At 70.2% G+C, this 55,550-nt stretch carries 52 protein-coding genes (1 of these 52 running past the window's edge); 17 read left to right on the top strand and 35 right to left on the bottom strand.

The annotated features are described in order from the left end of the window. Nucleotides 1-268: the 5' portion of a MarR family winged helix-turn-helix transcriptional regulator gene (locus ACK4UM_RS12275; RefSeq protein ID WP_409799233.1), read on the bottom strand. The gene continues 260 nt to the left of window position 1, outside the view; the window shows 268 of its 528 coding nt (coding positions 1-268); it begins with the start codon at nt 266-268; its stop codon lies beyond the left edge, outside the window. A 127-nt stretch (nt 269-395) separates the two neighbouring features. Here ACK4UM_RS12275 and hmgA point away from each other — a divergent pair, with 127 nt between their 5' ends. Then, entirely contained in the window at nt 396-1,766 is a 1,371-nt protein-coding gene (gene hmgA / locus ACK4UM_RS12270; protein ID WP_409799231.1) for a homogentisate 1,2-dioxygenase, read from the top strand. Nucleotides 1,767-2,241: 475 nt separating this feature from the next. On the opposite strand, the gene ACK4UM_RS12265 is transcribed toward hmgA, so the two are convergent. Then, entirely contained in the window at nt 2,242-3,357 is a 1,116-nt protein-coding gene (locus ACK4UM_RS12265) for a TRAP transporter substrate-binding protein (protein ID WP_409799228.1), read from the bottom strand. Nucleotides 3,358-3,425: 68 nt separating this feature from the next. Between ACK4UM_RS12265 and ACK4UM_RS12260 the strand changes: the two genes are divergently transcribed. The 4 genes from ACK4UM_RS12260 (at nt 3,426) to ACK4UM_RS12245 (ending at nt 7,654) form a co-directional block, all read left to right on the top strand. Beyond that, the gene (locus ACK4UM_RS12260; protein WP_409799225.1) at nt 3,426-4,442 is read left to right on the top strand and encodes a fumarylacetoacetate hydrolase family protein; all 1,017 of its coding nucleotides are present in this window, start codon (nt 3,426-3,428) and stop codon (nt 4,440-4,442) included. A 154-nt stretch (nt 4,443-4,596) separates the two neighbouring features. Then, nucleotides 4,597-5,547, top strand: a complete 951-nt coding sequence (locus ACK4UM_RS12255) for an MBL fold metallo-hydrolase (RefSeq protein WP_409799222.1) — start codon at nt 4,597-4,599, stop codon at nt 5,545-5,547. Between the two features lie 272 nt (nt 5,548-5,819). Then, on the top strand, nt 5,820-7,433 hold the full coding sequence (locus tag ACK4UM_RS12250) for an FAD-dependent oxidoreductase (protein ID WP_409799219.1): 1,614 nt from the start codon (nt 5,820-5,822) through the stop codon (nt 7,431-7,433). Next, complete coding sequence (locus ACK4UM_RS12245) at nt 7,430-7,654, top strand: DUF2783 domain-containing protein (RefSeq protein WP_409799216.1); 225 nt, start codon at nt 7,430-7,432, stop codon at nt 7,652-7,654. Before ACK4UM_RS12250 ends, ACK4UM_RS12245 begins: the two co-directional genes overlap by 4 nt. Nucleotides 7,655-7,838: 184 nt before the next feature. On the opposite strand, the gene ACK4UM_RS12240 is transcribed toward ACK4UM_RS12245, so the two are convergent. Next, on the bottom strand, nt 7,839-8,258 hold the full coding sequence (locus ACK4UM_RS12240) for a hypothetical protein (protein ID WP_409799213.1): 420 nt from the start codon (nt 8,256-8,258) through the stop codon (nt 7,839-7,841). A 93-nt stretch (nt 8,259-8,351) separates the two neighbouring features. Here ACK4UM_RS12240 and ACK4UM_RS12235 point away from each other — a divergent pair, with 93 nt between their 5' ends. After that, on the top strand, nt 8,352-8,600 hold the full coding sequence (locus ACK4UM_RS12235; RefSeq protein ID WP_409799210.1) for a helix-turn-helix domain-containing protein: 249 nt from the start codon (nt 8,352-8,354) through the stop codon (nt 8,598-8,600). 108 nt (nt 8,601-8,708) lie between these two features. Here ACK4UM_RS12235 and ACK4UM_RS12230 read toward each other — a convergent pair whose 3' ends face one another. Next, entirely contained in the window at nt 8,709-10,652 is a 1,944-nt protein-coding gene (locus ACK4UM_RS12230; protein ID WP_409799207.1) for an ATP-dependent helicase, read from the bottom strand. Between the two features lie 193 nt (nt 10,653-10,845). Here ACK4UM_RS12230 and ACK4UM_RS12225 point away from each other — a divergent pair, with 193 nt between their 5' ends. Both ACK4UM_RS12225 and ACK4UM_RS12220 read left to right on the top strand, forming a co-directional pair. Beyond that, nucleotides 10,846-13,131, top strand: a complete 2,286-nt coding sequence (locus tag ACK4UM_RS12225; RefSeq protein ID WP_409799204.1) for an NADP-dependent malic enzyme — start codon at nt 10,846-10,848, stop codon at nt 13,129-13,131. Nucleotide 13,132: 1 nt separating this feature from the next. After that, a complete protein-coding gene (locus ACK4UM_RS12220; protein ID WP_409799201.1) occupies nt 13,133-13,735 on the top strand; it encodes an HAD family hydrolase in 603 nt (200 codons plus the stop codon). Here ACK4UM_RS12220 and ACK4UM_RS12215 read toward each other — a convergent pair. After that, the gene (locus tag ACK4UM_RS12215) at nt 13,732-15,006 is read right to left on the bottom strand and encodes an O-antigen ligase family protein (protein ID WP_409799198.1); all 1,275 of its coding nucleotides are present in this window, start codon (nt 15,004-15,006) and stop codon (nt 13,732-13,734) included. The two genes, ACK4UM_RS12220 and ACK4UM_RS12215, sit on opposite strands and share 4 nt — an antisense overlap. 216 nt (nt 15,007-15,222) lie before the next feature. On the opposite strand from ACK4UM_RS12215, the gene rfbF reads away from it, so the two are divergent. From rfbF to ACK4UM_RS12185, 6 genes are read left to right on the top strand one after another with little or no spacing between them, the layout of a single operon-like run. Then, nucleotides 15,223-15,993: a glucose-1-phosphate cytidylyltransferase gene (gene rfbF, locus ACK4UM_RS12210; protein ID WP_409799195.1), complete on the top strand. Its 771-nt coding sequence runs from the start codon at nt 15,223-15,225 to the stop codon at nt 15,991-15,993. Then, the gene (gene rfbG / locus ACK4UM_RS12205; RefSeq protein ID WP_409799192.1) at nt 15,990-17,087 is read left to right on the top strand and encodes a CDP-glucose 4,6-dehydratase; all 1,098 of its coding nucleotides are present in this window, start codon (nt 15,990-15,992) and stop codon (nt 17,085-17,087) included. The genes rfbF and rfbG overlap by 4 nt, the downstream gene beginning before the upstream one ends. Next, on the top strand, nt 17,084-17,644 hold the full coding sequence (locus ACK4UM_RS12200) for a dTDP-4-dehydrorhamnose 3,5-epimerase family protein (RefSeq protein ID WP_409799189.1): 561 nt from the start codon (nt 17,084-17,086) through the stop codon (nt 17,642-17,644). Before rfbG ends, ACK4UM_RS12200 begins: the two co-directional genes overlap by 4 nt. Continuing rightward, a complete protein-coding gene (locus ACK4UM_RS12195; protein ID WP_409799186.1) occupies nt 17,641-18,867 on the top strand; it encodes a methyltransferase domain-containing protein in 1,227 nt (408 codons plus the stop codon). The genes ACK4UM_RS12200 and ACK4UM_RS12195 overlap by 4 nt, the downstream gene beginning before the upstream one ends. Continuing rightward, nucleotides 18,867-19,718 (top strand): NAD-dependent epimerase/dehydratase family protein, encoded by an 852-nt coding sequence (locus ACK4UM_RS12190; RefSeq protein WP_409799183.1) that lies wholly within the window; start codon nt 18,867-18,869, stop codon nt 19,716-19,718. The genes ACK4UM_RS12195 and ACK4UM_RS12190 overlap by 1 nt, the downstream gene beginning before the upstream one ends. Next, complete coding sequence (locus ACK4UM_RS12185) at nt 19,715-20,455, top strand: cephalosporin hydroxylase family protein (RefSeq protein WP_409799181.1); 741 nt, start codon at nt 19,715-19,717, stop codon at nt 20,453-20,455. Before ACK4UM_RS12190 ends, ACK4UM_RS12185 begins: the two co-directional genes overlap by 4 nt. Before the next feature lie 14 nt (nt 20,456-20,469). Here ACK4UM_RS12185 and ACK4UM_RS12180 read toward each other — a convergent pair whose 3' ends face one another. Next, complete coding sequence (locus ACK4UM_RS12180) at nt 20,470-20,874, bottom strand: PIN domain-containing protein (RefSeq protein ID WP_409799179.1); 405 nt, start codon at nt 20,872-20,874, stop codon at nt 20,470-20,472. After that, nucleotides 20,864-21,091 (bottom strand): AbrB/MazE/SpoVT family DNA-binding domain-containing protein, encoded by a 228-nt coding sequence (locus tag ACK4UM_RS12175; RefSeq protein ID WP_409799176.1) that lies wholly within the window; start codon nt 21,089-21,091, stop codon nt 20,864-20,866. Before ACK4UM_RS12175 ends, ACK4UM_RS12180 begins: the two co-directional genes overlap by 11 nt. 148 nt (nt 21,092-21,239) lie before the next feature. Between ACK4UM_RS12175 and ACK4UM_RS12170 the strand changes: the two genes are divergently transcribed. Then, complete coding sequence (locus ACK4UM_RS12170) at nt 21,240-21,503, top strand: type II toxin-antitoxin system VapB family antitoxin (protein ID WP_409799173.1); 264 nt, start codon at nt 21,240-21,242, stop codon at nt 21,501-21,503. Between the two features lie 52 nt (nt 21,504-21,555). Here ACK4UM_RS12170 and ACK4UM_RS12165 read toward each other — a convergent pair whose 3' ends face one another. The 20 genes from ACK4UM_RS12165 to ACK4UM_RS12070 all read right to left on the bottom strand — a co-directional run bounded on the left by ACK4UM_RS12165 (nt 21,556) and on the right by ACK4UM_RS12070 (nt 44,171). Continuing rightward, nucleotides 21,556-23,115, bottom strand: a complete 1,560-nt coding sequence (locus tag ACK4UM_RS12165; RefSeq protein ID WP_409799170.1) for an isochorismatase family protein — start codon at nt 23,113-23,115, stop codon at nt 21,556-21,558. Between the two features lie 10 nt (nt 23,116-23,125). Next, nucleotides 23,126-23,977 (bottom strand): N-acyl homoserine lactonase family protein, encoded by an 852-nt coding sequence (locus ACK4UM_RS12160; RefSeq protein ID WP_409799167.1) that lies wholly within the window; start codon nt 23,975-23,977, stop codon nt 23,126-23,128. An 11-nt stretch (nt 23,978-23,988) separates the two neighbouring features. After that, entirely contained in the window at nt 23,989-24,870 is an 882-nt protein-coding gene (locus ACK4UM_RS12155) for an amidohydrolase family protein (protein WP_409799164.1), read from the bottom strand. Further along, entirely contained in the window at nt 24,867-25,955 is a 1,089-nt protein-coding gene (locus ACK4UM_RS12150) for a vWA domain-containing protein (protein ID WP_409799161.1), read from the bottom strand. The genes ACK4UM_RS12155 and ACK4UM_RS12150 overlap by 4 nt, the downstream gene beginning before the upstream one ends. Then, a complete protein-coding gene (locus ACK4UM_RS12145; protein WP_409799158.1) occupies nt 25,952-26,833 on the bottom strand; it encodes an AAA family ATPase in 882 nt (293 codons plus the stop codon). Before ACK4UM_RS12145 ends, ACK4UM_RS12150 begins: the two co-directional genes overlap by 4 nt. Then, nucleotides 26,833-27,855 carry a xanthine dehydrogenase family protein molybdopterin-binding subunit gene (locus tag ACK4UM_RS12140; protein WP_409799155.1) on the bottom strand — a complete coding sequence of 341 codons (1,023 nt, stop codon included), beginning with the start codon at nt 27,853-27,855 and terminating at the stop codon, nt 26,833-26,835. Before ACK4UM_RS12140 ends, ACK4UM_RS12145 begins: the two co-directional genes overlap by 1 nt. After that, the gene (locus tag ACK4UM_RS12135) at nt 27,855-29,513 is read right to left on the bottom strand and encodes a xanthine dehydrogenase family protein molybdopterin-binding subunit (protein ID WP_409799290.1); all 1,659 of its coding nucleotides are present in this window, start codon (nt 29,511-29,513) and stop codon (nt 27,855-27,857) included. The genes ACK4UM_RS12140 and ACK4UM_RS12135 overlap by 1 nt, the downstream gene beginning before the upstream one ends. Before the next feature lie 26 nt (nt 29,514-29,539). Then, nucleotides 29,540-30,016 (bottom strand): (2Fe-2S)-binding protein, encoded by a 477-nt coding sequence (locus tag ACK4UM_RS12130; protein ID WP_409799152.1) that lies wholly within the window; start codon nt 30,014-30,016, stop codon nt 29,540-29,542. After that, on the bottom strand, nt 30,013-30,819 hold the full coding sequence (locus ACK4UM_RS12125) for an FAD binding domain-containing protein (RefSeq protein ID WP_409799149.1): 807 nt from the start codon (nt 30,817-30,819) through the stop codon (nt 30,013-30,015). Before ACK4UM_RS12125 ends, ACK4UM_RS12130 begins: the two co-directional genes overlap by 4 nt. Before the next feature lies 1 nt (nt 30,820). Continuing rightward, entirely contained in the window at nt 30,821-31,264 is a 444-nt protein-coding gene (locus ACK4UM_RS12120) for an SRPBCC family protein (RefSeq protein ID WP_409799147.1), read from the bottom strand. After that, the gene (locus ACK4UM_RS12115) at nt 31,264-31,701 is read right to left on the bottom strand and encodes an SRPBCC family protein (RefSeq protein ID WP_409799144.1); all 438 of its coding nucleotides are present in this window, start codon (nt 31,699-31,701) and stop codon (nt 31,264-31,266) included. The genes ACK4UM_RS12120 and ACK4UM_RS12115 overlap by 1 nt, the downstream gene beginning before the upstream one ends. Before the next feature lies 1 nt (nt 31,702). Then, entirely contained in the window at nt 31,703-34,456 is a 2,754-nt protein-coding gene (locus tag ACK4UM_RS12110) for a flotillin domain-containing protein (protein WP_409799141.1), read from the bottom strand. Continuing rightward, nucleotides 34,453-35,307, bottom strand: a complete 855-nt coding sequence (locus tag ACK4UM_RS12105; protein WP_409799137.1) for a phosphoenolpyruvate hydrolase family protein — start codon at nt 35,305-35,307, stop codon at nt 34,453-34,455. Before ACK4UM_RS12105 ends, ACK4UM_RS12110 begins: the two co-directional genes overlap by 4 nt. Continuing rightward, nucleotides 35,304-37,505, bottom strand: a complete 2,202-nt coding sequence (locus ACK4UM_RS12100; RefSeq protein WP_409799134.1) for an ABC transporter permease — start codon at nt 37,503-37,505, stop codon at nt 35,304-35,306. The genes ACK4UM_RS12105 and ACK4UM_RS12100 overlap by 4 nt, the downstream gene beginning before the upstream one ends. Then, entirely contained in the window at nt 37,498-38,292 is a 795-nt protein-coding gene (locus ACK4UM_RS12095; protein ID WP_409799131.1) for an ABC transporter ATP-binding protein, read from the bottom strand. Before ACK4UM_RS12095 ends, ACK4UM_RS12100 begins: the two co-directional genes overlap by 8 nt. Then, nucleotides 38,289-39,374, bottom strand: coding sequence for a branched-chain amino acid ABC transporter permease (locus ACK4UM_RS12090; RefSeq protein ID WP_409799128.1), 1,086 nt, complete (start codon nt 39,372-39,374; stop codon nt 38,289-38,291). The genes ACK4UM_RS12095 and ACK4UM_RS12090 overlap by 4 nt, the downstream gene beginning before the upstream one ends. Continuing rightward, complete coding sequence (locus ACK4UM_RS12085; protein WP_409799125.1) at nt 39,374-40,387, bottom strand: branched-chain amino acid ABC transporter permease; 1,014 nt, start codon at nt 40,385-40,387, stop codon at nt 39,374-39,376. The genes ACK4UM_RS12090 and ACK4UM_RS12085 overlap by 1 nt, the downstream gene beginning before the upstream one ends. A gap of 366 nt (nt 40,388-40,753) precedes the next feature. Then, nucleotides 40,754-41,584 (bottom strand): AraC family transcriptional regulator, encoded by an 831-nt coding sequence (locus ACK4UM_RS12080; RefSeq protein WP_409799122.1) that lies wholly within the window; start codon nt 41,582-41,584, stop codon nt 40,754-40,756. Nucleotides 41,585-41,669: 85 nt separating this feature from the next. Further along, the gene (locus tag ACK4UM_RS12075; RefSeq protein ID WP_409799120.1) at nt 41,670-42,800 is read right to left on the bottom strand and encodes an iron-containing alcohol dehydrogenase; all 1,131 of its coding nucleotides are present in this window, start codon (nt 42,798-42,800) and stop codon (nt 41,670-41,672) included. Nucleotides 42,801-42,911: 111 nt separating this feature from the next. Beyond that, nucleotides 42,912-44,171: an ABC transporter substrate-binding protein gene (locus ACK4UM_RS12070; RefSeq protein ID WP_409799117.1), complete on the bottom strand. Its 1,260-nt coding sequence runs from the start codon at nt 44,169-44,171 to the stop codon at nt 42,912-42,914. A 201-nt stretch (nt 44,172-44,372) separates the two neighbouring features. On the opposite strand from ACK4UM_RS12070, the gene ACK4UM_RS12065 reads away from it, so the two are divergent. Continuing rightward, nucleotides 44,373-45,413, top strand: a complete 1,041-nt coding sequence (locus tag ACK4UM_RS12065) for an SDR family NAD(P)-dependent oxidoreductase (RefSeq protein ID WP_409799114.1) — start codon at nt 44,373-44,375, stop codon at nt 45,411-45,413. A 22-nt stretch (nt 45,414-45,435) separates the two neighbouring features. Here ACK4UM_RS12065 and ACK4UM_RS12060 read toward each other — a convergent pair whose 3' ends face one another. Both ACK4UM_RS12060 and ACK4UM_RS12055 read right to left on the bottom strand, forming a co-directional pair. Beyond that, the gene (locus ACK4UM_RS12060) at nt 45,436-46,467 is read right to left on the bottom strand and encodes a glycosyl transferase (protein ID WP_409799111.1); all 1,032 of its coding nucleotides are present in this window, start codon (nt 46,465-46,467) and stop codon (nt 45,436-45,438) included. Nucleotides 46,468-46,563: 96 nt separating this feature from the next. Beyond that, nucleotides 46,564-46,848, bottom strand: a complete 285-nt coding sequence (locus tag ACK4UM_RS12055) for a hypothetical protein (protein ID WP_409799108.1) — start codon at nt 46,846-46,848, stop codon at nt 46,564-46,566. Nucleotides 46,849-47,078: 230 nt separating this feature from the next. On the opposite strand from ACK4UM_RS12055, the gene ACK4UM_RS12050 reads away from it, so the two are divergent. Further along, complete coding sequence (locus ACK4UM_RS12050; RefSeq protein ID WP_409799105.1) at nt 47,079-47,534, top strand: DUF4864 domain-containing protein; 456 nt, start codon at nt 47,079-47,081, stop codon at nt 47,532-47,534. Nucleotides 47,535-47,540: 6 nt separating this feature from the next. Here ACK4UM_RS12050 and ACK4UM_RS12045 read toward each other — a convergent pair whose 3' ends face one another. The 6 genes from ACK4UM_RS12045 to ACK4UM_RS12020 form a co-directional block, all read right to left on the bottom strand. Further along, nucleotides 47,541-48,719, bottom strand: coding sequence for a M24 family metallopeptidase (locus tag ACK4UM_RS12045; RefSeq protein WP_409799102.1), 1,179 nt, complete (start codon nt 48,717-48,719; stop codon nt 47,541-47,543). Nucleotides 48,720-48,815: 96 nt separating this feature from the next. Further along, complete coding sequence (cls, locus tag ACK4UM_RS12040) at nt 48,816-50,138, bottom strand: cardiolipin synthase (protein WP_409799099.1); 1,323 nt, start codon at nt 50,136-50,138, stop codon at nt 48,816-48,818. Nucleotides 50,139-50,620: 482 nt separating this feature from the next. Beyond that, on the bottom strand, nt 50,621-52,321 hold the full coding sequence (locus ACK4UM_RS12035; protein WP_409799096.1) for a methyl-accepting chemotaxis protein: 1,701 nt from the start codon (nt 52,319-52,321) through the stop codon (nt 50,621-50,623). A 144-nt stretch (nt 52,322-52,465) separates the two neighbouring features. Further along, on the bottom strand, nt 52,466-53,371 hold the full coding sequence (locus ACK4UM_RS12030; RefSeq protein ID WP_409799095.1) for a PfkB family carbohydrate kinase: 906 nt from the start codon (nt 53,369-53,371) through the stop codon (nt 52,466-52,468). A 22-nt stretch (nt 53,372-53,393) separates the two neighbouring features. Then, entirely contained in the window at nt 53,394-53,834 is a 441-nt protein-coding gene (locus tag ACK4UM_RS12025) for a VOC family protein (RefSeq protein ID WP_409799093.1), read from the bottom strand. A gap of 67 nt (nt 53,835-53,901) precedes the next feature. Then, nucleotides 53,902-55,230: an MFS transporter gene (locus tag ACK4UM_RS12020; RefSeq protein WP_409799091.1), complete on the bottom strand. Its 1,329-nt coding sequence runs from the start codon at nt 55,228-55,230 to the stop codon at nt 53,902-53,904. Nucleotides 55,231-55,550 lie beyond the last annotated feature (320 nt).

Raw genomic sequence — 55,550 nt, 5'->3', positions numbered from 1 at the left:
CGCGGGACACGGTCGACTTGTGCATCACCGTGTGCGCCGCGATGTCGCGCGCGGTCGAACGCTCGTATTGGCCGAGCGTCGCCAGCACGCGCCATTGCGGGATCGTCAGCCCGAAGCGCTCCGCGTAGACGCGGGCGAGCGCGTTCGACACGGTCGTCGCGAGCACGTTCAGGCGATAGGGCAGGAACCGCTCGAGGGTGAGCGGCTCGGGTGCCTCCGGCGATGCGGCGGCCGCGACGTCCGCGGCCTTGTCGGGGGATCGGGCCATCGTTGACAAGAATTCGTTGCTCGTGCAACCATTATGCCGAGATCGGCCGCCGACGCAAGAGCGGTCCGCTCGTCCGTCCGGGCCGGCGCGCAAGCGCGGTCCGCGCAGCGAGGGACAGGAGACCACGATGACCGTGCACCCCACGACCGGCTTCACGAGCCCGGAGATCCAGGGCCGCGAGAACGCGATCCGCCCCGGCTACATGTCCGGCTTCGGCAATTCGTTCGAGACGGAGGCGCTCGAAGGCGCGCTGCCGGTGGGCATGAACTCGCCGCAGAAGATCAATTACGGGCTGTATGCCGAGCAGCTCTCCGGCTCGCCCTTCACGGCGCCGCAGGCCACGAACCAGCGCTCCTGGCTCTATCGCATCCGCCCCTCCGTGAAGCATTCGCACCGCTACCGGCTCGTCGACAAGGGTTTGATGCGCACCGCGCCCTGCCGCGACGAGGCGGCGCCCTCGCTCGGCCAGCTGCGCTGGAGCCCGGTCGCGATCCCCGACGAGGCGCTGACCTTCGTCACGGGGCTGCGCACGGTGACGACGGCGGGCGATTCCGACACGCAGGTCGGCATGGCCGCCCACCTCCTCTTCGTCACCCGCTCTATGGAGAACGAGTATTTCTTCAATGCCGACGGCGAATATCTGATCGTCGCCCAGGAGGGCGCGCTGCGCTTCCGCACGGAATTCGGCGTGATCGAGTTCGCGCCGGGCGAGATCTGCGTGATCCCGCGCGGCGTGATCTTCAAGGTCGAGCTCGTCGACGGGCCGGCGCGCGCCTATGTCTGCGAGAATTACGGCGGCCAGTTCACGCTGCCCGATCGCGGGCCGATCGGCGCCAATTGCCTCGCCAATCCGCGCGACTTCCTCACCCCCGTCGCCGCCTACGAGGACAAGGAAGAAGAGAGCACGCTCTACGTGAAATGGGGCGGGGATCTCTTCGAGACGCGCATCGGGCAATCGCCGCTCGACGTCGTCGCCTGGCACGGCAATTACGCGCCCTACAAATACGACCTGCGGCGGTTCTCGCCGGTGGGCGCGATCCTGTTCGACCACCCCGACCCCTCGATCTTCACGGTGCTCACCGCGCCGACCGAGACGCCCGGCTCGGCCAATATCGACTTCGTCATCTTCCCCGATCGCTGGATGGTCGCCGAGAACACCTTCCGGCCGCCCTGGTACCACCGCAACCTGATGAGCGAGTTCATGGGCCTCGTCTACGGGGTCTACGACGCCAAGCCCGAGGGCTTCGTGCCCGGCGGCTTCTCGCTCCACAACCAGATGCTGCCCCACGGCCCCGACGAGCAGGCCTTCGAGCATGCCTCCAACGTGCCGCTCGGGCCGACCAAGCTCACCGGCACGATGGCCTTCATGTTCGAGACCCGCTTTCCCCAGCGGGTGACGCGTTGGGCCTCCGAGCTGTCCGAATTGCAGGAGAGCTACATCGATTGCTGGACGGGCCTGCGCAAGCATTTCGACCCGAACCGGCGCGAGCCGAAGTAAGGCGCGCCCTCCCCCGATGCGCGCGTGGGCGGACATGGTCGCCGAGCGGACCTCCCCTTTCCCGGCCGGAAGAGGGACGGAGGTCGACGACGCACGCGCCCTCTCCTTCCCCTCGGGGTCTGGCAATCTCTCTCGGGGCTGTCATCCCGGACGCCGAAGGCGATCCGGGACCCAGACCCACGACGCTTCAGTCGCAGCCTATAGGCTGCGTTTCTCCGACGAGCGCCGCTGCAACGTCGCGCAGCGAGCGCGGCATGCGCGCTCGAACGATCGTCGCGCGTATGGGTCCCGGGTCCGCTTCGCGGCCAGGGACGACAGCGTCGAGGAGAACGACGCTCCTGCACGGTCGCGGAGCGAGCGCGGCATGCGCGCTCGGACCATCGTCGAGCTTATGGGTCCCGGGTCCGCTTCGCGGCCCGGGATGACAGCCTTCGGAGTTTTGACGCGCTCCGTGGAGAAGGAGCCCGCCCTTCCCTCACCCGCGCCCGCGCATGCGGGCCATCAGCGTGTCGAAGGCGAGCTCGTTCACCGGCCACCAGAGCAGCGAATCCGAGCGGAAGGCGCGGTAGCTCTCCCAGGCGCGGCGGAAGTTCTCGTTGCCCGCGGCCGTCTCGTCGTAATAGGCGTGGGCGGCGTCCCAGGCGGCTTCCATGACGTCCTGGGGGAAGTAGCGCAGCTCCGCGCCCGCCGCGACGAGCCGCTTGAGGGCGGCCGGGTTCACCGCGTCGTATTTGGCGAGCATCCAGTTGTTGGCGGCCTCCGCCGCGTGGAAGAGGATCGTCTTGTAGACGTCGGGCAGCTCGTTCCATCGCTCGAGATTGATCAGCATGTGCAGCGCGGCGCCGCCCTCCCAGAAGCCGGGCGCGTAATAATAGCGCGCGACCTGGTGGAAGCCGAGCTTCTCGTCGTCGTAGGGGCCGACGAACTCGACGGCGTCGATCGTGCCGCGCTCGAGGGCGGGGTAGATGTCGCCGGGCGCGATCTGCTGAGGCACGACGCCCAACCGCGCCATCACCTGCCCGCCGATGCCGCCGATGCGGAACTTCAAGCCGTCGAGATCGGCGAGCGAGTTGATCTCGCGCCGGAAGAAGCCGCCCATCTGCGCGCCGGAATTGCCGCAGGCGAGCGAGGTGCAGTTCATGCCGGCGAGGATGTCGTTGATGATCTCCTGCCCGCCGCCGAAATGCCACCAGGAATGCTGCTGGCGCGCGTTCAGGCCGAAGGGCACGCCGGTGCCGAAGCCGAGCGCCGGCTCGCGGCCGAAATAGAAATAGGTCGGCGTGTGGCCGGCATCGATCGTGCCGTTCGACACCGCGTCGAGCACCTGCAGGCCGCCGACGATGTCGCCCGGGCCGAAGGTCTGAATGGTGAAGCGCCCCTCGGTCGCCTCCGACACGTAGCGCACGAAGGTCTCCATCGTGCCGAAGATCGTGTCGAGCGAGCGCGGGAAGCTCGACTGGACGCGCCAGGTGATCTCGGGCATCGATTGCGCGACGGCGGGCGCGGCGATCGTGGTGGCGGCGGTGGCGCCCGCGGCCGCGAGACCCGCACCCTTCAAGAATCCTCGCCTGTTCGGATGGTTCGTGGTCATCTTCTTCCAGTCCCTTCTGACGACGTTTCCGTCCCCCGCACACAAGCACGAAAAGGTGCAGGCACGCCATGAAATTAGCATCGCTGAAGCACGGCCGCGACGGGCGGCTCGTCGTCGTCTCCCGTGATCTCACGCACGCGACCGACGCCTTTCCCGTCGTCTCGACGCTGCAGGGCGCGCTCGACGATTGGGAGCGGCTCGGGCCGCGCCTCGCCGATCTCGCGGAGGGGCTCGAGCACGGCGCGGTGCCCTCCTTCCGCTTCCACGAGCACGATTGCGCCTCGCCGTTGCCGCGCGCCTATCAATGGGCGGACGGCTCGGCCTACGTGAACCATGTCGAGCTCGTGCGGAAGGCGCGCGGCGCCGAGATGCCCGAGAGCTTCTGGACCGACCCCTTGATGTATCAGGGCGGCTCGGACGCCTTCTTGGGCCCGCGCGACGATATCGTCATGGCGGACGAGGCCTTCGGCATCGATTTCGAGGCCGAGATCGCGGTGGTCGTCGGCGACGTGCCGATGGGCGCGAGCGAGGACGAGGCGCGCGCGGCGATCCGGCTCGTGATGCTCGTCAACGACGTGTCGTTGCGAAACCTGATCCCCGGCGAGCTCGCCAAGGGCTTCGGCTTCTTCCAGGCCAAACCCTCCTCCGCCTTCTCGCCGGTGGCCTTGACGCCGGACGAGCTCGGCGACGCCTGGGACGGCGGCAAGCTGCACCTGCCGCTCCTCTCCTATGTCGACGGCAAGCCCTTCGGGAAGCCGGATGCGGGCGTCGACATGACCTTCGACTTCCCCCGGCTGATCGCCCACGCCGCGCGCACGCGGCCTCTGTCCGCCGGCACGATCATCGGCTCGGGCACCGTGTCCAACCGCGATGCCGACGGCGGGCCCGGGCGCCCGATCGCGGAAGGCGGGCTCGGCTATTCCTGCATCGCGGAGTTGCGCATGGTCGAGACGATCCGCGACGGCGAGCCCAAGACCCCCTTCCTCGCCTTCGGCGCCACGGTGCGCATCGAGATGAAGGACAAAGCCGGGCATTCGCTGTTCGGCGCGATCGAGCAGAAAGTGGCGAAAGCTCCCTCCCCGTAGGGGAGGGTGGCCCCTGAGCGAAGCGAAAGGGGTCGGGTGGGGCCCGGGTGGTGGTGATCCTCGGCGCGTCGGGCCCCACCCGGCCTTTCTCGGCTCGCGCCTCGAAAGTCCACCCTCCCCTTCGGGGAGGGATGAAATCACGTAGGAGACGTCCATGTCGAAGAGCTTCGCCTCCACCGGCGACACGGCCGAGAAAGAGGTCACCTTCGCCGAGATCGGCCCCGATCTCTACGCCTATACGGCTCAAGGAGACCCGAATTCGGGGATCATCGTCGGCGACGATTGCTGCATGGTGATCGACGCGCAGGCCACCCCCAAGATGGCCTCGGACGTGATCGCCCGCGTGCGCCTCGTGACCGACAAGCCGATCAAGTACGTCGTCCTCACGCACTACCATGCGGTGCGCGTTCTGGGCGCGTCGGCCTACGCCGCGCAAGGCATCATCGCCTCGGATCTGACGCTCGCGCTCATCGAGGAGCGCGGCCAGCAGGATTGGGAGAGCGAGTACGGGCGCTTCCCCCGCCTCTTCCGCGACGCGGAATCGATCCCCGGCCTCACCTGGCCGAACCTCGTCTTCGAGAACGAGATGAGCGTCTTCCTCGGCAGCCGCGAGGTGAAGCTCTACCATCTCGGCGCGGGCCACACGGCCGGCGACATCGTCGCCTGGGTGCCGGATTCCGAGGTGATGTTCTCGGGCGATCTCGTCGAGTACCACTCGGCCTGCTATTGCGGCGACGCCCATCTGCGCGAGTGGCCGGCGACGCTCGACGCCATCCGCAACGCGAACCCGAAGGCCCTCGTGCCCGGCCGCGGCGACGCGCTCACCGACCGCGCGACCGTGCGCGAGGCGATCGCGATGACGCGCGATTTCGTCGGCACGCTCTACACGCAGGCCGAGCTTTCGGTGGCGCGCGGGCGCTCGCTGAAGGACACCTACGCCGCCGTACGCGAGGTCATGGACCCCAAATTCGGCTCCTTCGCCATCTACGAGCACTGCCAACCCTTCAACGTCGCCCGCGCCTACGACGAGGCGTCCGGGGTGGACCACCCCACCATCTGGACCGCCGAGCGCGACCGCGAGATGTGGGCGGCGTTGCAGGGGTGAAGCGTCTCCTTTCGCTCGGGGGTTGCGCTGTTATCCCGGGCCGCGAAGCGGACCCGGGACCCATACACTCCGAGGATCGTCCGAGCGCGCATGCCGCGCTCGCGTCTCGCGCGTGCAGCGTCGCTCGTCGGCGAAACGCAGCCTATAGGCTGCGACTGATGCGTCGGGCGTATGGGTCCCGGATCGCCTTCGGCGTCCGGGATGACAACCCTGAGAGACGTTTTCGAGATGTCAGGGGAACGAGAAAAACAAACGAACCGAGGTGAGGAGCCATGTCCACGAACGCGCGCAAATCCCTCTACCAATTCGCCTATGCCCGCTCGCCGGACCAGGACGCCCCCTCCCCCGTCCGCCGACCCGTGGTGGTGATCGGCGCCGGGCCGGTCGGGCTCGCGCTCGCGCTCGATCTCGGGCAGCGCGGCGTGCCGGTCGTCGTCCTCGACGATGCCGACCGGATCGGCGAGGGCTCGCGCGGCATCTGCTACGCCAAGCGCACGCTGGAAATCCTCAATCGGCTCGGCATCGGCGCGAAATGCCTCGAGAAGGGCGTCACCTGGAAGGTGGGCCGCGTGTTTCAGGGCGAGGAGGCGCTCTATTCCTTCGACCTCCTGCCCGAGGGCGGCCACGCGATGCCCGCCTTCGTCAACCTGCAGCAATACTACCTCGAGCATTATCTCGTCGAGGCCGCGCTCGCGAACGCGAATGTCGAGATCCGCTGGCGCAACAAGGTGATCGCCATCGCGCCCCGCAACGACGGCGCGCGCCTCACGATCGAGACCCCGGACGGCCCATACGACCTCGACGCGGACTGGGTCTGCGCCTGCGACGGCGCCCGCTCGCCGACGCGCGCCATGCTCGGCCTCGAGTTCATGGGCGAGGTGTTCGAGGAGCGCTTCCTCATCGCCGACGTCAAGATGACCGGCGCCTTCCCCACCGAGCGCTGGTTCTGGTTCGACCCGCCCTTCCATCCCGGCCGCTCGGCGCTCCTCCACAAGCAGCCCGACGACGTCTGGCGCATCGATCTGGGGCTCGGCGCGGAGGCGGACGCCGCCGCCGAGCAGCGGCCCGAGCGGGTGATCCCGCGGATCGAGGCCATGCTCGGCCACTCGGATTTCGCGCTCGAATGGGTGTCTGTCTACACCTTCCAGTGTCGGCGGCTCGAGCGCTTCCTGCACGGGCGGGTGATTTTTGCGGGCGATTCCGCCCATCAGGTCTCGCCCTTCGGGGCGCGCGGGGCGAATTCCGGCATTCAGGACGCCGAAAACCTCGCCTGGAAGCTCGCCCGCGTCGTGCGCGGCGAGGCGCCCCCTGCCCTCCTCGACACCTACGAGCGCGAGCGCGTCGCCGCCGCCGACGAGAATATCGGCCATTCCACCCGCTCGACCGATTTCATCGCGCCGCGCAGCCCCCAGGAGACCCGGCTGCGCGATGCCGCGCTCGCGCTCGCGCGCACGACCGCGTTCGGCAAGCGCCTGGTCAATTCCGGCCGCCTCTCGACGCCGAGCGTCTATGCCGACACCCCGCTCACCACCCCCGATCGCGACGATTGGGGCGGGAGCGCGCGGCTCGGGGGACCATTGCCGGATGCGCCGCTCGTCGATCGCGACGGGCGTGCGATCTGGCTGCTCGAGGCGCTCGGCGGCGCGCCGACCGCGATCCTCGCGCGAGCCGGCGCCGACCTCGTCGAGACCCCGCCGGGCGTGGCGCGGCTCGTGATCGGCGAGGACGTGCGCGACGAAGCGGGCCTCCTCGCGCAGCGCCTCGACCTCACCCCCGGCAGCGCCTGCCTCGTTCGCCCCGACCAGCACCTCGCCGCCCGCTTCCGCCGGCCGAGCGCCGCCGATCTCGCCGCCGCCGCCGCCCGCATGCTCGGAGGAACCCCGTGAGCGCGCTCGACACCACCTCCCGCTTCCCCGACCCGGACCGCGCCTACCGCCTGCTCGTCGAAGCCCATCGCGGCCTCGACGACGCCACCTCCGCCGCCCTCGACACCCGCCTCGTTCTCATCCTCGCCAACCATATCGGCGACGAGCGGGTGCTGGCCGAGGCGATCGCGCTGGCGAAGGAGACGCTCGCGCCGTCGGACGGGGGGACGGGCCAGGGGTGAGGCGCGCTTGCGCTCGCCTGCGCGCCCTGCCTCGACGCCGTCATTCCGGGGCGCGAAGCGAGCCCGGAACCCAGACTCCCGACAATGGTCCGAGCGCGCATGCGCGCTCGCTCCGGCGACCCGATCCGAGCGACGCGCTCTCTTGTCCTTCCCCCTTGTGGGAAAGGACACGGGCGCGCCTTCCTCACCCGCCCCCGGTGATCTCCCCCCGTAACGCCGCGTGCGGGTCGAGCCAGGGGGGGAGCCAGAAGGCGGCGAGGCGGGGTGGGAGGGGGCTCTTGCGCGCGAGGTGGGCGGCGGCGCCGTAGAGGTGGCGGCGCAGGCGGCGGATCGCGTCGGCGCTCGGCTCGCTCGCCCGCGCCAAAGCCTCGACCTCGCCCGCCGCGCAGGCGAGCGCGAAGAGCGCGCCGAGATCGGAGCGCGGCACGTGGTCGGAGGCGCGCATGGCGACGTGGTCGAGGCTCATCGACACCTCGTCGAGCGCGAACGAAGCCCCCTCCCGCCCCGCCAACCCCGCCGCATCCGCCGCGTCCTTGCGCGCGACGAGCAAAGCCGCCTCCGCGCATAGTTTCGCGAGCGGACACGCGAGCGCGTCGTCCGACATGACGGGCCTCCTGGAATCGTCTAGGTTGATCACTGAATACGCGACTTCGCGGCCCGAGTCAACAAATGAATTATCAACTTCGCGCCCCACCCCATGGCTGAACCCCGCATCACCGCCGAACAAGTCCGCGCCGCCCGCGCCCTCCTGCGCTGGGAACAGAAGGATCTGGCCGACAAGTCCGGGGTGTCGCATCCGACCGTGGTGAGGTTGGAGCGCGATCCGGGGCCGTTGAAGGGCTATGCGCGGACGGTGGCGGCAATTCGGGAGGCGTTCGAGCGGGAGGGGGTGGTGTTTTTGATGAAGGGGGATGGTGGGGGGGAAGGGGTGAGGCGGAGGGGGTGATCTCCCCTCTCCCGAACGGGAGAGGGGCCGGGGGTGAGGGCGCACGGGTCGAGACCAAATCACCCACCCCGCCGCAGCCCCGGAGCCCCATCCTCCGCCCGACGCCCCTTAACCGCGTACAGGCCGTGGTGCGGACGGTCCAAGTTCATTGATGAATTGGCTCCCAGACACGGCTGCTTGCCCTCGCCTAAACACAGAGATCGCTATATTACCACTCCGAGCGATGCCAGTCGGCACACTTGCGGGATACGTAATGTATAACTTGCCTGGTTTTCCGTTATTCGGATCAGCCTTCACACGTGTAATTGCGACATAAAACAGCCGGCGCTGCTCTTCAAGCGCCGCAGCAGCCGCATGCGCGGGCATATTCGGGTCACCTAAGTTCGGCATCAATCCCTGAATGCACGAAGTGATAATGGTAACAGGAGAGCTTAAGCCCTTACTTTTGTGAAGGGACATAACACGAACTTCGTCAACCTCTTCAGGAGGCTCAGGCTTAGCTATTGAAAGAACAAGCTCCCTAAGGAATTCAGCTGGATTATTCTCATTCACGGTAGCCAAAACATCGGAGGCCAAGTTCCGAATTTCCTCGTATGCCAGCTCTGCCTCAGGGAACACGTAATCTATCAACTGAGCTAGCTCAGGCAGGCCTTCCATTAGCGCTAGTTCTTCAGTGATCTGATCGAACGCTTGAATCAGGTCACGACAGTTTGGTAAATTCCGCGTTCTGTTGGAGAGACTGACCATGAGATTGTATGGAGTAACATTTTCTGCTTCGCAAATTTCTCTCACGCGAGCATATGCCCCAGAGCGCCACGTTGGGCTTCCATACCCAAGAAGCCAACGCAAAGCTACACGGTCATCACGATCGATATGAAGCTTAAGCAGAGCTAGTTGTCTCTGGACTTCTCGCTCGTCAATTTCGCTTTCAGAAACATAGGATCGAACATTAACGTTCGATTCTCTAAGTCGATTGCAAATCATCATACCGATGGCGCGTCGCGGAGTTAGTATCAATATGTCGCCTTCTGGAACTCCAGATTGAATTTCGTCGATAACGATCTGCGCTATTCCGTTTACTTCATCTTCAAGGCTTTGATATTGCCGAATGCTGACAACGCCATCGCCATTCTGTGCACGTGGTATTAGTTCGCGCACGACTGGTCGATTGTTGTTATTCAATATAAGACTATTTGCCATATGTGTCACGCGAACCGGACAGCGTCGGCATTCGGAAAGCGTGAGATCTGCAACATTTGGTCTCTGCACCACCCAATCACGTATACCATTGGGATGCGCGTGCTTGAAACTGTAAATTGATTGATCGTCATCACCGACAATACATACCTCACCCTGCTCTGAAAGCAAGTCAATAACAGATTGCTCAACCTTATTTAAGTCTTGGTACTCGTCAACCAAAATATACGGAAATTCCCTACGTTCCGCTGCAATCGGGTTGTCTCGCAAATATACGTAAAGGTGAGGTATGACCTCACCGATCAGCATGCTCCTATGGAAACGCATCCAACTCAGTAGATCCCGTTCAAATTCCCGATCGTCCGCATCAGCAACATACCCAGGCTCCTCGACCTGTAGGCGAGCCCAAGCGGCCTCATAAGCCGCCTTCAGTTTTTTCAACTTTTCCTTGCCCCGCCCTCGCTGCCGAAGATCTTCATAAAATGGCTCAAGCTCGAATTCGTTTAACGGTCGAGGCTCTCGGTTCAACTGCTGGAGGACGTGATTTCTAGCCAGGATACGAAATGCAAGGCTATGAAGCGTGTAGGCTACGATGTCTCGACTTCCAGGAACGTCCATTCCACCTAATTCGCGTTGCAAATCGCCCGCCGCTACGCGAGTGAAAGTGACCGGAAGGATCTGCTGAGCCGCAACGCCAGACTCAAGAAGCCTCGCGACCCTGCGCTTCATCGCGAAAGATTTGCCTGTTCCCGGACCCGCAACAACCCGAATGTTGTCGTTTGTTTCCGATGCGATCATGTAAGCAGGACTTTGTGGGTCGAGATTGTCATCCCAGGGCATGATCCACCATTCCATGATTCGTTCTTTATCCAGATATACAATTCGCAATGAGCGTGAACAAGTAGGTAGACGTCCGGACATTGCTCGAAGCCTTCAATAGTCAGGAGGTGTTTCTTCGAGCTCCCACCCCCACCCCCCACCCTTGCCCCCCCACCCCAACCCCCCTAAAGTCCCGCCTCCCATCCACCACCCCGTCGAGCCGACCCCCATGTCCACCAACCCACCGCGTCGCCCGCGTCCCACCTTCACCGACCAGGAGGCGCTGCAGTTTCATGCGCAGGGGCGGCCGGGGAAGTTGGAGGTGGTGCCGACGAAGCCGATGGCGACGCAGCGGGATCTGTCGCTCGCGTATTCGCCCGGCGTCGCGGTGCCGGTGAAGGCGATCGCCGAGGATCCCTCGCGGGCCTTCGATCTGACGGCGCGCGCGAACATGGTCGCGGTGATCTCGAACGGCACGGCGATCCTCGGCCTCGGCAATCTGGGCGCGCTCGCGTCAAAACCCGTGATGGAGGGCAAGGCGGTCCTGTTCAAGCGCTTCGCCGACGTCGATTCGATCGATCTCGAGGTCGACACCGAGGACGCGGACGAGTTCGTCAATTCCGTGCGCTTCCTCGGCCCCTCCTTCGGGGGCATCAATCTCGAGGACATCAAGGCGCCCGAGTGCTTCATCATCGAGGAGCGCCTGCGCGAATTGATGGACATCCCCGTCTTCCACGACGACCAGCACGGCACCGCGATCATCGCGGCCGCGGGGCTGCTGAACGCGCTGCACCTGACCGGGCGCGACATCAAGTCGACGAAGCTCGTCGTCAACGGCGCGGGCGCGGCCGGCATCGCCTGCACCGAGCTCCTCAAGGCGATGGGGTTCTCGCCGCAGAACGTGATTCTGTGCGACACCAAGGGCGTCGTCTACAAGGGCCGCGAGAGCGGCATGAACCAGTGGAAATCCGCGCACGCGGTCGAGACGCCGGCGCGCTCGCTCGCGGACGCGCTCGCGGGCGCGGATGCCGTGTTCGGCCTCTCGGTGAAGGGCGCCTTCACGCCCGACATGATCGCCTCGATGGCGCCCCAGCCGATCATCTTCGCGATGGCGAACCCGGACCCGGAGATCACGCCCGAAGAGGTCGCGGCCGTGCGCGACGACGCGATCGTGGCGACGGGCCGCTCGGATTATCCCAATCAGGTCAACAACGTGCTGGGCTTTCCTTACATCTTCCGCGGCGCGCTCGACGTGCAGGCGACGACGATCAACATGGAGATGAAGATCGCCGCCGCCGAAGCGCTCGCCGCGCTCGCCCGCGAGGACGTGCCCGACGAGGTCGCCGCCGCCTATCAGGGCGCGCGCCCGCGCTTCGGGCGCGAATACATCATCCCCGTGCCCTTCGACCCGCGGCTGATCTCGACCGTGCCGCCGGCGGTGGCGCAGGCGGCGATGGACACGGGCGTCGCGCGCCGGCCGATCGTCGACCGCCGCGCCTATCGCGCCCAGCTCTCGGCGCGGCGCGACCCGGTCGCCGGCACGCTCAACCGCATCTTCGAGCGCGTGCGCCGCTTCCCCAAGCGCGTCGTCTTCGCCGAGGGCGAGGAGGAGCAGGTGATCCGCGCGGCGCTCTCCTTCGCCAACCAGGGATTGGGCGAGGCGATCCTCGTCGGGCGCGAGGACCGCATCCGGGAGACGGCGACGCTCGCCGGCATCGAGCTCGAGGGCCGCGAGGGCATCTCGATCATGAACGCGCGCCTGTCGAAGAAGAACTCCGTCTATGCGCAGTTCCTCTACGACAGGCTGCAGCGCAAGGGCTTCCTCTTCCGCGATTGCCAGCGCCTGATCAACCAGGACCGCAACCATTTCGCCGCCTCGATGGTGGCGATGGGCGACGCCGACGCCATGGTCACCGGCGTGACGCGCAATTACTCGATCGCGATGGAGGACGTGCGCCGCGTCATCGACCCCAAGCCCGGCCACCGGGTGATCGGCGTCTCGCTGTGCCTCAGCCGCGGCCGCGCGGTGCTCGTCGCCGACACGGCGATCCACGAGATGCCGAGCGCGGAGGAGCTCGCCGAGATCGCGGTCGAGGCGGCGGGCGTCGCGCGCCGGTTGGGCTACGAGCCGCGGGTCGCGATGCTCTCCTTCTCCACCTTCGGCCAGCCCAAGGCCGAGCGCGCGGAGAAGGTGCAGGAGGCCGTGCGGCTCCTCGAGAAAAGGCGCGTCGATTTCGAGTTCGACGGCGAGATGGGCGCCGACGTGGCGCTCAACGCGAACCTCCTCGCCGCCTACCCGTTCGCGCGGCTCAAGGGCCCCGCGAACGTGCTCGTGATGCCCGCCTTCCACTCGGCCGCGATCTCCACGAAGATGCTGCAGGAGCTCGGCGGCGGCACGGTGCTGGGACCCTTGATCGTGGGCCTCGACAAGCCCGTGCAGATCGTTCCGCTCGGCTCGACGGATGCCGACATCGTCAACATGGCGGCGCTCGCCGCCTACAATATCGGCGGTTGAGATGAGCATCGCGGTCTTCGACGTCGGCAACGTGCTGATCCGCTGGGATCCGCGCTTCCTCTACCGCGACGTGTTCGCGGGGGACGAGGAGCGGATGGAGTGGTTTCTCGCCAATGTCTGCACGCACGATTGGAACCTCGAGATGGATCGCGGGGTGCCCTATGCGGACCAGGTGACGAGCCTGATCGCGCGCCATCCCGAATGGGCGAGCCAGATCCGCGCCTTCGACGAGCGCTGGCACGAGATGGTGCCCCACGCGATCGAGGAGAACGTCGCGCTGCTCGAGACGCTGCTCGCGCGCGAGCCGGTCTACGCGATCACCAATTTCTCGCGCGAGAAATGGGCGGAGGCGCGCGAGCGCTTCCCCGTGCTGCAGCGCTTCGAGGGGGTGGTCGTCTCGGCCCACGAGCGGCTCGTGAAGCCCGATCCGGCGATCTACGAGGTGCTGCTCGAGCGCTACCGGCTGCCGGCGGGCGAGTGCGTCTTCATCGACGACAGCCCGGCGAACGTGGAGGGCGCGCGCGCCGTCGGCATGCGGGCGATCCACTGCCCGCTCGGCTTCGACCTCGCGCCCGCGCTGCGGGCGGAGGGGTTCGCGGTCTAGGGCTCCCGCGCGGAGAGGTCCCGCGCGGCGGCCGCATAGGCGATCGCGAGAAGGCCCAGGAGCCCCCACCACCAGGCCTGGAACGCGCCGTGGCTGACGCAGGCGATCGCGAAGGCGCTCGCCGCGGTCGCGGTCGCGGCGGGCCGGAGCGGCCGCGGCAGGCGCGCGAGCGCGGCGAAGCCCGCAGCCAGAGCGATCGCCGCGAGCAGCGCGCCGACGAGGCCGAGCTCGAGCCAAATCTGCAAGGGCGCGTTGTGCGGGTGTCCCCAGGAGAGGAGATCGCGCTGCGCGGGCGCGAGCCCCGCCGCCTCGGGCAGGCCGGGCAGCGCATGCGAGGCCTCGATGCCCCAGCCGAGGATCGGCTTCTGCCGGACGAAGGGCGCCGTCTCCGCCCAGATCTCCCCGCGGATCGTCAGGCTTCCGTAGCCCACCGCCTCGTGCACGCGCGCCGGCACGAGATCGTTCGCGATCGGCGCGAGTAACGGCATCGCGAGAAAGACCGCGACCGAGGCGATCGCGACGATGCGGTGCACGACGCGGGGCGCGAGGAGCGCCGGCACGAGCACGAGGATCGCGACGAGAAGGCCGAGCTTCGCCGAATGGCTGATCGAGAGGCCGATCGCGGCGAGCCCGATCGCCCAGAGCGCGCCGAGCAGGAGATGCCGCCGCTCGGCCGCGAGGAGCGCCGTCGCGAGCGGCAGGAAGAGCGCGATCGCCACCGCGACGCGGTTGAGCCGGTAGGCCTCGCCGTCGAACGCGGCCGCCTCCCGCAACGCGCTGCCGCTCGCGAGATCGAGCGCGGCGAGGAGCGCCGCCGCACCCAGCGCGAGCGCGAGCGCGCGGGCCGGGAGCCGCAGCCCGGTCCGCAGCGCCAGCGCCACGGCGAATGCCGCGAGGAGGAGGCCGCCGCCGAAATGGACGACGTGCGCGGCGCCCCGCGCCGGCGTCGGCGACCACAATACGGAGGCGGCGGCGAGCGCGACGAGGCCGAGCGCGGCGGCCCCGCCGATCGTCGCCCCAGCCCGCCGCAGATCCCCGAGCGCCGCCCCCGCGAGCCCGGCGGCGATCGCGCCCGCCACGAGAGCGGCGGTCACGGCGACGAGCATGGTCGCGGGGATCTCCCGCGCGACGATCATGAGGGTCGGCGTCGCGCATAGGAACACGACGGCGACGATCGGAGCGCGCCGTGCGACGCGCTGGGCGACAGGTGTCGGCGCGAACGGGCGCGGCGCGACCGGCTCGGGCGCGCCGCCTTCCAGGCGATCGGTCATGGTTCGTCCCGACGAAGAATGGTGCGGTGCGCACCGGTCGCAGGCTCGATAGCAGTCGGCGCCGCGCGGCTCAACCGCCCGCGGCGGCGCGCACCCCGCGCTGTTGCCGCTCGCTCCGCCAGCCGATACGATACGCACGCAGGCCGGACACCGTCTCGCCCGCACCGATTCGGAGGCTTCGACCGGCCCTCCTCACGCTCGCTGGGCTCGTTCGCCATGAAGGCTGTCATTCTCGCGGGAGGGCTCGGTACGCGGCTTTCCGAGGAAACGCACCTGCGGCCCAAGCCCATGGTCGAGATCGGGGGCAAGCCGATCATCTGGCACATCATGAAGATCTATGCCGCCCACGGCGTGACGGACTTCGTGATCTGCTGCGGCTACAAGGGCTACATGATCAAGGAGTACTTCGCGAACTACTTCTTGCACATGTCCGACGTGACGATCGACCTCGCCGCCAATTCCGTGGAGGTGCATCGGCGCGCCGCCGAGCCGTGGCGCGTCACCCTCGTCGACACCGGCGAGACGACCATGACCGGGGGACGCCTGCGCCGCGTCCGGGATCATCTGCGCGGCGAGGAGGCCTTCTGCTTCACCTATGGCGACGGCGTCGCCGATATCGACGTGTCGGCCGAGATCGCCTTCCATCGCGCGCACGGGCGCAAGGCGACGATCGCGGCGGTGCGCCCGCCCGGTCGCTACGGCGCGCTGCAGCGCGACGGCGAGCGCGTCGTGGGCTTCACCGAGAAGCCGCGGGGCGACGGCGGCTACATCAACGGCGGCTTCTTCGTGCTCTCGCCTTCGGTGATCGACCTCGTCGCGGAGGATGCGACGAGCTTCGAGGCGGAGCCCCTGACGACGCTCGCGCAGACCGGCGATCTGATGGCCTTCGAGCACGACGGCTTCTGGCAGGCGATGGACACGCTGCGCGACAAGACGCAGCTCGAGGAGCTCTGGGCCTCGGGCCGGGCACCCTGGAGGATCTGGTGAGCGCGCAGGATCTGCCGAGCGGGCTCGGGCGCCCGTGGCGCGGCCTCGACGTCCTCGTCACCGGGCATACGGGCTTCAAGGGCGGCTGGCTCTGCCTCGCGCTCGACGCGCTCGGCGCCCGGGTGCACGGCCTCGCGCTCGATCCGCCGACCACCCCCTCGCTCTTCGAGACCGCGGACGTCGCATCGCGGCTCGCGCGCGACACGCGCGGCGACATCCGCGATGCGGCTCTCGTCGCGGACGCGGTGCGCGCGGCGCGCCCGAGCGTCGTCTTCCACCTCGCCGCCCAGCCGCTCGTGCGCGAGAGCTATCGCGATCCGATCGGCACCTTCGCCTCGAACGTGATGGGCACGGCGCACGTGCTCGACGCGGTTCGGCAGGCGGAGAGCGTCGCGGCGGTCGTCGTCGTGACCACCGACAAGGTCTACGAGAACGAGGAATGGCCGCATCCCTATCGCGAGCGCGATCGCCTCGGCGGCCACGATCCCTACAGCGCGAGCAAGGCCGCCTGCGAGATCGCGACGGCGAGCCTGCGAGCCTCGTTCTTCGGCGCGGGCCGGCATCCGGCGCGGATCGCGACGGCGCGCGCCGGCAACGTGATCGGCGGCGGCGATTTCGCTCCCGACCGCCTGGTGCCCGATTGCCTGCGCGCCTTCGCGCGCGGCGAGCCGGTGCGGCTGCGCTACCCCTCCGCCGTGCGGCCCTGGCAGCACGTGCTCGAGCCGATCGCGGGCTATCTCGCGCTCGCCGAGCACCTCCTCGGCGCGGACGGCGAGGCCTTCGCATCGGCCTTCAATTTCGGCCCCGATCCGGCGGGCGACGCCGCGGTCGGACACGTCGCCGAGCGTCTCGCGGCGCTCTGGGGCGAGGGCGCCTCGGTCGCGCGCGATACGGATGGCGGGCACCCGCACGAGGCGGGCACGCTTCGCCTCGACAGCACGCTCGCGCGCCTGCGCCTCGGCTGGCGACCGCGTCTCGATCTCGACGCGGCGCTGGCGCTCACCGTCGACTGGCACCGCGCCCACGCGCGCGGCGAGGACGTCGCGGCCCTCACGCGCACGCAGATCGCGCGCTTCCTGGAGTGCGGCGGGTGAGTGCGCGCTTCGACATCGTGGAGACGCCGATCGCCGGCCTCGTGGCGCTCCGGCGCCGGCCGATCGCCGATGGGCGCGGCTTTCTCGAGCGCCTCTATTGCGCGCAGGACCTCGCGCCCGTTCTCGGCGAGCGGCGGATCGCGCAGATCAACCGCACCCTCACCCGTCGCGCGGGCGTCGTGCGCGGCCTCCACTTCCAGCGCCCGCCTCATGCCGAGACGAAGGTCGTGACCTGCCTGCGCGGCGCCGTTCTCGACGTCGCCGTCGATCTGCGTCGCGGCTCGGCGACCTTCGGCGTCTGGCACGGCCGCGTGCTCGACGAGACCAACGGCGAATCGCTCGTGATCCCGGAAGGGTTCGCGCACGGATTCCAGACGCTCGCGCAGGACACGGAACTCCTCTACTTCCATACGGCCGCCTATGCGCCGCAGGCCGAGGGCGGTCTCGACGCCTGCGATCCCGCGCTCGGGATCGCCTGGCCGCTGCCGGTCGCGGAACGCTCCGAGCGGGACCTGGGGCTTCCGACGATCGCGGGCTTCGAAGGGATCGCGCCATGAAGTGCCGCCATTGCCGCAGCCCGCTGTCGCTCGTCTTCGCCGATCTCGGCTCGGCGCCGCCCTCGAACGCCTATCTGACGCCCGATCGGCTCGCGGGACCCGAGACGTGGCTGCCTTTGAAGGTGTTCGCCTGCGAGCGCTGCCGGCTCGTGCAGACCGCGGATTTCGCCGCGCGCGAGGCTCTGTTCGACGCCGATTACGCCTATTTCAGCAGCGTCTCCAGATCGTGGGTCGCCCATGCCGAGGCTTATGTCGCGGCGATGGTCGACCGCTTCGGGCTCGGGGCGGGGAGCCACGTCGTCGAGATCGCGGCGAACGACGGCTATCTCCTGCAATTCGTCGCGGCGCGCGGCATCCGGTGCCTCGGCGTCGAGCCGACCGCGAGCACCGCGGCGAAGGCGCGCGAGCGCGGGATCACGATCGTCGAGGACTTCTTCGGCCGAGGCCTCGCCGAGCGGATCGTCGCCGAGCACGGGCCGGCGGACCTGACCGCGGCGAACAACGTGCTCGCGCACGTCCCGGACATCGACGATTTCGTCGCCGGCTTCCGCATCCTCCTCGCCGAGGGCGGCGTCGCGACCTTCGAGTTTCCCTCGCTCCTGTCGCTCGTTCGCGAACGGCAATTCGACACGATCTATCACGAGCATTTCTCCTATCTCTCGCTCATGGCCGTCGAGCGGATCTTCGCCGCGAACGGCCTCGCGGCGTTCGACGTCGAGACGCTGCCGACGCACGGGGGCAGCCTGCGCGTCTTCGCCGAGCGCGCCGACGCGCGCCGCCGCGCCGAGGCGGAGGGGCTTCGCGCGCAACGCGCTCACGAGGCGCAGGCGGGTCTCGACGGCCGCGCCTTCTACGAGGGCTTCCAGGCGCAGGCCGAGGCGGTGAAGGACGACGTGCTGCGCTTCCTCCTCGACGCGAAGCGCGACGGGGCGCGGGTCGTCGGCTACGGCGCGGCCGCGAAAGGCAACACGCTCCTCAACTTCGCCGGCGTGCGCCCGGACCTCCTCCCCTTCGTCGTCGACCGCAGCCCCGCCAAGCAGGGCAAGTACCTGCCCGGCAGCCGCATTCCGATCGTGCCCGAGGAGAGGCTCGCCGCCGAGCGCCCGGATTACGTCCTGATCCTGCCCTGGAACCTGCGCGACGAGATCGCCGCCCAGCTCGCCTATGTGCGCGATTGGGGCGGACGCTTCGTGACCGCAGTGCCCGAGCTCGAGGTGTTCTGATGCGGTGCGCGGTCGTCGGCGCGAGCGGTTTCGTCGGGCGGCACGTGCTGGCCGAGCTGCGCCGCGTCGGCGTCGAGGCGCTCGCGGTCTCGCGCTCGGGCGCGTCGGTGGACGGCCATGCCGGCCTCGCGCTCGACGTCGCCGCCCCTCCCTCGGACCCGTTCCAGGCCCTGGGGCGGCCCGATGTCGTCATCCATCTCGCCTGGGGCTGGCTGCAGGACTACCGCAGCCTCGCGCATGTCGAGACCGAGCTTCCGACGCATTACCGCTTCCTCGCCGCCCTCGTCCGCGGCGGGCTCTCGCGGCTCGTCGCGACGGGGACGTGCCTCGAATACGGCATGATGTCGGGCCCGCTCGCCGAGAGCCTCCAGCCCGCGCCGACGACGCCCTACGGCTTCGCCAAGGACGCGCTGCGTCGGCAGCTCGGCTTCCTGCGGCGCGAGACGCCGTTCGAATTCGCCTGGGCGCGGCTCTTCTACCTGTACGGGGAGGGCCAGAGCGCGCGCTCGCTCTACCCGCTCCTGCACGCGGCGGCGGCGCGCGGCGAGCGGACCTTTCCGATGTCGGGCGGCGAGCAATTGCGCGATTACCTGCCCGTGACCGAGGCGGCGCGCCTCCTCGTCGCGCTCGCCCTGCGCGGCGGCGATCCGGGAATCGTCAACGTCTGCTCGGGCGAGCCCGTCTCCGTGCGCCGCCTCGTCGAGGGCTGGATCGCGGAGCGCGGCTTCGAGATCAGCCTCGATCTCGGTCGCTACCCCTATCCCGATTACGAGCCCCTCGCCTTCTGGGGCGACCGGGCCAAGCTCGATCGCACGCTCGCGGGCGGCGCTGAAGAGAGGACGCAGCCATGACTTCCTTCGACGACGAGCGCCGCGAGCGTATCGCCGCCAATGCCCGCAACGCGGCGTTCGTGGACAGCGCGCGCACGTTCATGCGCGAATCGACGAAGCCGAAATATTCCTACAATTTCGATTGGCTCGGCCGGCCGATCATCCAATACCCGCAAGATATCGTGGCGATGCAGGAGCTGATCTTCCGCATCAAGCCCGATCTCATCGTCGAGACCGGGATCGCCCATGGCGGCTCGTTGATCTTCTCGGCATCGATGCTGGAGCTCGTCGCGATCTGCGGCGGCCCGGCCGACGCGCGGGTTCTGGGCATCGACATCGACATCCGCGCGCACAATCGCGTCGCCATCGAGGCGCACCCGATGATGCGCCGGATCACCATGCTCGAGGGCTCGAGCGTCGATCCGGAAATCGTCGCGCAGGTGCGCGGGATCGCGCGCGACGCGAAGCGCGTCCTCGTCTGCCTCGACAGCAACCACACGCACGCCCACGTGCTCGCCGAGCTCGAGGCCTACGCCCCGCTGGTCACACCGGGCAGCTATTGCGTCGTCTTCGACACCGTGATCGAGAACCTGCCCGCCGACATGTTTCCCGATCGCCCCTGGGCGCCCGGCGACAACGCGATGACGGCCGTGGACGCCTATCTCGCCGACCACCCGGAATTCGAGATCGACGCCGACATGGACGCCAAGCTCCTGATCAGCGTGGCGCCGCGCGGCTATCTGCGTCGGGTGGGGTGAGGCGGGGGTCGCGCCTACCCGCGATCGGAGAACGGATCGACGATCCGCAACGCGCCCTCGACGAGCATGCCGTCCTGCATGTCCTCCGAATAGAGCCTCGTGCATCCTGCGAGCAGGGCGGCTGCGACGATCATGGCATCGTAGACGGAAAACCCGTAACGCGCGCCCAGCGCCCGACCGAGATCGTGGACCTCCGCCGTGACGTCGACCACGCGGCACAGGCGCCGGATTCCCCAGAGGAACTCGCTCGCCTCGGCCCAATCCATCGCTCCCTTGCGGATGCAGTTCACCAGCGCCTCGTTCAGAACCTGGACGCTCACGACGCCGCCGTCGGCGAGGAGACGCTCGGCCGCCTCGGCTTTCGGTCCGTCGTCCAGAAGGTACAGAACGACGTTGGTGTCGAAGAAGTCAGCGCTCATGCGCATCGTCGCGGCGGAGCCGATCGCGGGCCGGCAGGCGGCCTCTGAAGCGGCGCAACGCCGCCAGAACCTCCTCCGGGCGCTCCAGACGCCTCACCACGTAGCCGCTCTCGTCGGCATGAAGCGTGATCTCGTCGCCCTCCCGCAAGCCGAGCTTCCGCACGATCTCGGCGGGTAGGCGCACCGCGAGCGAGTTTCCCCATCGGGAGACCAGCATGACGTCTCTCCTTCACGACGCCGCCCTTCGGATACACGGTCGAGAATGTATATCCGCCCGCTCTCGCCCGCAAGGCTCCCCGTCAGGGGGTCGCGAGAATCGATTTCCTCCATGGTGGACGCTAGGGTGGAAATAGAGAGGATCGACGATGCCGCTGAACATCGAGGACGAGGAGGTGACGCGTCAGGCTCGGGAGCTGGCGAGGCTGACCGGTCGCTCGATGACGGAGGTGGTGCGGACCGCCCTCACCGAAAAGCTCGCGGCTATGGGTGCCGGAGATCGACGAGAGGATGGCGAGGAGCGGCTGCGTCGGATGCTCGAGCTGGGCCGGCGGATTCGCGCCGATCTCGGTCCGAAAGCCGGCACGAGCGCACACGACGATCCGTACGATTCCGACGGAATACCATCGTGATCACCGCGGGCTCGGCAGAGGAGACCGAGGCGACATACGGCCCCCTCCCCCGTCACCTCAGCGCATCGATCACCTCCTCGACCCTCGTCACCAGAGCCACGTTCTGCATCGCGTAATCGATGCTCGCGCGGTGCCAATCGGCGTTCATGGTGCTGCAGCCATCCTCGGGGATGATCATCACGTAGCCCTTGTCGGCCCCCGTGCGCGCCGTGTGCTCGATCGACATGTTGGTCCAGGCGCCGGTCTCGATGAGGATGTCGCGCCCCTCCGCCTTGAGGATGCGCTCGAGCGGCGTGCCCTCGAAGGCGGACATGCGCGCCTTGCGCACGACGTGGTCGCCCGGCTTCGCCTCGAGCCCCGGCACGGGCTCCGCGCCCCAGGAGCCCTCGACGAGCGCGTTCGCGTCGACGCAGCCCTCGAAGAGCGGCGCGTTGAGCGTCATGTCGCGGGCATCCGCCCTGCGCACGAACCAGACGTGGATCACCGGGATGCCGCGCGCGCGGCAATGCTCGGCGAGCCGGGCGATGTTGGCGATCGCGTTCTGCTCGCGGCAATGGTTCGGGCTGCCCGAGGCCGCGAAGGCGCCGCCCTCCATCACGACGTCGTTCTGCATGTCCTGGATGATCAGCGCGCAGCGCTCGGGATCGAGCCGCAGCCCGCCTCCCTCCTCCCGCGGCCGCGCATGCGCGCGTCCCCGCGCGCGCATGAAGGGCTCGGGCCGCGGGCCGATCTTCACGGGGATCGCGTAGACGCTCGTCGTGGCGCAGACGTAGAGCGTGCGCCAATCCTCCCCGCCCCAATGGAAATTCGCCGGCAGCTCCGGGATTGCGACCTTGCCGATGTGGCGCCCCTCCGGCGAGTAGACCCACAGGCCTCCCGGCGCGCAGCACCAGACATTGCCCTGCGCGTCGCATTTCATCCCGTCGGGCACGCCGGGGAGGAGGCTGTCGCGCAGGCCGCTGGCGAAGAGGCGTCCGTTCGACAGGCGCCCGTCCCGGCCGATGTCGTAGACGCGGATATTGGCCTGCTCCGTGTCGTTGACGTAGAGACGGCGCTCGTCGGGGCTGAAGCAGAGCCCGTTTGGCTGGGTGAAGGTGAAGCGGTCGACCATCAGCTCCGGCTCGTCGCCGGGGCGGTGGCCGGGCGCCATCCGGTAGACGCCCTGGAAGCCGAGCTCGCGCGGGCGCTCGACGCCGTAATGCGGCATGCGGCCGTACCAGGGATCGGTGAACCAGATCGCGCCGTCGGACGCGACGCAGATGTCGTTGGGAGAGTTCAGCTCGCGCCCCTCGAACCGGCTGCACATCACCTCGCGGGTGCCGTCGGGGCGGAAGCGCGCCACCGAGCTCGTGGAATGCTCGCAGACGAGGAGGTTGAGGTCCCCGTCATAGGTCATGCCGTTGCCCTTGTTGGAGGGCCGCATCACCTCGCGCACGCCCGCCCGATCGAGCTTGCGGCGCACGTCCCCGGGCATGTCCGAGAACAGGAGGTGCTGCTCCACCGGATGCCAGATCGGCCCCTCGGTGAAGACGAAGCCCGAGCCCGCCTGGCGGACGGGGGCGTGCTCGTCGATCAGGTCGCGGAAGGCGGGGTCGAGGGCGGTATGGGCCATGGCCGCGCCCTCACGCCGGGAACCAGTCGCGCCGCGGCACCGATTGCGAGACCGGGCCGGGGACCGCCATGTCGAGCCGCCCCACCACCTGCCCGCCCTCGATCTTCGCGGGCTTGTCGTGGACGGGCAGGAGATAGCGGGCGTCCGAATACATCAGCTTGCGGATCGCCGCCTTCTCCGCGCGCTTCGAGCCGCCGTGATTGCCGGTGACCTGGTATTCCTCCGGCCCGAAGCTGCGCACCGGCTCGACGATCTGGTCGTTGAAATCGTAGATCACGTCCCCGCAGATCGTCGCGATCCCGTCCGCGGTCTCGACGTGGACGTTCATCGAGCCTTCCGTATGGGCGCCCGCGGCCTCCAGCACGATGCCGGGCAAAAGCTCGATCGGGCCGGAGATCTCCAGATCCTCGAGCCTGAGCGCGCCGGGCGTGTGCAGGCGCTCGACGAGATGGATGATGTCGGGCTTCGGATATTGCGGGTGCATCAGGCCCGAGACGGAATATTCCATCTCGCGGCGGTTGATCACGACCGTCGTCGACATGGAGAAATGGTCGTCCTTGCCGGCGTGGTCGATGTGGAGATGGGTGTGCAGCACGTAGCGCACGTCGCCGATGCGAACGCCGTGATTGGCGAGCTGGCGCTCGATCATGTTCTCGTGGAACTGGAGCCCGCGCATGCCGAGCGTCGCCATGATGGCGTTGTCGCGATAGCCGGTGTCGACGACGACGGGGTAGCGCCCGCCGAGGATCAGGAAGCCGTAGACCGGCACGCGGCGGGTGCGGCCGCAATCGCGGCCGAGCACGAGGAACGAACTCTCGAGCTCGATGTCCCCGAAATCCAGGATCTTGATCTCCAAAGCCATCCTCGCCTCCCTCACAGCCGGTAGACCCGGCACGCGGTGTCGTGAAAGATCGCGGCGCGCGCGCTCTCGTCGAGCGCGGCGGTGGCCGCTTCGTGGGCGTCGAGGAGCGGGCCGTAGGCGGTCCAGAGCTTCTCGATCGGGAAGTTCGAGCCCCACAGGCAGCGCTGCGGGCCGAAGGCGGCGATCGTCTCGCCGGCAATGAGCGCGACGAGATCGCGGTCGACGCGGTGGACGAAGGTGCCGAGCCCCGAGAGCTTGGCGCAGACGTTCGGGCGGGCCGCGAGCGCGGCGATCGCCTCCCTCCAGGCAGCGAACGCCGCCGCGCTCGTGTCCTCGAGCATGCCGGCATGCTGGAGGACGAAGGTCGTGTCCGGGCAGGCATCGACGAGCCGGCAGGCGGGCTCGATCTGGCCGGCGAAGATCTGCAGCTCGAAGACGAGGCGATAATCGGCGAGATGCCCGACATTGCGCACGACGTTCGCATCCGCGGCGAGATCGGCGCGCGCGGCGAAGCGATAGACCGGGTTCTCGTGCCAGTGCAGCTGCTGGCGGATGCCGCGCACGCGCGGATGGCGCACGAGGCGATCGAGGGCGGGGCGCACGTCGCGAACCGTCATGTCGGCATAGGCGACGCTCGCCTGCGGCCAGCCGGTCTCGCGCGCCACGTCCTCGATCCACGCGGCTTCCGCATCCGCCTGGTCCGGCGCCCAATTCGCCTGGACGTAGACCGCCGCGACGACCCCCGCCCCCGCGATGTCGGCGCGGTATTCGGAGATCGGGTAGTCGCGGCGCAAGGGCTCGTAGGGGCCGAAGATGCGCGGCACCATCGGGCCCGAGAGCCAGGGCAGGTCCGCCCGCCGCCAGATGTGGAAATGGGAATCGACGATCCTCATCGCGCGGCCCTCCCGAAGCGCAGGATCTCGCGCGCGATCGCATCCGGAGAGGAACCGTCGGCGAGGCGGTCGAGATGGGGCAGGATCGCGCGCATCGCCGCCGTCTGCGGGCGGTAATCGGGGTCGCCGGCGAGCGGCGAGAGCCACAGCACGTGGCGCGCGAGCCCCCGCAGCCGCGCCATCGCCGACACGAGCGCCTCCGGACCGCCGCGCTCGAGCCCGTCCGAGAGCACGATCGCGAGCGCGCCGCGCGCGAAGGCGGCGAAGCGCGGCACCGAAAGGAAGGTCGCGAGCGCCTCGCCGAGCCGGGTGCCGCCGTCCCAATCCGCGACGAGGCCCGACGCGCGCGCGAGCGCCTGGTCCGGGTCGCGGGTGCGCAGCGCCTGGGTGACGCGGGTGAGGCGCGTGCCGAGCGTGAACACCTCCGCGCGCTCCGCCCCGCGCATCAGCGCGTGCGCGAGCCGCAGCGCGCCCTCGGTCGAGCTTTTCATGCTCCCCGAGACGTCGATCAGGAGGAGGACCGGGCGCTGGCGGAGGCGGCGCGCGCGGCTCGGCAGGCGGGTGATCTCGCCGTCGCGCCGCAGCATCTCGCGAAAGGCGCGGGCCGGGTCGGCGCGGTTGCCGCGCGCGCGCCGGAAGCGGCGCGAGCGGCGCCGCGGCAGCACCTTCGGCAGGGCCCGCGCGAAGGCTCCCTCCCCTTCGCCGGCCGCGAGGCGGCGCTGGAACAGCCGCTCGACGGCGGTCGCGGCGCCGCCGGAGGGCTCGTCCTCGTCCGGGTCGGCGACGAGGTCGAGACCGGCGGAATCGAAGGCGGCCGGCATCTCCTCGGGCGCCCCCTCCCCCGGCACCTGGAAGGCGCGGCCGAGGAAGACCGCGTCGAAGACGTCGTCGAAGAGCTCGGCGCGGTCGGGGCCCGGCCCGAACACGGCATGGGCGGCGCGGCGCACGTCGCGGATGGTGCGCGGACCGAGGAGCCCCACGGCCGCGAGGAAGCTCTGCGTCTGTTCCGGCGCCGCGGAGAACCCCGCCGCGCGCAAGGCCGGCGGGAAGGCGAGGAACGGGGCGAGCGCGACGGGGAGGCTCATGCCGCCTGGCCTCCGATCAGGGCCTCGATCCGCGGGCGCACGAAGGCGAGATCGTCCTCGTCCTTGAGGACGACGCCGATCGCGCGGGCGAAGGCCGCCGGCCAGGGCGTGCCTTGCGCATTGAGGAGCGTCGCGGCTTGCGCCCATTCCACCGTTTCGGCGACGCCCGGGGGCTTGGCGAGCGGCTCGGCGCGCAGCCGGCCGACCGCGGCGACGACGCGGCGTGCGGTCTCCTGCGCGACGCTGGAGGCGCGCATCGTGACGATCTGCGCCTCGAGCGCGGGATCGGGCCAGCCGATCCAATGGTAGACGCAGCGCCGCCGCAACGCCTCGTGCAGCTCGCGGGTGCGGTTCGAGGTGAGGACGACGACGGGGGGCTCGGCCGCGCGCACGGTGCCGCGCTCTGGGATCGAGATCGTGAAATCGGAGAGGAATTCGAGCAGGAAGGCCTCGAATTCCGGGTCGGCTCGGTCGATCTCGTCGATGAGCAGCACCCGGTCGCGCGGGGCCTGCAGCGTCAGGAGAAGCGGACGGGCGATCAGGAACTCGTCCGCGTAGAGGTTCACCCAGGTCTCGCCCGCCTGGCGGATGGCGAGCATCTGGCGGGGGAAGTTCCAGTCGTAGACGGCGGCGGCGGCGTCGATGCCCTCGTAGCATTGCAGGCGCACGAGCTCGCGGCCGAGCACGCTCGCGAGCGCCTTCGCCGCCTCGGTCTTGCCGACGCCGGGCGCGCCTTCGAGCAGGAGCGGCTTGCCGAGCGCGAGCGCGAGATAGGCCGCGGTCGCGAGGCCCTCGTCGGCGACGTACTGCGCCTCGCGCAAGGCCCGGCCGAGCGGCTCGGGTCCGTCGATGCCCTGGATCGCGGGGCGCACCGGCATCAGAGCCGCCTCCGCGGCTTGGCTCCGCCCTGCGCGCGCAAGGCCCGCAACACCTTCTCGGGCGTCACCGGCAATTCGTCGATGCGCACGCCGACCGCGTCGTAGACCGCGTTGACGACGGCGGGGAGGACGGGGTTCGCGCACATCTCGCCCGGCCCCTTGCCGCCGTAGGGCCCGTCCTCGGCGGGGCGCTCGAGCACGCTGATGTGGTGGGGCGCGAGATCGCCGGGGCCGGGCATGAGGTAGGTGTTGAAGTCGACCGGCGCGTGCTCGCGTGCGGGATAGAGCGGCTCCGTCGTCTCCCAGGCGGCGTGCGACATGCCCATCCAGGCGCCGCCGCGCAATTGCTGCTCGACGAGGCGGGGGTTGAGCGCGCGGCCGACCTCGTAGGCGGATTGCATGTCGAGAACGGCGACCTCGCCCGTCTCGTCGCAGACCTCCACCTCGACGAGCATCGCGGCGTGCGCGAAGGTCGTCACCGGCGTCATCTCGCCGGTTTCCGGATCGACCTCGGAGAGCGGGATCAGGAAGATGCCGCGCCCGGCGATGGTGCGGCCCTGCCGGAATTGCGCGGCCTGCGCCGCCGCCATCGTGGTGATCGTCCGCGAGGGCGCGCCGCGCACGTGGATGTTGCCGCGCCCGTCGGTGACGAGATCGCCCGCATCCACCTCGAGCTCCTCGGCCGCCGCCTCGAGCATCACCTGACGCGCCTCCTGCGAGGCGCGGATGACGGCGTTCCCCATGCGGTGGGTGCCGCGCGAGGCGAAGCTGCCCATGTCGTGGGGGCCGGTGTCGCTGTCGGCGGTGTCGACGTAGACGTCGTCCACCGGCACGCCGAGCGTCTCCGCCGCGATCTGCCGCACGACCGATTTCATGCCCTGTCCGAGATCGATCGCGGAGAGCGCGACGGTGAACTTCCCGTCCGGGTTCGAATGGACGAGGGCCTGGCTCGGGTCGCCGCCGAGATTCATGCCGATCGGGTAGTTGATCGCCGCAAAACCGCGGCCGCGATGGAGAGCCATCAACGCCTCCGGAAGCCCGAGATGGAGGAGAAGCGCAGGGCGCCGGCGCGGCCGGGAGACGGCGCGGCGGGGGGCGGATCGCGCGGCGGCGGCGGTTCGGGGCGATGCGACGGCGGGCTCGCGGCGGGCGCGGACCGCGCCTGGGGCGCCGGCCCCGTCGGGGTCGCGCGCGCGCCGAACGGATCGCTCGCGGCGGCGCCCTTGCGGGCGTAGTTCGTCGCCTTGTACCCGGAGACGCGGCCGTTCTCGTCGGTCGCGGTGTGGGCCGGCAGCCGTGCGCGGTCGCCGCCGCCGCCCGCGCGCGAGGAGGCCGCCATCAGCTCCGGCGAGAGCTTCACCCCGGCCTTCTGCGCGACGACCTGGCAGCACTCGATCAGCGCGCAATTCTTGGCGAGCCGCCGATGCGCCTTCATGTCCCCGTCGCGATAGGCGTTGAGGATGCGAAGCGCGATCGGGTCGATGCCGACCGTCTCCGCCACCTTGTCCATATGCGCTTCGATCGCGAAATCGACGCCGGTGATGCCGAAGCCGCGCATCGCGGTCGCGGGCGTGCGGTTCGTGTAGACGCAATAGACGTCCGCCGAGACGTTCGGGATCGTATAGGGCCCCGGCAGGTGGCCGACGCCCTTGATGATCGCGTAGGAGGACAGGCGCGTATAGGCGCCGCTGTCGAAATAGCCGGTGAAGCGGCGCGCGACGATGCGCCCGTCGCGCATCACCCCGTCCTCGATGTACCAGCGCTCGGCCCCGCGCGGCGCGCCGACCTGCATCTCCTCCTCGCGGTCCCACATATACTTGACCGGGCGACCGGTGAGCATGGCGCCGAGGATCGCGAGCGGCTCGTGGATCGAATCGACCTTGCCGCCGAACCCGCCGCCGACCGTGCCGCCGATGAAGTGCAGCCGCGAGGAGGGCATCGCGAGCACCTTCGCGGCGGTGCCGAGGGAGAAGAACAGGGCTTGCGTCGAGGTGTAGCAGACGTAGCGGCCGTTCTGCTCGGGGGCCGCGATGGCGCCGCAGGTCTCGATCGGCGCCTGCTCGATCGGCGACATCTGGTAGCGGCCCTTCACGACGTGGTCCGCCCGCGCCAAGGCGGCCTCGACGTCGCCGTAGCGCAGCTTCTGATGGTCGTACTTGCCATGATAGACGAACTTGTTCGTCGGGTAGATGTCGAGCACGGTCGGCGCGCCGGGGCGGATCGCCTCTTCGACGTCGAGGACGTGCGGGAGCACTTCCCAATCGATCCGGATCGCGGCCACCGCGTCGCGCGCCTGCGCCTCCGTCTCCGCGATCACCGCGCAGACCGGCTCGCCGCGATAGCGGGTGCGCTCGGTCGAGAGGACGGGCTCGTCGTCGATGCCGAAATCGAGGAGGCTGAGCAGCGTGTTGAGGTTCACCGGCACGTCGCGCCCGGTGAGGATGCGCACGACGCCCGGCATCCGCTCGGCGGCCGAGGTGTCGATGCGCCGGATGCGCGCGGCGTGGTGGGGCGAGCGGGCGCAGCGCAGATGCAGGAGGCCGTCGAAGAGGTGGTCGTCGTAGAAGGGCGAGCGTCCCGTGACGTGCCCGACGATGTCCTGGCGGCGCGTCGGCTTGCCGATCTCGTTCAACGTATCGTCGCGCTCGTCGGCGAAGAGGTCCTTGCGGAACTCGATCATCCCGCCCTGGACCATCGGCGTCCCGGTCATGCCCGCACCCTCCCTTCGGCGACGTCCAGGATCGCGTCGATGATCGGCTCGTAGCCGGTGCAGCGGCAGACGTTGCCGGAGATCGCCTCGATCACCTCCTCGCGGCTCGGGCGGGGATTGCGGTCGAGGAGCGCGCGCGCCGAGACCAGCATGCCCGGCGTGCAATAGCCGCACTGCGCCGCGAAGCGCTCCATGAAGGCGACCTGCAGCGGATCGAGCTCGGCGCCCTTGGCGAGCCCCGCCGCCGTGCCGACCGCGCGGCCCTGGACCGCGACGGCGAGGACGAGGCAGGCGAGGTGGGGCACGCCGTCGATCGTCACCGTGCAGGCCCCGCAGGTGCCCTGGCCGCAGCCGTATTTCGGCGAGAGGTCGCCGACGCCCCGGCGCAGGAAGTCGAGCAGGTTCTGGCCCGGGCTCGCGAAGGCCGCTCGCGGGCTGCCGTTGAGGGTGAAGGTGACGGGCTCGAGGCTCATGCCATGCTCTCCAGCAGGCGACGCAGATGCACGCCGGCGACCTCGCGCCGGTACCAGGCCGAGGCGAGCGCGTCGCTCGGCGGATCGAGCCCTTCCGCCGCGGCCTGGGCGGCGCGGGCGATGGTGGCGGCGTCGAGCGCCTGTCCCTCGAGCGCCCGCTCGGGGCCGGGCGCGCGCAGAGGCGTCGGGCCCATCGCGCCGAAGGCGACGCGCGCGCCGCGGATGCGCCCGCCCTCGCGCGGCAGATGGGCCGCGATCGAGAGGACCGAGACGCCCTTGGGCTTGACGCGGGCCACCTTCAGCCACCCGAAGGCGCGCGGATCGCGCGGGCGCGCGACCTCGATCGCGGCGACGAGCGGCGGTCGCCCTCCCCCCGTCTGCCGGTCGCGCACGAGATCCTCGACCGCGCGGGTGCCCCCCTGGGCGAGGAGCGCGCGGGCGCCGAGCGCGATCAAAGCCGCGGCGAAGTCGCCATAGGGGTGGGGCGCGAAGAGATTGCCGCCGACGCTCGCCATCGCCCGCACCTGCGGCCCACCGACTGCGCGGGCGACGGGGTGGAGGAAGTCGAGATCGCGGCTCGCGAGGATCTCCGCCATGGTCGCCCCGGCGCCGATCCGCACCCCCTCCCCGCCCGCCTGGATGGCGCGCAGAGCGGGGTCGGTCGCGCGGACGATCGCGCCCTGCAGCGCGCCCGCGTTGACGGCGCGCATCACGAGCGTTCCGCCGCCGAGATAGGTGGCGCCCGATCCGACGGCGCGGGCGGCGTCGGCGAGGCTCGCATGGGTCTCGACGCTCACCGCCATCTCAGGCTCCTCCCGCGAGATGCGCGCGGATCGCGTCGAACCCGCTCTGATAGACGCCTTCGGATACCATCGCGTGCAGCTCCTTCTCGCGTCCCGGCGGGGCGTCGAAGCGGCTCTCCCAGTGCCAGAAGGTGCGATCCCCGTCGGTGACCGGGGCGAGCCGGACATGGGCGACGTAGTTGAGGAGCGGCACCGGGGTATCGAGGAGGCAATAGGAGAACGCCATGTCGGCGTCCGACAGGGTGAGCAGGAGCTCGCGCAGATGCGAGCCGTCGCGCAGATGGAAGCTCCTCACGCAGCCCACCTTGTCGGAGGGCAGGCCGCGCTCGACGACGCTGTCGGCGACGATCGGATGCCAGCGATCGTGGCCGTTGAAGTCGCGCAGGACCTCCCACACGGCCTCGACCGGCGCATCGACCACCGTCGATTTGACGACCTTGACCATCAGCCCGCCACCTGCCGCTTGAGGGCGTTGAAGCCCGCCTGGAAGACGTTGGTGCCGATGCCCGAGACGAGACCCTCCTCGGCCTCGGGGGCGCAGTCGAACTCCGCCGTCCATTCCGCGAAGGTGCGGTCGCCGTCGGTGACGGGGGTCAGCCGCAGGGTCGCGACGTAGCCGGTGAGCGGCATCGGGGATTCGAGGATCGAATAGGTGCAGAAGAAGTCGTAATCGGACAGGCCGAGCAGCTTCTCGCGAATCCTATCCCCGTTCTGGAGATGGAAGTCGCGCACGCAGCCGACGCGGTCGCTCGGCTCGCCGTTCTCGATCCGGCTGTCGCGGATCGCGGGGTGCCAGCGCGGGAGCGCGTTGAAGTCGCGCACCCGCTCCCAGACCTTCGCCACGGGTGCGTCGATGACGGAGGAGACGTAGACGCGCGCCATCTCAAGCCTTCTCCCCGTCGACCTTGTTCGGCGCCTTCGGCTTCGGCGCCTTCGCGGCGCTATCGGCGATGCGCTGCATGTCGGAGGCCTCGCGGATGAGGCCGCCCTGCTTGGCGAGCCCGCCGCCGTCGATGCCGATATCGGCGAGCAGCCGGTCGATCAGCGGCGCCTGCACGCGGTAGCGCAGAGCGGACGAGATGACCTCGTCGGTGGGGCTCGAATCGCGCCCGTTGGCGCCCCCGCCGATGCCGTCGAGCTGCATGATCCGGATGTCCTGGATCTTCTCGAGCGGCTTGACGGACGCCGCGACGATGCCCTCGACATGTTCGAGGAGCTTGCGCCGGAAGAGGGAGTGGCGCGCCTCGTCGGTGAGGATGTTCTCCGCCTCGTTGACGAGCCGCTGCGCCTCCGCCTCGACGATCGCGCGCAGCTTCTGCGCCTCGGCGAGGTGGCGGGCCTCCGCCGCGGCCTTCTCGGCCATGAGCACGTCGACCGACTTGCGCCGCTCGGCCACCTCCTTCTCGCGCACGGTCTTGACCCGCTCCTCGGCCTCGGCGGCGCGGGCGCGGCCGGCCTCGGCCTCGGCGCGCGCGGCCGATTCCTCGAGCGATTTCTGCGCGAGCGCGATCGCCTTCTCCATCATCGCCGTCTCGACCGCACGCTCGCGGTCGACCTCGAGCCGGCGACGGAGGGTCTCGTGGTCGATGCGGATCTCGTCGAGCTGCCGCTCGGAGGCAATGCGGGCGCGCTCGACGTCCTCGCGGCTCTCGATCTCGGCTTCGCGCAGCGCCTGGACGCGGGCGATCTCGAGCTGCTCCAGCGCGCGCCGACGCTCGAGCCGCGCGGCCTCCACCGCCTGCTCGCGGGAGACGTCGGTCGTCTCGACGTCGCGCTGGGCGAGGATGAGCGCCTGCTTGACCGAGGCCTCGGCCGCGGCCGCCTTGGCGCGCTCGGCCGAAAGGGCGACGACGCGCGCCTGCTCGGCGGTCTCGACCGCCTTCTTGCGGGCGATCTCGCTGACCTCGCGGGTGCGCTGGCTCTCGATGCGCTTCTGCTCGAGCTCGAGCGCGGTCGCGATGCGCGCGGCCTCCACCGCCTCCTCCGCCGCGACGCGAGCCTCGTCGATCGTGCGGTTGCGGGCGATCTCGCGGTTGCGGGAATCGCCGTCCGCGTCGATCCGCTCGGCGGCGAGCGCCTTCTCGCGGGCGATGCGCGCGGCCTCGACGGCCTGGCTCGCCGCGATCTCGGCCGCCTCGACGGCCTTCTGGCGCTCGATCTCCAATTCGCGGATGCGCCGGTCCTCGGCGATGCGCCGCTCGTCGATCTCGGCGGCCTGGGCGATGCGGGCGCGCTCGACCGCCTCGCGGGCCGCGATCTCGGCCTCCTCGAGCGCCCGCTGCCGGGCGATCTCCTGCATCCGCACCTTCTCCTCGCCCGCGATGCGGGTCTGGTTGAGGAGGAGCGTCTCGGCCATGCGGCGCTTCTCGGTCTCCTCGTGCGCGGCGATCTCGGCCTGCTGGATCGCGCGCTGGCGCTCGATCTCGGCTGCCTGGGTCTCGCGGTCGCGGGCGATGCGCGCCTCGACGACGGCCCGCTCCTGGCTGATGCGGGCGCGCTCGGTCTCCTCGCGCGCCGCGATCTCGGCGGCTTCGAGCACCTTCTGCTTCTCGATCTCGCGGGCCTGCGTCTCGCGCTCGTTCTCGATGCGCGCCTCGCGGACCGCGCGCTCGGTGAGGATGCGCGCCTTCTCGACCGCCTCGCGCGCGGCGATCTCCTCGGCCTCCACCGCCTTGGTGCGGGCGATCTCGCGCGAGCGGATCTCGCGCTCGGAGGCGATGCGCTCCTCGGCGATGGCGCGGTCGTTGTGGATGCGGCTCTTCTCGATGGCCTCGCGGGCGGTGATCTGCGCGGTCTCCGCCTCGGTCTCGCGCTCGGCCCGCTCGCGGGCGAGCTCGGCGCGCTGGCGGGCGCGGCGGATCTCGATCTCGCGCTCCTGTTCGAGCCGCGCGGATTCGGATTCGCGCTCGATGTCGAGCACCTGCCGCTCGGCCTCGAGATTGCGGGCGCGGATGAGGACGACGGTCTCCTGCTCGATGTCGTTGCGCAATTTGCGCCGCGCCTCGATGTCCTTGATGAGCGCGGTCAGGCCCTCCGCGTCGAAGCGGTTCGAGGGGTTGAAATATTCGAGGCTCGTCTGGTCGATGTCGAGGATCGCGACGGATTCGAGCTCGAGGCCGTTCTTCTCGAGGTCCTCCTGGGCGAGCTCGCGCACCCGCGCCACGTAGGCCGCGCGGTGCTCGTGCATGAAGCCCATGTCCATCTCGGCCGCGATCGCCCGCAGCGCGCTCTCGAACTTGCCGGAGAGGAGCGCGTGGAGCTGCTCGGGCTCCATCGTCCGCCGCCCCAGCGTCGAGGCGGCCATCGCGACCGCGCTGCGCTCGGGCCGCACGCGCACATAGAACTCCGCATCGACGTCGACGCGCATCCGGTCCTTCGTGATCAGCGCGTCGCCCCGCGCGCGGCTCACCCGCAGGGGCAGCACGTTCATGTTGACCGGCGTCGTGTCGTGAACGATCGGCCAGACGAAGGCGCCGCCGTCGATCACCACCTTCTCGCCGAGGAAGCCGGTGCGCACGAAGGCGACCTCCTTCGTCGAGCGGCGGTAGAGCCATTGCATCACCCAGTAGACGATGGCGATGACGACCACCGCCACGATCAGCCAGAGGATCAGCTGTCCGATGAGTTGCCCCGTCATGGCGATCCTTCCCCTCCCGCTCCAGAGCGCCCGGACAGGCGCTTGAAGGCTCTCGTTTGTTCGGTCAGCGCGCGCTCGGCCGGCAGGCGCTCCATCGAGGAGGCGCCGTAGAAGCCGTGGCAGGCGGTGGTGTTCTTCAGGATGAAATCCGCGTCCTCGGGCATGGCGACCGGGCCGCCGTGGACGAGGACGATGACGTCGGAGCGCTCGCGCAGAGCCGCCTGAGCGCAGCGCTCGACGATCGCGGGGCAGTCTTCGAGCGAGAGCGCGGTCTGCGCGCCGATGCTGCCACCCGTCGTCAGCCCGAGATGGACGACGAGGATGTCGGCGCCGGCGCGCGCCATCGCCGCCGCCTGGTCCTCGTCGAAGACGTAAGGGGTGGTCAGCAGGTTCTTGGCGCGGGCCGTCGCGATCATGTCGATCTCGAGCCCGTAGCCCATCCCGGTCTCCTCGAGATTGGCGCGAAAGGTGCCGTCGATGAGGCCGACGGTCGGGAAGTTCTGCACGCCGGCGAAGCCGATGCGCGCCAATTCGTCGAGGAACACGTCCATCATCCGGAACGGGTCCGTCGCGCACACGCCCGCGAGGACGGGGGTGCGGCGCACGACGGGCAGGACCTCGGCCGCCATCTCGACGACGATCGCGTTCGCGTCGCCATAGGGCATCAGCCCGGCGAGGGAGCCGCGCCCGGCCATGCGGTAGCGGCCGGAATTGTAGATGACGATGAGGTCGATCCCCCCCGCCTCCTCGCATTTGGCGGAGAGGCCGGTGCCTGCGCCGCCGCCGACGATCGGCTCGCCGCGGGCGATCATGGCGCGCAGGCGCTCGAGGATGGCGGCGCGGTCTCTCATGCGGGCACCCGCTGTTGCGCGCGCCGGCGAGCCGGACGGTCGCCGTGCAGGTTGCGGAAGGCGGCGACGAGCGCCGCGGCGAAGGCGGGATCGTTGACGTGGTGGGGCACGCGGATCACCTGGCGCGACGCGGTCTGGCGAACGCCCCCCTCGATCGCCTCGAACAGGGCCCGGCGCGCGCGCGGATCGTCGAAGGGCTTCCCCGGCGCGTCGAGCGCCGAGACGCCGCCTTCCGGCAGGAAGAAGCGCACCTGCCCGTCCATCCGGTTGAGGCGCTCGGCGAGCCAGCGGCCCATCTGCGCGCTCTCCGCCGCATCGGTGCGCATCAGCGTCACCTGCGGATTGTGGTCGTAGAGGAGGCGTCCGCGATAGCGCTCGGGCACCGTGTCGCGCGGGCCGAAATTGACCATGTCGAGGGCGCCGACGGAGCCGATATAGGGGATGCGCGTGCGGATCACGGCGCCGAGCCGGTCCTCCGTGCAGGGGAAGACGCCGCCGAAGAGGTGGTCGCACAATTCGGTCGTCGTGACGTCGATCACGCCGCGCGCCTGGCCCCCGTCGATCAGCTTCTCCATCGCCTGGCCGCCGATCCCCGTCATGTGGAAGACGAGGCAGTCCCAATCCTCGCGCAGGAGGGCCTGGACCTGCTGCACGGCGGGCGTCGTCACGCCGAACATCGAGAGCACGACCGCGGGGCGCTCGCCGCGCGCGGGCGCCGCCGCCTTGCGGGCCTGCACCATGCCGACCATCGCCTGCGCGGCATTGCCGAGGACGGCGCGGGTGATGGCGTTGAGCCCCTGCACGTCGGCGACGGAATGCATCATCATGATGTCGGAGGGCCCGACATAGCGGCCGACCTCGCCCGACGCGACGGTCGAGACGATCAGCTTCGGCACGCCGACCGGCAGCGCGCGCATCGCCGGCGCGACGATCGCCGTGCCTCCCGATCCGCCGGCCGAGAGCACGCCGGCGATGCCCTCCTGGCGGGCGATCCAGCGCGCGAAGGCGAGCGTCATCCCCGCGACCGCCTGCCCGCGATCGCCGGTGAACACGCCCGCCGCCCCGCGCGGGTGGAAGGCCGCGACCTGATGGGCGGGCACGTCCGCGCCGGTATGCGTACCGGAGGTCGAGAGGTCGACGAGGCGTACCGCGAGACCCGCCGCGCGCACGAGATCGCGCATGTGGCGCAGTTCCTCGCCCTTCGTGTCGAGCGTGCCGGCGACGAGCACGACCTCCCCGCCCACCGGCGCGAGCGCGCGGATCGGCGTCTCCTGGGTCGGGAGCGTGGCGGCTCCGTCGCTCGTGACGACGCGCGCGAGACGCTCGTGGACGGCATAGGGCACGGGCTGCGACCAGCGCGTCGGCGGCTTCGGGTTCGCCTGCCAGATCCGCCGCAGCGGCGCGGCATCGGTCTTCTCCGGCTCGCGTCCGTCCGCCTCCGCCGAGCCGCTTTCGGTCTCCGGCGTCTCGTCGTGGGCGTGGCGGCCGACCCCGAGAAGGCGCTGCTGCAGCGCCCTGTCGGCGGAGAGCTCGCGGGCGGGGACCGAGCGGACGATGCGCCCGTTGAGCATGATCGCCACCGTCTCGGCGACCGCGCAGGCGACGCCGATATTCTGCTCGATGAGGAGCACGTCGACGTCGCCGCTCTCTCCGAGCCGGATCAGCATGTCCTCGACCTGCGCCACGATCACCGGCGCGAGGCCCTCCGTCGGCTCGTCCATCACGAGGAGCCGCGGGTTCTGGAGGAGCGCGCGGCCGATGGCGAGCATCTGCTGCTCGCCGCCGGAGAGCTGGGCGCCGCCGTTGCCGCGCCGCTCGGCGAGGCGCGGGAAGGTGTCGTAGACGCGCTCGACGCTCCAGGCGCCGCCCTTGCGCGCGACCATGCGCAGGTGCTCGTCGACCGAGAGCGAGCGCCACAGCCGGCGCCCCTGCGGCACGTAGCCGATGCCGAGCCGCGCGATCTCGGAGGGCGTGCGGCCGACGAGGTTCTGCCCGTGCAGCGCGATCGACCCGCCCGCGACCGGCACGAGCCCCATGATCGCCTTGCAGAGCGTCGTCTTGCCCATGCCGTTGCGGCCCACCACCGACAGGACGCCCGAGGAGAGGCGCAGGTCGACGCCCTGCAGCGCGTGGCTCGCGCCGTAGAAGACGCTCAGGCCGCGGATCTCGAGGGCGGGGGCGGAGGCGCGCTCAGCCATGGGCGTGGCTCCCGTCCCCGAGATAGAGCTCCTGGACCTCCGGATCGTCCTCGATCTCGGCCGGCGTGCCCTCCTTGAACACGCGCCCGTTGTGCATCATCGTCACGCTCTCGGACACGCGCAGAGCGACGTCCATGTCGTGCTCGATGATGATGAAGCCGATATGGGCGGGCAGGCCGTTGAGGATCTCGATGAGGTCGCGCCGCTCGGCGGGCGAGAGGCCGGCGGCGGGCTCGTCGAACAGCACGAAGCGGGGGGCGCCGGCGAGCGCGAGGGCGATCTCGAGCTGGCGCTGCTGGCCGTAGCTGAGCTCGGAGACGAGGGTGTCCCGCACGCCCGTGAGGTGCACCGCCTCGATCAGCTCGTCCGCCCGCGCGACGAGCGAATCGCCGCGCCGCGGCCGCAGGAGCGAGAAGCGCCCGCGGCTCACCCCGCGACAGGCGACGTAGACGTTGTCGGCGACGCTCAGGCCGCCGAACAGGAGGCTGATCTGGTAGGTGCGCCGCAGGCCGCGGCGGATGCGCTCGTAGGCGGGGAAGGTGGTGACGTCCTCGCCGAACAGCCGGATCGTGCCCGAGGTCGGCAGGAAATCGCCGGTGATGCAATTGAACAGGGTCGTCTTGCCCGCCCCGTTCGAGCCGAGCACCGCGCGGCGCTCGCCGGGGCGGACGCTGAAGGTGATGTCGGTGATCGCGGCGAGCGCGCCGAAGAGCTTCGTCACCCCGCGCAGTTCGAGCGCGTTGCCGGAGGCGACGGAGGTCGGGACGCGGGCGGCGAGCGCGCTCACGAGCGGCCTCCCTGCCGCAGCGGATCGGCGCGCCGACGCCGGCGCTCCTTCCAGCGGTCCCACAGCCCGAGCACGCCGTCGGGCGAGAAGAACACGATCGCGAGAAAGCCGAGCCCGATCAGGGTCTTGAAGCGCTCGCCCGAGAGGCCGAACCCGGTCAGCACGTCCGGGCTGAAGGTGCGCAGGAGGACGTAGATCAGCGCCCCGATGAAGGGTCCGATCGGCCGGCGCATGCCGCCGACGACCGCGATCACCAGAATGTCGATCACCGCCGGGATGCCGACCGTGCCCGGCGAGATCTGCGCGTTCTGCCACACGAGCAGGATCCCGCCGATCGCCGCGATCACGCTCGCGAAGGTATAGGCGGCGATGCGGATGGCGGTGACGTCGTAGCCGAGCGCCGCCATCCGCCGCGGCCCGTCGCGCGTCGCCTGCAGCGCGAGGCCGAAGGGGCTGCGCGAGACGTACAGGACGGCGCAATAGCAGAGCACCGCGCAGCCGAGGCTCAGATAGTAGAACGCCACCGGCTGGCGCCAGTCGACCCCGAACAGCCGCGGCGGGAGCACGAGGTTGAAGCCGCTGTAGCCGTTGAAGATCTCGTAGTTCTGGCGCGAGAAGTAGAAGAACGCCGCGGCGACCGCGAGCGTGATCATGATCGTGTAGATGCCCTCGGTCCGCACCGCGAGCGCGCCCACGAGGGTGCCGAAGGCAGCGGCGACGATGATGGCGGCGGGGATGTACACCCAGAACGGCAGGCCGAGGCTGATCTGCGCCATCCCCGACGTCCCGAGGATCGCGACCATGTAGCCTGCGATGCCCGCGACCGTCATCTGGATGAGGCTCACCATGCCCCCGTAGCCGGCGAGGAACATGAGGCTGAGCGCGATCATGCCCAGGATGAAGGTCCAGCCGAAGACCTGGAAGAGCCAGAAATTGTTGGCGACGAGCGGCATGATCAGGAGCACGAAGCCCACGATCCAGACCTGGACCGGGATGCGGTCGAGCCGCCATGCGAGCGGCTCCTCGCGCTGGGACTCGCGCGGCGCCTGCGCCTTCGTGTCGATCGCCCCGCCGGCCGCCATCAGCGCGTCCTCCCCATCAGGCCCTGCGGGCGGAAGGCGAGCACGGCGACCATGATCAGGAAGGTGAAGACCACGGAATAGGTCGGCGCGTAGACGAGCCCGAGCTGCTCGGACAGCCCTATCAGCACCGCGCCGATCGCCGCGCCCGGGATCGAGCCCATGCCGCCGACGATGACGACGACGAGGCTCGCCAACAGGAAGCGCGTGTCCTCGCCCGGCGTCAGCGATTGAAAGGTCCCGCCGACGATGCCGCCGATGCCGGCGAGCCCGGCGCCGAAGGCGAAGACCGCGAGGAACACCCATTGAATGCGGATGCCCGAGGCGGCCAGCATCTCGCGATCGTCGACGCCGGCGCGGATCAGCATGCCGAGCCGCGACTTGTTGAGGACGAGCCACATCAGGATGCCCACTACGATCGCCGCGATGAGGATCGCGATGCGCACGCGGGGATAGCGCAGGTAGACGGGATCGCCGTCGCGGTCGACGCCCGCCACGATCGGCACCTCGGCGGGCCCCGCGAGCCAATCGGGCGTCATGATCGTGTAGCTCTGCCCGCCCCAGATCCACAGCATGATGTCCGCGAGCACGACCGAGAGCCCGATCGTGACGAGCGTCTGGCGCAGCTCCTCGCCCTCCATCCGCCGGAAGACCTGGTTCTGGAGGACGATGCCCATCAAGGCGACGATGAGGAACACGGCCGGGAAGGCGAAGAGCCACGAGCCGGTACGCTCCGAGATCTCGAAGCCGAGATAGCCGCCGACGAGATAGAGCGAGCCGTGCGCGAGATTGACGTTGCGCATCAGCCCGAAGATGAGCGTGAAGCCGGAGGCGACGAGGAAATAGAGCGCGCCCAGCGTGATCCCGCTGAAGACGGCGTTGAGGAACACGCGCTTGCGGCCGAAGGAGGCCTCCATCCCGGGAGACCACGGGACGAGGATCAGCCACAACAGCACGGCCAGGACGAGCGCGATGATCGCCGACCAGACCGGATGGCGTCGCACGAATGCCTGCAAGGCGCCACTCCCCTCACGCGCGGCGTCTCTCTCGCGCCGCTCCGGACCTCCAAGCTAGCGGCGCCGCCCCGGCCCCGGCATACCCGAGAGTCTGACGCGTTCGCCGATCGTCGCAAAAGCGGGGGAGACGGGAGGCGGGAGGGCTCCAAGGGTGTCATCCCCGGCTGGAGCCGCGAAGCGGCGTAAGGGAAGGGGACCCAGCGCCAAGACATGTGCGGAGCACACGATCGTGCCGCCGACGAGGCGGCTGGTCGCCGCCGCAAGAGCTTGCTCCGCAAGCGTCTTCCTTTGCTGGGTCCCATTCCCTTCCGGTCGCTCCGCGACCTCCAGCCGGGGATGACACGGGGTGGCGGCTCGAGGCAGCCCTCACCCGACCTGCACGCTGCGCCGATACGCGCTCGGGGCGACGACGCCGTTGGCGATGAAGAAGCGCGAGAAGCTCGCCTGTCCGGAAAAGCCGAGATCGAAGCCGATGTCGGCGACGGGCTGCTGGCCGTCGGAGAGGCGCTCGATGGCGCGCTCCATCAGGAGGGCGTTGAGGTAGAGCTTGGGGGTCACCCCGACCTGCTCGCGGAAGAGCTTGTAGAAGTGCGGCCGCGACAGGCCGACCTCGCGCGCGACCCCGTCGACGTCGAGGCTGTCCCCCGCCCCCTCCTGGAGGAGGCGCAGCGCCTTGCGGATGCGGAAGTCGCGCGTGCCGCGGCAATGCCCGGTGAAGGCGCTGCCGCGCGGCGTCCATTGCCAGGACTGGTCGTAGGCGATCTGCGTGAGGCCCGACAGCCGCTCCTCCATCGCGGGATCGTCGCGGTCGGGGTCGAGCATGGCATGGGCGGTGAGGAAGACGAGCCGGGAGAGCTGGTCCGTCACCTCGATGCCGACGCGGCCGAAATTCAGCGACGCGGTGGCGCTGCGCGCCGTCTCGATGAACCAGGCGGGGCGGATGTAGAGGACGAGCGTCAGGACGGGGACGCCGGGAACGACGGGGCGGTAGATGTGCGTCTGCCAGGGGCTGACCGCGACCGCCTGGCCCGGCGCCACCGGCCAGGTGCGGCCGTCGACCTCGAGCTCGCCCGCGGGCCCCTCGACATGGAAGACGAGGTGGCCCTCGCGGTGCGCATGAGGGACCATCGCGCGGTCCACCCGAAACAGGCAGACCCGCCCGAAATTGCCGTGGCAGATCGCCACCGGGACGCTCATGGCTACCCCCGTCCAACAGGCAGGACGCAAGGGTAGCCGCCTTTATTGCGTACGGTAAAGGCATTTTGTGTGTTTCTTGCGCAGATCATGAGGCTTCCTCGATCATGCGCCGGTAGTCGGCGGCATTCGCGTAGCGGGGATTGTCGCGGTTGGCGGGCGCGCGGGCGGCGGCGGCGGCGATCCGGTCGATGCCGGTCGCGGTCAGGCCTAGATGGGCGAGGCTGCCGGGCAGGCCGAGCCGCGCGCCCAGAGCGGCGAGATGGTCGACGAGCCCGCACGCCTCCCCCCGCCCCTCCCCGCTCACCTGCAACGCCTGCGCGGCGATGGCGAGGCGTTCGGGCACCGCGGGGGCGTTGAAGGCGAGGACGGGGCCGACCAAGGCCGCGTGGAGTTCGCCGTGGCTGTCGGGGCGCACCGCCATCGTCTCCAGCGCGTGGGCGATGGCGTGGATCGCGCCGAGCCCCTTCTGCGCGGCGAGCGCCCCGTTGAGCGCCGCCGCCAGCATCTCTCGGCCGGCATCCGCATCGGCCGGATCGGCGACGAGGCGCTCGAGCCAGAGCGAGGCGCGGCGCAGCCCGTCATAGGCCATTCCGTCGGCCGGCGGGTTCCAGACATTGGCGAGGAACGCCTCGAGGCAATGGACGAGCGCGTCCATGCCGGACGCGGCGAGGCGGGCGGGATCGGCCGGCCGCACCAGGCTCGGATCGCAGAAGACGACGTCGGGCACTCTCAGCGCCGATGCCCCGCCGCGCCGCTCGCGCGCCGGCCAGGGCTGCGGTCCGAGGCCGAGGCAGCCGGGGAGCGTCGGCACCGTGAGGATGGGCATCGGCTCGCGCGCCGAGCGACGCGATCCGCGCGCGGGCGCCCGCTCGTCGCCCGCGAGCTGCTGCGCAAGCGACACCGCCGGCGCGCCGCCGACGCCGATGACCGCGTCGCAGGGCGTCGCTCCGCCGCCCTCCTCCGCGTCGGGCCCCTGCAGCGCGCGCGCGACCGCCTCGCCCATCGCCGCGCAGGTCGGCAGGCCGGCGAGATCGAGAACGCGGGGGCGGCAGGCGACGGGCAGGCAATCGAGCACGCGTGCGAGCGCCGGGCCGGTATCGGCGTCGACGACGACGAGGGGCGCGAGAACGCCGCGCGCCTTCACCTCCTCGGGGAGCGCGTCCTCGAGGACCCGTTCCGCGAAGTGGATGCGGGTGGCGTAGCGGATGAGGGACATGCCGGCCTCCAACATCCGCCGCGCGAGATCGCGGGCGGCATTCCGGCGGGCGGGCGGGGAGCGCGGCGGCGCCACGCTCCCCGTCGTCTCGTATCGGCCGGCGGCGCCGGATCAGCGCCCGGCGAGCGCGTCGCAATCGGGCGTGTCGCGCGAGGGCAGGCCCATGGCGCGGAACTCGTCCGGCGTCATTCCGAGCGTCTGGGTGACGCCGTCGACGCGGGCGCGGAAGACGCTCTGGAGGTTGCCGTCCGGCCCCTCGACGACCTCGGTCACGAAGACGGAGCCCGTCGCCTGGCGGTTCTCGTTGAGCGTGACCTCGCCGAGCGGCGTCTGCAGCGTCATCGTCGAGAGCGCCTCCTTGAAGCGGGCCTGGTCGTTCGAGAGATCGCCCTCGACCATGTCGAGCGCCTCGAGCGCCGCGAGCGTCGCGACGTAATAGCCGACGCCGAACAGCGAGGGCACGGGGAAGCGCTCGCTCTCGGGGAAGGCGGCCTGATAGGCGGCGACGTATTCCTGCCAGGCGGGATCCGGATTGTCGGGGGCGAAGGCGCCCGAGGTCGGCGTGCCGATCAGCGCCTCCTTGGCGCGCCCGCGCGAGGCGAGGACGGTGGCATCCGCCATGATCGTGCCGCCGATCAGGTTCGTGTCGGCGCCGGCCTGGTCGTACTGGTTGAGGAAGTTGATCGCGTCGGTGCCGCCCATGCCGAGATAGATCGCGTCGACGTCGTCGGGGAGCTGGGCGATCACGCCCGCGAAATCGGCGGAGCCGAGGGGCACCCAGAACCGGTCGACGATCTCGCCGCCGGCGCGGCAGAAATCGACCGCGAAGCCGAGGAAGTTCGTGTAGCCGAACGAGTAGTCCGCCGCCACGGCGGCGACGCGCGTCCAGCCCTTCTCCTCGACGACGTAGGTGCCGAGCCCCTGGCCCCATTGCGCGCCGTCGAGGTTGAAGCGGAAGAAGTTCGGCGCCGGGTCGACCCAGGTGGTCTCGAGCGCGCCCGAGATGCCGTTGATGATCGCCATCTGCGGCACGGTCTTGGCGTAGTCGCGGATGGCGATGCCCTCGGAGCCCGACAGGGGACCGATGATGAAGTCCACCCCGTCCTGCTCGACGAGCTTGCGGGCCTGGCGCACGGCCGTGTCCGGCGTGGTGTCGGTGGGCGCGACGATGGTCCTGATCGGACGCCCGCCCGCCGTGCCGCCACGCTGCTGGATCGCGAGCTCGATGTTGCGCACCCCGTCCGCCCCGCCGGCCGCGAAGGCGCCCTCCAGCGCGACGAGGATGCCGATCGTGATCGGCTCCTGGGCGAATGCCTGGCCGGAAACCGTCAGCGTCAGGGCCGATACCGTGGCGATGAGTGCCTTCTTCATGTCCGTCCTCCCTCATTGTCGTGGCGTGGGGCACGGAACCGGCGGTCCCGCAACCGGCAGCCCCGCCACGATAGGGAGGCGCAGGGCGCGAGGGGATCGCCCGCGGTTTCGCACAATAACCGACAGTCTGATTTTCACGCCGCCGCACGGCTCTTGCCGCGCCCCGACGGGTCGGCTAAGCGCGAGGCGACAGGAGTGCTCATGACGACAAGCGACGCCGCCGCCCCCCGCCGGGCTCTCGTCACCGGAACCGCCGGCTTCATCGGCTTCCACGTCGCCCGGCGTCTGCTCGAGGCGGGCTACCTCGTCACGGGCGTCGACGGCATGACGCCCTATTACGACCTCGCCCTGAAGCGGGCGCGCCACGCGCTGCTGCGGCGCTCGAACGCCTTCTCCGGGCACGAGATCATGCTCGAGGACGCGGCCGCGCTCGCCGCCGCCTTCGAGGAGGCGCGGCCGGACGTCGTCGTCCATCTCGCCGCGCAGGCGGGCGTGCGCTACTCGCTCGAGAACCCGCGCGCCTATGTCGACGCCAATCTGGTCGGCACCTTCAACGTCATGGAGGAGGTGCGCCGCCACGCGCCCGCCCACTTCCTGATGGCCTCGACGAGCTCGGTCTACGGCTCGAACGCCAAGATGCCCTTCGTCGAGACCGACGCCGCCGACCACCCGCTGACGCTCTACGCCGCGACCAAGAAGGCCGGCGAGGCGATGACGCATTCCTACAGCCACCTCTGGAAGATCCCGACGACCCTGTTCCGCTTCTTCACGGTCTACGGGCCCTGGGGCCGGCCGGACATGGCGCTCTACAAGTTCGCCTCCGCGATCCTGGAGGGGCGGCCGATCGAGATCTACGGCGAGGGCCGGATGGAGCGCGACTTCACCTATATCGACGACCTCGCCGAGGCGATCGTGCGCCTCGTCGACGTGCCGCCGGTCGAGGGGGCGCCGGTCGGCGCGCGCGACTCGCTCTCCCCCGCCGCGCCCTGGCGCGTCGTCAATATCGGCGCGGGGCGGCCGGTCGGCCTCCTCGCCTTCGTCGAGACGCTCGAGCGCGCGCTGGGGACGCCCGCGCGGAAGATCATGCTGCCGATGCAGAAGGGCGACGTGCCGGCGACCTTCGCCGACGCCGACCTGCTCGAGGCGCTCACGGGGTACCGCCCGGCGACGGGCGTCGAGGAAGGCGTGGCGCGTTTCGTGAGCTGGTACCGCGCCTATCGCGAGGGCCGCGCCGAGGCGTGACGTCGGAGCCCGCCGCGAAGGGTCACGGCGAGGTCGCGGGCACGCGCTTTCGGGCGAAGAAGGCGAGGCAGGCCGCGACGAGCGCGCCCGCGGCGAGGAGCGCGACGAGGTCGGTCGCGAGGCCCGGCCAGGCGATCGTCGCCGCGGCGATCAGCGCGAGCGCGATCCCGAGGCCGAAGACGGTGGTCGAGACCGCGAGCGGAGAATGCCCGTTGTCGGTCGCCCGCTGGTAGAAATGGGTACGGTGGGCTTCCCAGACGCGCTCGCCCCGCGCGAGACGCCGCAGGAGCGTCAGCGTCGCGTCCGCGCAATGATAGAGCGGCAGGACGATCGCGGCCGCGACATGGCCGCCGCTCGCGAGCGCGTAGAGGAGCCAGGCGACGAGGAGCCCGATCGGCAGCGAGCCGACATCGCCGAGGAAGAGCCGGGCGACGGGCTTGTTGAACGGCGCGAAGCCGAGGAGCGCGCCCGCGAGCGCGAAGGCGAGGAGCCCCGGCAGCGGATCGAGGGCGCCCGCGAGCGAAAACAGGCCAAGCGCGAGCACGATCGGCACCATCGCCGCGCAGGTGATCCAATCGAGCCCGTCCATGAAATTGACGAGGTTGACGAACCACAGCCCCGCGAGCGTGCCGAGGACGATCTCGACCCCCGGCGGCACCGGAAGGCCGAACCCGTCGCCGAGAACGCGCGCCTCGCTCGCCGCCGCGGCGACGCTCGCCGCGACCGCGATCGCCTGGGCGGTCAGCCGCGGCACGACCGGGAGGGGGCGGATGTCGTCGACGGCGCCGATGCACGCGAGCGCGATCGTCGCCGCGACGAGGACGAGGAACGGCGCGCCGAGGACGCCATCGGGCGCGACGACCGCCCCGAGCCCCGTGGCTACGAGGAGCGTCGCGAGGACGACCGCGATCCCGCCGCCCTGCGGCGTCGGCTCGCGGTGGCTCGAGCGCGCGTTCGGCCGCGCGAGCGCGTAGCGGCGCATCAGCGGAAACAAGGCGAGGATCGCGCCCGCCGAGATCGCTGCCGCGAGCACGACGGCGAGTACGGCATGCATGTCTCGGCGCGCCCCTGTCGGTGTCGACTATCCCGCGCGTCGCTTACGCGCTCGGACCCGATCCTTCAAGAGCCGTTCGCGCGCGCACGCGCCAGGTCAGGCCGATCGCGCCCAGGCCAAGGCCCGCATGCGCAGGCGCAGCTCTTCGAGGCGCATCAGATACGGCGCGCGCGCGGCCTCTCGGCGAACCGCCAGCGAGCGCTCCAACGCCTCCTTGGCCGCCGGCGCGGCATCCCACGCCTCCAGGCGCTCGCGCTCCTGCTCGTGCAGGAAATCGATGTCCGCGAGAATGGCGAGCGTCTCCTGGAGAGCCGGTCGCAGGTCGTCGGGATAGATGCGCAGCGGGCCGACGACGATGTCGGCGCTCTCTTTGTCGAGCATGGCGAAGGTCCCCGAGCGGACGATCACCCCCTGGGCCCGGCGCTCTTCGGATCCGGCCCGCAGCCGGCGGAGCGCTCCATGTCGTTGGGTCAACCATGTGACCCCCCAAATGTGGAGGGATCGTGGCGGACGGGTCCGTCTCGCGCGGGTCCTTGTCGCGCGCGTCCCCTCCCCTACCTCCCGTTCGGCGCGGCGCATTCCCGCTCGCGACGGTCGAACCGGAGACCTCCATGCGCTCGCTCTCCCTTCGCATGCGGCCCCTGCGCACGCTCCTCGCCATCGGCCTCGTGGTCGCATTCGCGTTCCTCGTGTCGCCGAAGGCGCCCGCCGAGCCTTCATCGGCCGACGCAGCCGCCATCCGCGCGGTGATCGAGGGCCAGATCGAGGCGTTTCGCGCCGACGACGGCGAACGCGCCTACGGCTACGCGGCGCCGGGGATCAAGCAGCTGTTCCCCTCCGTCGAGGGGTTCATGCGCATGATCCGCCTCGGCTATTCTCCCGTCTACCGCCCGAGCGCGGTGGTGTTCGGCGCGCTGCGCGAGAGCCCGCACGGCCCGGTCAAGGAGGTCTTCCTCACCGACCAGGCGGGCAATGCCTGGACCGCGCTCTACACCCTCGAGCGCCAGGAGGACGGCAGCTGGCTGATCAGCGGCTGCTGGCTCGTGCGCTCGGGCATCTCCGCCTGAGGCGGCCTACAAAGCCACGAGATCGAGCCCCGCCGCCGACAGAGGCTCCGCCCCCCGCTCGCCGACGAGCGAGGTCCGCGCGAGGCTCATCGCGAGGCCGGCCTGCGCGTCGAACAGGATCATGTGGGCGAAGATCACGTTGCCGGGGCGCGCCTCGTAGGATTGCCCGGCATAGAGCATCGGCCAATCCATCCAATTGGGCGCGAAGGTCGTCCCCAGCGAGTAGCCGCAGGCGTTGAGCCGGGCGTGGCCGAAGCCGGCGGCCTCGAGCGTGCGGGCATGCGCGTCGAAGGCCTCCCCGAGCGGACGCCCAGGCACGAGCGCGGCTTCCGTCGCGAGCAGCGCCTCGCGCGCGGCCTCGTGCATCGCCCGCACCCGCGGATCGACGCGCCCGATCACGAAGGTGCGCATCAGGGCGCTGTGGTAGTGCCGGTAGACGCCGGCGAATTCGAGCGTCAGGAGATCGTCGGCGTCGAGCCGCCGCCGGCCCGAATAATAGCGGCACATCAGGGCGCCGGGGCCCGAGCCGATGATGAACTCGTTCGCCGGGTCGTCGCCGCCCCCGCGCAGGATCGCGCCGTGCATGTCGGCGAGGATCTCCGCCTCGTCGACGCCCGCGCCGGCCCGCGCCTGCGCAGCCGCGAGCGCATCGTCGGCGAGGGCGGCGGCGCGGCGGACATGGGCGATCTCGGCCGCGCTCTTGACGGCGCGCAGCCGGCTCACGAGGAGCGAGGCGTCGGCGGTGGCGGCGAGCCCGGCGAGCGCCTCCTCGAGCGCCTTGCCCTTCGCCGCGGTGAGCCCGTAGGCCTCGTATTCGACGCCGACGCGTTTGCCCGAGAGCCCCAGCCCGCGCAGAATTTCCGCGAGATCCCGCGCCGGCTGCGCCCCCTCGCGATCGACCCAGATCCGCACGTCCTCCACGATCGAGGTGAAGGCCGCCTGCAGGCGGTCCGCCGAGCGGGTGAGGAGGACGATCCGCCCGTCGTCGGTCAGCACCATGCACTGGAAATGCACGTAGCCGAAGGTGTCGTAGCCGGTGAGCCAATACATGCTCTCCTGGCGGAACATGAGGAGCGCGCCGAGCCCCTCGCGCGCCATCTCGCCGAGCACCGCCTCCTTGCGGCGGGCGAATTCGTCGCGATCGAAATGCAGGTTCTTGGCGGCGATGGGGGCGGGCGCGGTCATGAGGGCTCCTCGATCGGGTCGTTCGCACGAGGTTACCCGCTCCCGCCCCGTCCGACCATCCGCACGCCCGCCACACGGGGTGGCGGTCGCGGAGCCTCAGAACTGCGCCCGCAAGAAGCTCCATGCCCAGTCCGTCACCCGCTCGCCGAGCGGGCGATCGCGCCATTCCGCCAGCGTCACCTCCCTGGAGCGGGCGAGATCGGCCTCGAACAGGGCGATCTGCTCGGCGACGACGTTTGCGTCGTAGACGAAGAGGTTCGCCTCGTCGTTGAGGCGAAAGGTGCGCTCGTGGAAATTGGCCGAGCCGATCGAGGCGAGCACGTCGTCCACGATCACGATCTTCGCGTGGTACATGGTCGGCTGGTATTCGTGGATGCGAACCCCGACCTCGAGCAGCGCCCCCCAATGGTGGCGCGCGGCGCTTTGGACGAATTCCTTGTCCATGTGCGGCCCGGGCACGATCACGTCGACCGCCACGCCGCGCGAGCGGGCGAGCCGGAGCTGGGCGAGGGAGACGTCGTCGGGCACGAAATAGGGCACGCCGATGCGCACGTGGCTCTGCGCCGAGGCGATCGCCGTCAGAAGCATCTTGTGGATGACGTTGCGCTCGCCCGTCTCGCTCGCCGCGATCTGCACCGCGACCGCGCCCGCAGGCGCGAGTTCGGGAAAGAAGCGCTCGCCCAGCAGGAGTTCCCCCGTCGCCTCCTCCCAATTCTCCGCGAACACGCCCTGGAGCTTGGCGACGGCGGGCCCGTCGAGCCGAAAATGCGTCTCGCGCCACTCGCCGGGATGGCGCGCGTCGCCGAGCCATTCGTCGCCGATATTGGCGCCGCCCGTGAAGCCGACGCGCCCGTCGACGACGAGGATCTTGCGGTGGGTGCGGTTGTTCGCCCGCATCAGGGTATGCCAGGCGATCGGACGGAAGCGCACGAAGCGCACCCCCGCGGCCTCGAGCTGCGCGAAATCGGCATCGCTCATGTGCCGGCTGCCGTACCAATCGAGCACGAGCCGCACCTCGATCCCGGCCGTCGCGCGCTCGGCGAAGGCGTCGAGGAAGGCCTGCGGCAGGCGTCCTTCGCGGAAGACGTAGGTCTCGAAATTGACGCTCGCCTGCGCCTGCGCGATCGCGTCGAGCATCGCGGGGAAGATCTCGTCCCCGTTCACGAGCGTCTCGATCGCGTTGCCGGGAATGATGCGGCTGCCGAACAGGGCGCCCATCGTCGCGCGGAATTCCGGGCTTCCCGCGGCGAGCGCCGGCGGGACCGGGCTCGTCACGGCGCGTCGATCGGGCAGGAGGCTCATCACGAGGAGCGTGCCGAGGACGCCGGCCGCGAAGGCGACGAGGGCGACGGCGAGGCGCGACCGGACGATCGCCCGCAACGCCCCGCCGAGCCCATCGCCCCTGCGCCGATCCCCCACGCGTCCGACCTCCGCTCGCCGAATTCTCCTATGTGAGAATGTCGACGCGCGGCGATGGTTCGCGCCCATGCCGCCGAAACGAAAGAGCCGACCGGGTCGCCCCGATCGGCTCGTGTTTCGTCCCGCCGCCATCGGAGGCACGCCCCCTCTCCTTCCCCTCAGAGTTTTCATATCTTTCGTTGCGGTGTCATCCCGGACGCCGAAGGCGATCCGGGACCCATATCCACGACGTCTCAGTCGCAGCCTGTAGGCTGCGTTTCTCCAACGCAAGCTGTCCAACGGTAGCGGAACGAGCGCGGCATGCGCGCTCGAACGATCCTCGAGGATATGGGTCCCGGGTCCGCTTCGCGGCCCGGGATGACAGCCTCCGAAAGATTCACAGCCTTTCAAGGGAAGGTGGCTCCGACCCCGAGTAGGGGTCGGAGACGGATGGGGTCTCTCGACCCGAAGGGTCGAAAGGGGCGTCGGGCTTCTCCCTCGGGTCAGGCCGCGACGCGGCGCAGGAAGCCGTCGATCTCCGCCTCGAGACGCGCCGTCGCCCGCTCCAGCGCCTCGGTCGCGCCGTGGACCGAATGGGCGGCCGCGCTCGTGCGCTCGGACGCCCCCGTTACGGTGCCGAGGCTCGTCGTGATCTCGTCGGTGCCGCGCGCGGCGTGCTGGACGTTGCGCGAGATCTCGGCCGTCGCCGCGCCCTGCTGGGTCATCGCCGAGGCGATCGCGACCGTCGTGGCGTTGATCTCGCGCATGCGCTCGGTGATGCCGCGGATGGCGCCGACGGCGCCGTCGGTCGAGTCCTGGATGCCGGCGATGTGACGGGCGATCTCCTCGGTCGCCTTGGCGGTCTGGGTGGCGAGCGTCTTCACCTCGGCGGCGACGACCGCAAAACCCTTGCCGGCCTCGCCCGCGCGCGCCGCCTCGATGGTCGCGTTGAGGGCGAGGAGGTTGGTCTGGTCGGCGATCGAGCGGATCAGGTCGACGACGTCGCCGATCCGGCTCGCCGCCTCGGCGAGGCCGCCGACGCGCGCATTCGTCGCCTCGGTGTCCTCGAGCCCCTGCTCGGCGAGCGATTTCGCGCGCTCGAGCTGCCCGCCGATCTCGGCGATCGAGGCGGAGAGCTCCTCGGCCGCGCTCGCGACGGTCGCGACGTTCGCCGCCGTCTCCTGCGAGCCCTGGGCCGCGTGGCCGATCGCCTCGCTCGCGGATTCGGAGACGGAGGTCATGTCCTCGGCGCGGCCGCGCAGGTCGACGGCGCTCGCCGAGAGCGTGCGGGTGAGGTCGGAGACGGTGCGGCGGAAGTCGGCGATCGCCGCCTCCATCGCCGCGCGACGGCGCTCCTCGTCCACCCGCCCCGCGTCGCGCTCGCTCTCGAGCGCCTGAGCGCGGCTGCTCTCGTCGCGCAGGATTCCGACGGCGCGCGCCACCGCGCCGATCTCGTCCCCGCGCTCCGCGAAGGGGATCGGCGAGGCGAGATCGCCCTGAGCGAGGCGCTCGACGCGCGCGGCGATGGTGCCGAGCGGCCGGAACAGCGCCCGCGCCACGAAGCCGGCGATCGCGATCACGAGAAGCGTCGTCACGAGCGCGAGGATGGCCATGCCCGTCAGCGCCTCGCTGCGCGCCGCCGCCATGCGCTCGACCGGCAGGCCGATGAAGAGGATGCCGTTCACCCGCCCGCCCTGATCGACGGTGGGCTGGTAGACCGTCACGAATTCGCGCCCGAACAGCGTCGCGGGCCCCACATAGGTCCGCCCGGCGCGCACCACGGCCTGGGCCGGATGGTCGTCGGCGAGATAGGTGCCGACGGCGCGCGTGCCGTCCTCGCGACGCACCGTCGTCGAGCGCCGCTGGAAATTGTCGCGCGCGGGATCGAAGGCGAACACCGTCGCGACGCCCTCGGTCATGGCGGTGGTGCGATCGACCACACTGTGGTCCTCGAAGGTCGCGAGGCTCGGCGAGACCGCCCGGGTGACGCCGCCGTCGACGATGGTGACGCTCGCGTCCGGCACGCGGTCGGCGAAGACGAGGGCGAGGGTGCGGATGTGCAGGCGCCCCTCCTCGTATTCGCGCGTCTCGAGCTGCGATGCCATCTCGCGGGCCGTGAAGGCCCACATGCCGGCGGCGGTGACGGCCACGGAGACGAGGACGAGTGCCAGGATCTTTGTCGAAAGCTTGAGACGCGAGAGCATCGGGAGGGATCCTCCATCGGGATTTCCCCGCATCTCTACATGAACGTCCGTAAAGCAAGCGTTTCCGACCGTCGCCCGGATAGGAAAATACCACTCTGCGGCGTGCCGCCTCCTGCTCCACGCGCCATCGGCGAGCGCATCGGCTCAGACGGGCACGAGCGCGCCGAGAAAGCCGTCGACCTCGTCGCGCCGGGGCGCGCCGTCGCGCCCGCCGAAGCGCATGCACTTGAGCGCCGCCGCCGCCGAGGCGAAGCGCGCGGCCTCGTGCTCGCCCGCGCCTTCCGCGAGGCGCACCGCGAAGGCGCCGTGCCAGACGTCGCCCGCCGCGAGCGTGTCGACGACGGGCACGTCGAAGGCCGGGAGGTGCACGAGGTGCCCCTCCGAGCGGTAGAACAGCCCCTCCCCGCCATTGGTGACCGCCACCCAGCGCCCCGCCGCGCCCGTATAGGCCTCGAGCGCGGCGCGCGCGTCGGCGTGTCCGGTGATGTCGCGCAGGCCCTGCATGGAGAAGGCGACGTGGGTCGCGAGTTCCAGGATCTCGGGCACGATCGTCGGCTCGCGATCGGCGTCGAGCACGGCGGGAATGCCGGCCGCCCGGGCGAGGCGGAAGAGATGGGCCGTGCCCTCCTGCCAGCGCGTGTCCCCGAGGACGGCGCGGGCGCCGTCGGGCAGGTGGTGCGGCAGCCAATCCGTGTCGCGCGGCAGGAGCGGATCGGAATAGGAGACGACGAGCCGCTCGCCGCGCCCGTCCACGATGATCGCCGAGATCGGCGAGGCGCGCCCGGCGATGCGGCGCACGTGCGAGCAATCGACGCCCTCGGCGAGGAGGCCCGAGACGATGTCGCGCCCGATGCCGTCCTCGCCGAGGCTCGCATGCAGGCACACCCGCGCGCCGAGCCGCGTCATCGCGATCGCGGCGTTGCCCGCGGTGCCGCCGGTGGTGATCGTCAGGTCCTGCGCCCGGTATTTCTCCGCGCGCGTCGGCATCTCCGCGACCTTGTACACGTGGTCGAGGGTGGCGATGCCGACGCAGAGGATGACGGGCTGCACGACGCGAGCCTCCGGCGCGACCTCACCAGCTGCCGGTATTCGGCATCGAGGCCCAGGGCTCCTGGCTCGGCAGCGGCTCGCCGCGCTGGAGGAGCTCGATCGAGATCCCGTCCGGCGAGCGCACGAAGGCCATATGGCCGTCCCGCGGCGGGCGGTTGATGGTGACGCCCTGGTCCATCAGCTTCTGGCAGGTGGCGTAGATGTCGTCGACACGATAGGCGAGGTGGCCGAAATTGCGGCCGCCCTGATATTCGTGCTCGTCCCAATTGTAGGTTAGCTCGAGCAGCGGCGCCCGCGTGTCGCGCGACTTCTCGACGTCGCCGGGTGCGGCGAGGAAGACGAGCGTGAAGCGGCCCTTCTCGTTCTCGATGCGGCGCACCTCGACGAGGCCGAGCTTGCCGCAATAGAAGGCGAGCGCGGCGTCGAGGTCGCCGACGCGGACCATCGTGTGCAGGTATTCCATCGGGGCGTCTCCTTCTTTCGGCCTCTCGTTGACGAGGCTGCATAGAACAGGGCCGGGCGTGCCGCTGTCAAACCGCGTGGCCGCGCGGCTGGGGCTGCGCATCCGCGCCCGCGGGCTCGGCCGCCCGCTCGCGCTCGGCGATCTCGGCCGTGACGGCGGAGGTCGCGAGCACGTTCACGAAGCCGCCGCCCGCCGCCTCGCGGCTCTTGACGCGCATGCGCAGGGCGACGAACAGCGCGAGCGCGAGGCCGATCGTGCCGACATAGTAGAACAGGGCGGAGGGGCCGGCGACCTGCATCAGAGCGGTCGCCGGAAGCGGGCCGAGCGTCGCGCCGAGCGCCCAGGAGACGAGGAGGCTCGAGACGGTCGGCACGATCTCCTCGGCCGGCACGAGATCGCAGGCATGGGCGACGCACACCGCATAGATGCACAACGCGATGCCCCCGTAGAGGCCGAAGGCGAGGACGAGCCAACCGACCGAGTGCCACGCGCTCGCCGCGAGGATCGCGCCGCACGCGAGCGTCGTCCCCGCGAAGAGCGCCGCGATCACGCGGCGGCGGTCGACGCGATCGGAGAGCCAGCCGAGCGGCCATTGGAACAGCAGGCTGCCCGCCTGCAGCGCGAGGAGCAGCGTCGCCGCTTCCGCGACCGAGAGCCCGACGAAGAGGCCGTAGACCGGCGCGACCGCGATCACCGGGCCGTTGACGAGGCCGACCGCGAAGGCGCCGAGGACGGCGGAGGGCGCGATCCGGAAGAGCGGCCCGATCCGCACGCGCACGACCGTCGGTGCCCGCGGCTCGCGCGTCAGCGTCGCCGCGATCGGGATCAGCGAGAGGGCGAGGAGGCCCGCGACCACCATCACGAGCCCCGATCCCGCGACCGGGCCGAGCCCGACGCCGAGCGGCGAGACGACGAGCGCGATCTTCGTCGCGACGAGATAGAGCGCGATGACGCGCCCGCGATTCGTGCGCGTGGCGGTCGCGCTGACCCAGCTGTCGACGACGGTGAACAATCCCGCGAGCGCCATTCCCGAGAGGAAGCGCAAGCCGATCCACACCCCGGTCCCCGCGACCGCGTCGAAGCCGAGCACGACGACGGTCGAGAGCGCGGCGAGGCTCGCATAGGCGCGGATGTGGCCGACATGGCGCACGAGGTGCGGCGCGAGGAAGCAGCCCGTCGCGAACCCCAATCCGTAGGCGGTGGCGACCGCGCCGATCGCGACGATCGACAGCCCCTCCCCCTCCATCCGCAGGGGCAGCAGCGCCTGCAGGAGCCCGTTCGCGCCCTGGAGGAGGAAGGCGGCGAGCGTGATCGTCGCGATCGCGGAGGCGGCGGCGCCGGTGCGCTCGGGCGCATCGACGGAGGGGGCCTCGCTCTTCGGGCCGTGGGCGCTCATGATCGGGGGCTCTTTTTGGATCTCTCGTCGCGCGGGTGCGCATTCATCGCGCCGTCTCGTCCGAGAATAAAGACCTTTGCAAGGCGCCGCCCGACCTTTCTCTCTTCATCCCTCCTCTCCCTTCATCCCTCCCCATAGGGGAGGGTGGCCCCCGGAGCGCAGCGACGGGGGTCGGGGGGGGGCCCGAGGTCGTCGGACTGGCGCCCCCCTCCCCTCTGGCTCGGTCAGCCGGCGAAGATTTTTCCGAATCGGCTGTTGACGGGTGGGAGTCGTGTGGCCTATATCGCGGCTCCCGACGCGGCGGGGCCTTCGAGAGGAGG

Origin of the sequence: Salinarimonas sp. (assembly GCF_046292825.1) — a bacterium.
Lineage (GTDB): Bacteria > Pseudomonadota > Alphaproteobacteria > Rhizobiales > Beijerinckiaceae > Salinarimonas.
This window is presented reverse-complemented; position numbering and strand designations above follow the sequence as displayed.

Bases quoted from the DNA above. Each gene is read 5' to 3' on its own strand.
- ACK4UM_RS12185 (WP_409799181.1), top strand. From the start codon at position 19,715: ATGACTTCCTTCGACGACGAGCGCCGCGAGCGTATCGCCGCCAATGCC.
- ACK4UM_RS12145 (WP_409799158.1), bottom strand. From the start codon at position 26,833: ATGCCGGTGCGCCCCGCGATCCAGGGCATCGACGGACCCGAGCCGCTC.
- ACK4UM_RS12115 (WP_409799144.1), bottom strand. From the start codon at position 31,701: ATGGCGCGCGTCTACGTCTCCTCCGTCATCGACGCACCCGTGGCGAAG.
- ACK4UM_RS12255 (WP_409799222.1), top strand. From the start codon at position 4,597: ATGTCGAAGAGCTTCGCCTCCACCGGCGACACGGCCGAGAAAGAGGTC.
- ACK4UM_RS12080 (WP_409799122.1), bottom strand. From the start codon at position 41,584: ATGAGCGTCCCGGTGGCGATCTGCCACGGCAATTTCGGGCGGGTCTGC.
- rfbF (WP_409799195.1), top strand. From the start codon at position 15,223: ATGAAGGCTGTCATTCTCGCGGGAGGGCTCGGTACGCGGCTTTCCGAG.
- ACK4UM_RS12165 (WP_409799170.1), bottom strand. From the start codon at position 23,115: ATGGCCCATACCGCCCTCGACCCCGCCTTCCGCGACCTGATCGACGAG.
- ACK4UM_RS12105 (WP_409799137.1), bottom strand. From the start codon at position 35,307: ATGAGAGACCGCGCCGCCATCCTCGAGCGCCTGCGCGCCATGATCGCC.
- ACK4UM_RS12235 (WP_409799210.1), top strand. From the start codon at position 8,352: ATGGCTGAACCCCGCATCACCGCCGAACAAGTCCGCGCCGCCCGCGCC.
- ACK4UM_RS12160 (WP_409799167.1), bottom strand. From the start codon at position 23,977: ATGGCTTTGGAGATCAAGATCCTGGATTTCGGGGACATCGAGCTCGAG.
- ACK4UM_RS12070 (WP_409799117.1), bottom strand. From the start codon at position 44,171: ATGAAGAAGGCACTCATCGCCACGGTATCGGCCCTGACGCTGACGGTT.
- ACK4UM_RS12055 (WP_409799108.1), bottom strand. From the start codon at position 46,848: ATGCTCGACAAAGAGAGCGCCGACATCGTCGTCGGCCCGCTGCGCATC.
- ACK4UM_RS12045 (WP_409799102.1), bottom strand. From the start codon at position 48,719: ATGACCGCGCCCGCCCCCATCGCCGCCAAGAACCTGCATTTCGATCGC.
- hmgA (WP_409799231.1), top strand. From the start codon at position 396: ATGACCGTGCACCCCACGACCGGCTTCACGAGCCCGGAGATCCAGGGC.
- ACK4UM_RS12020 (WP_409799091.1), bottom strand. From the start codon at position 55,230: ATGAGCGCCCACGGCCCGAAGAGCGAGGCCCCCTCCGTCGATGCGCCC.
- ACK4UM_RS12120 (WP_409799147.1), bottom strand. From the start codon at position 31,264: ATGGTCAAGGTCGTCAAATCGACGGTGGTCGATGCGCCGGTCGAGGCC.
- ACK4UM_RS12260 (WP_409799225.1), top strand. From the start codon at position 3,426: ATGAAATTAGCATCGCTGAAGCACGGCCGCGACGGGCGGCTCGTCGTC.
- ACK4UM_RS12090 (WP_409799128.1), bottom strand. From the start codon at position 39,374: ATGGCGGCCGGCGGGGCGATCGACACGAAGGCGCAGGCGCCGCGCGAG.
- ACK4UM_RS12075 (WP_409799120.1), bottom strand. From the start codon at position 42,800: ATGTCCCTCATCCGCTACGCCACCCGCATCCACTTCGCGGAACGGGTC.
- ACK4UM_RS12230 (WP_409799207.1), bottom strand. From the start codon at position 10,652: ATGGAATGGTGGATCATGCCCTGGGATGACAATCTCGACCCACAAAGT.
- ACK4UM_RS12130 (WP_409799152.1), bottom strand. From the start codon at position 30,016: ATGAGCCTCGAGCCCGTCACCTTCACCCTCAACGGCAGCCCGCGAGCG.
- ACK4UM_RS12025 (WP_409799093.1), bottom strand. From the start codon at position 53,834: ATGGAATACCTGCACACGATGGTCCGCGTCGGCGACCTCGACGCCGCG.
- ACK4UM_RS12100 (WP_409799134.1), bottom strand. From the start codon at position 37,505: ATGGCTGAGCGCGCCTCCGCCCCCGCCCTCGAGATCCGCGGCCTGAGC.
- ACK4UM_RS12190 (WP_409799183.1), top strand. From the start codon at position 18,867: ATGCGGTGCGCGGTCGTCGGCGCGAGCGGTTTCGTCGGGCGGCACGTG.
- ACK4UM_RS12180 (WP_409799179.1), bottom strand. From the start codon at position 20,874: ATGAGCGCTGACTTCTTCGACACCAACGTCGTTCTGTACCTTCTGGAC.
- ACK4UM_RS12265 (WP_409799228.1), bottom strand. From the start codon at position 3,357: ATGACCACGAACCATCCGAACAGGCGAGGATTCTTGAAGGGTGCGGGT.
- ACK4UM_RS12250 (WP_409799219.1), top strand. From the start codon at position 5,820: ATGTCCACGAACGCGCGCAAATCCCTCTACCAATTCGCCTATGCCCGC.
- ACK4UM_RS12060 (WP_409799111.1), bottom strand. From the start codon at position 46,467: ATGCATGCCGTACTCGCCGTCGTGCTCGCGGCAGCGATCTCGGCGGGC.
- ACK4UM_RS12065 (WP_409799114.1), top strand. From the start codon at position 44,373: ATGACGACAAGCGACGCCGCCGCCCCCCGCCGGGCTCTCGTCACCGGA.
- ACK4UM_RS12135 (WP_409799290.1), bottom strand. From the start codon at position 29,513: ATGATCGAGTTCCGCAAGGACCTCTTCGCCGACGAGCGCGACGATACG.
- ACK4UM_RS12220 (WP_409799201.1), top strand. From the start codon at position 13,133: ATGAGCATCGCGGTCTTCGACGTCGGCAACGTGCTGATCCGCTGGGAT.
- ACK4UM_RS12150 (WP_409799161.1), bottom strand. From the start codon at position 25,955: ATGAGCCTCCCCGTCGCGCTCGCCCCGTTCCTCGCCTTCCCGCCGGCC.
- ACK4UM_RS12050 (WP_409799105.1), top strand. From the start codon at position 47,079: ATGCGCTCGCTCTCCCTTCGCATGCGGCCCCTGCGCACGCTCCTCGCC.
- ACK4UM_RS12195 (WP_409799186.1), top strand. From the start codon at position 17,641: ATGAAGTGCCGCCATTGCCGCAGCCCGCTGTCGCTCGTCTTCGCCGAT.
- ACK4UM_RS12225 (WP_409799204.1), top strand. From the start codon at position 10,846: ATGTCCACCAACCCACCGCGTCGCCCGCGTCCCACCTTCACCGACCAG.
- ACK4UM_RS12125 (WP_409799149.1), bottom strand. From the start codon at position 30,819: ATGGCGGTGAGCGTCGAGACCCATGCGAGCCTCGCCGACGCCGCCCGC.
- ACK4UM_RS12140 (WP_409799155.1), bottom strand. From the start codon at position 27,855: ATGGCTCTCCATCGCGGCCGCGGTTTTGCGGCGATCAACTACCCGATC.
- ACK4UM_RS12155 (WP_409799164.1), bottom strand. From the start codon at position 24,870: ATGAGGATCGTCGATTCCCATTTCCACATCTGGCGGCGGGCGGACCTG.
- ACK4UM_RS12170 (WP_409799173.1), top strand. From the start codon at position 21,240: ATGCCGCTGAACATCGAGGACGAGGAGGTGACGCGTCAGGCTCGGGAG.
- ACK4UM_RS12215 (WP_409799198.1), bottom strand. From the start codon at position 15,006: ATGACCGATCGCCTGGAAGGCGGCGCGCCCGAGCCGGTCGCGCCGCGC.
- ACK4UM_RS12175 (WP_409799176.1), bottom strand. From the start codon at position 21,091: ATGCTGGTCTCCCGATGGGGAAACTCGCTCGCGGTGCGCCTACCCGCC.
- ACK4UM_RS12110 (WP_409799141.1), bottom strand. From the start codon at position 34,456: ATGACGGGGCAACTCATCGGACAGCTGATCCTCTGGCTGATCGTGGCG.
- ACK4UM_RS12240 (WP_409799213.1), bottom strand. From the start codon at position 8,258: ATGTCGGACGACGCGCTCGCGTGTCCGCTCGCGAAACTATGCGCGGAG.
- ACK4UM_RS12035 (WP_409799096.1), bottom strand. From the start codon at position 52,321: ATGCTCTCGCGTCTCAAGCTTTCGACAAAGATCCTGGCACTCGTCCTC.